The following is a 57,671-nucleotide window of genomic DNA, read 5'->3' as shown; positions in this document are numbered from 1 at the left end:
CGCGCTTTCGGTGCGGATCCGATCGAACCGGAGTCCGCGCAGGAGTTGGCGGAGGAATTCGACATCGACCCCTGGGTGGCCGTGCTTTCGGTCGAGGGCGGGGTGCTTGCCGTCGAGTTCAATGGTTTCCAGGGTTCGCACCGGCCGGTACTGGAGCCGTTGTCACGGGCAGGCCGGACGGCGAGCCTGTTCTGGAACATCAACGCGGTGACCCGGCTGTCCTTCGCCGACAACGGAAAGGTCCTGGCTTCGGCAGAACTCGGATACGTGGAGGAGGTCGACGACCCGGAGGTGAACCAAGCGTTGGCCGGCCTCGATTTCGGCAGCTATCGCGACAGGCTGGGAAAAGGCCTTCTCGCCGTCGAGCGGTACACCGGCTACCGGCTGCGGAAGGAAGACCTCGAGCGGATGGTCGAGGAGGGCGTCGCCTATCGCATCCTGCCGCACCTTCCCGAGCTGTATCCCGAGGCGCGTAACGCGGACGGTTCGCGCGCGTTCCCCGGTAGCGGTCCTTTAGGCGCCGAAACCGATCGGCTGGCCTTCGTACCCGAGGAAACGTTGCTGGACCTGGCCTGGCGGGCGGCGTCGGCGGTGGTCGAGCACGCCGGTGTCGCCGGAGACCCCGTCATCGCCGCCGTACTCACGGAGCGCCGGTTGAATCCGGAGGCTGAACTCTTGGTCAGGCGAGCGCAGTTACGGGCATACCGGGAACACGCCTGGGTGTGGCAGGCGCTCCACCAGGCGACCAATCCGGACCCGCTGGCCGCCGCGATCGGCTCACTGTCGGCGGCGCGATCCGCGGCCGGACCGCGCGGGGAGGGCCTGCTGGAGTACGCGCGGCGAGTGGCACGGGAATCGTAGAGCGGGCGCCCGCGAATCAGTCGTCGATGAGGAGGTGGTGCAGATATCGGTCCGGGTGGGCAAGAAAGCCGCGGGTCAGGGTGACCGCCTCGGCCTCGTCGTAACGGACTCGCTCGATGCCGCCGTCGCCGTCGATCTGCAGGATCCGCGCGCCGGGCACCGCGAGCAGGATCGGAGAGTGGGTGGCCACCACGAATTGACTGCCCTGGGCGGCCAGTTCGACGATCCGCGCTATCAACGCCATACAGCCCCGTGGGGACAGCGCCGCTTCCGGTTCGTCCAGCAAATACAGCCCACCCGGCCCGAATCGGTGGGTGACGAGGTCCAAAAAGGACTGCCCGTGGGAGCGCTCGTGCGGGGAGATGCCGCCGTAAGCGGGCAACAGCGGTGAAGATCCAGTGTCCTGGTCGAGGCGTTCGATCTCGGATGCGACGTTGTAGTAGGACTCGGCGCGCAGGAAGAACCCGGTACGCGGCTTGCGGACGCCCCAGCGCAGCACCAGCTGGTCACCGAGGCTGGACTCGGTGGCGCGGGTGGCGAACCGGAACGACTGGGACCCTCCTTCGGCGTTGAAGCCCGCCGCCACCGCGATCGCCTCGACGAGCGTGGATTTGCCGGTGCCGTTGTCGCCGACCAGGAACGTCACCCCGGGATCGAGGGCCAGCCCACCGGTCCGGGCCAGTTGCCGCACGACGGGCAGGGTGAAGGGATAACGGCCGGTGTCGGAGTCCGGTGCCAGCCGGATCGACTGGACGAACCCGCCGCCGCTGCTCACGCGAGGCTCCCGCCGGCGGGTTCGAGTGTGGCGACGCGCTCGGGGTGGCGCAGGTCGTCAGTGGTCACCGGTGGGTGTGCGGAAGCGGCCATGATCCGATTGTCCGATAGCCGCCCGGCAAAGTCCTGTAACCGCTGGCCGGCGCGACTGCTGCGGAGAGACCGCAGCGCCCGATTCGGGTGCTTTGCGCGGTTTGTGAAGGGGGTCGCAAGTGGCAATGAGGGTTCTAACCCTCATTGCCACTCACGACCCCACACGGAACCGTATGTATGGACGATTCAATCGCCAGAAAGTGAAGTCGGCGACGCCCCACGGTCTAGCAGGGTTGCAGCAGCCAGCAGAGCCGGTAGTCGGCCCGGTAGGTCGTGGACGTGGCGGGCGCGATGATGTTCTGCGTCCTCGGGCCGCCGTGCGCCCAGCCGGTGAAGGCGTACTTCAGGTTGAGCGGCGGCAGGTTCTGCGGGCTGTCCGCGCTGATCGAGTTGGTGGAACCGGCGATCACCGTCCGGGTAAACGGTGTGCGCTGCCGCGTGCCGCCGACCGTGAGCATCGCCTGGCTGGGGCTCGAAGTGAAGTTCAGTGACACCGTCTTCGGCTGGAGGTCGACGGTCCTGCTGCCGGTGCGGCCACTCGAATCGGTCGCGGTGAGGGTCAGCTGCAGGTACGACGGATAGTCGTGATCCGGTGCGACGAACGAGCCGGACGCGACGCCGGGGAAGTCCTGGACGTTGTGCGTGTGGCAGGTGCCGTTCGCCGCGCAGTGCCGGATCGCGAGCCGCCAGGACAGTGCCGACGGCGGGAGCTGACCGTCCTGGGCGTCGACAGCGCGGCCCGCGAAGGGCACCGTCTGGCCGACCGACCAGGTCAGTGTGCTCGCCGGGCCGTCGATGACCGGCACCGGATCGAGACCTACGGGGTTCCCGACGGTCACCCGCACCGTGGTGGTCGCGCTCGCGCCGTGCGAGTCCGTCACCCGCAGCCCGGCGTCGACGGTGGCGGCGGTCGTGTAGGTCCAGGTGGGGCTGGAAGCCGATGAGTCGTCGTAGGCGCCGTCGGCGTCGAGATCCCAGGCGTAGGACAGAGTGTCCCCGGCGTCCGGATCGGTGGAGCCGGTGGCGTCGAACTGGACCGTCAGCGGCGCCGGGCCGCTCGCCGGACTCGCCGTGGCCGCCGCGACCGGCGGCCGGTTGGTGCCGCCGGGGTGGCTCACGCGATGGACTTCGCCGCTGCCCAGCGCGACGTAGAACAGGTCGCCGCCAGGGCCGGTGAGCACCTGCACCGGTGCGTTGACGCCGGTCACGAACGGCACCAGACGGCTCGCACTCGGCTGACCGCCGACCGCCTGCATGGCCCAGATGCAACCCCTGGAGGAGTCGGAGAAGAACAGCGCGCCGGAATACTCGGCGGGGTAGTTGCTCCCGGCCTCGAAGGCGATGCCGCTGATCGAAGAACCGCCGGTGGGGCACGCATCACTCGCCACCACCTTGGCCGAGTGGTTGTAGGCGTAATACGGCGCCGACTGCCCGCCGGAGCTGTACAGGGACTCGCATCGGTCGAGGTTCGCGCCGTCGTAACCGGCCTGCCTGGCGTTGCCCTCGAAACAAGGCCAACCGAAGTTCTCCGCCACGCTGTCGCCGACGTCGGCGACGCGGTTGATCTCCTCCCAGGTGTCCCAGCCGACGTCGCCCGCCCACAGCTCACTGGTGCCCGGCCGGAAGCCGAACCGGAACTGATTCCGCGCGCCGTAGGCGATCACGCGCCGGGCGTTGGCGTCGGCGCTGTTCGCGAAGGGATTGTCGGGCAGGCCATCCCCGGTGTCGGGGTCGAGGCGCAGCAACGTGCCGTTGAGCAGAACCGGCTGGCCGGCGGGGCGGCGCGGCGATTGCGACCGCAGTGCGCCACCTTCAGCCGTCGGCGGCGTGAGGTTCGTCCCGGCGGGCGAGGGCGGGTCGGCACAAGGGTTCTCGACCTGGCCGTAGTCGGTGAAGCCGAAGCTGGCGCCGTCACCGCCGCCCGCGTACAGGGCACCGTCCGGTCCGAAGGCGAGAGCGCCGACCGAGTGGCTGGGGAACTGCTGGCACCAGCCCGTGACCAGCGGCTTCTCACTGACGGCCGTGCCGGCCGAACCCATGGTCAGCTGCGAGACGCGGCCCGTGACGACACAGCCCTTGGTGGTGGCACCCGGCGGGGTCGGGCAAGTGTCGCCCCACCGCGGCGGCGTGCCGCCGGGCTCCGCGTCGAGGGTGTAGGAGACGTAGACATACGGCCTAACGGGGAAGGCGGGGTCGACGGCCAGTCCGAGAAGGCCGCGGTCCCAGAAATCCTGGGTCTGCGGACGGAGGTCGGCGAAGACCGTGGCCGTCGTGTCGGCGAGCGAGTCGAAGACCTTGACCAGGCCGCTCTTCTCCGCGACGAACACCCGGCCGTCCGGCGCGAACGCGGTGGCGGTCGGTGAACTGAGCCCGCCGATCACCACCGTGTCGGTGAAACCGGCAGGCACCGCGGCTTCGGCGGGCGCCGCGGTGACGAGCGCGACCGCGAGCGCGCCGACCAGCGGACCGACGATGCCGACCGCGAGCGTGCGTCTTGATCTTCGTGGGAACAAGGGACGACGAGAATTCATCACGCGAACTCCTCCTGCGCAGGGACCGGAAAGAAGCCGACAGCTGTCCGGTATGGCGCGGGAAGACCGAAAGTTGTTACGCGTATGACAGAAATGCGTACAACTCGCTAAAACCGCCACGCTTTTGCCCGTCAGTCCTTCGCGGACGACGCGAGACTGCGCGACCGAGTCTCCGTCCGCGGCGCCGGTGAGCGCCTTACCTCAGGCCGTGATCGCGGGAGCGGGGGTGTGGGACGGGACCAGGCGGAAAAGGACCGTCGCGCTGATCATGCTGACACCGCAGATCGCGGCGAGATACCAGGTGATGCCGGTGGTCGAGCCGGTCGCGGTGAGCACCGCGGTGGCGATCATCGGCGCGAGTCCGCCGCCGAGGATCGCGCCACCCTGGAGCAGCAGCGACATCCCGGAGAACCGGACGTTGGCCGGGAAGGTGTCCGCGATGATCGCGCCCTGCACGCAGTGGGTGATCGGGATGATCAGGCCCATGCCCGCCAGCGCGAGCATGGCGAACCCGGCGCTGCCGGTGTTGAGCAACGGGAAGAACGCGAGGCACCACAGCAGCAGTGCGGCCGACCCGGCGACGAACATGGCGCGCCTGCCGTGGCGGTCGGCGATCCTGGTCCAGACAGGAATGGTGGCGAACCACAGCGCGGCCGACCCGGTCACCGAGAGGATCAGGAACTGCCGGTCGTAATGCAGGTTCTGGGTTCCATAGGACAGCGTGAAGACCATGAACACGTAGGCGACCGCCGAGTTCGCCACGCCGACCAGCAGGGTCAGCGCGAGCCTGCCGAAGCCGACCTTGAGCGCCGCACCGAGCGGGAACCGGACGACCTCGTTGCCCTCGGCCACCCGGGTGAAGGACGGTGATTCGGTGATCCGCAGCCGGATCAGCAGGCCGATCGCGACCAGGACGAAGCTCAGGAGGAACGGGATCCGCCAGCCCCACGCGGCGAACGCGCTCGCGGGTAGCACCGCGCTGGTGCCGAGGAACAGCAGATTCGCCAGTACCAGCCCGGCCGGGGTGCCCATCTGCGGGAACCCGGCGTACCGGTTCCGCTGATCGGACGGTGCGTGCTCCATCGACATCAGTGTCGCGCCAGCCCCTTCGCCGCCGAGTCCGATGCCCTGCACGATCCGCATCGCGACCAGCAGGATCGGCGCCCAGACGCCGATCGCCTGGTAGTTCGGGATCACCCCGATCAACGTGGAGCCGACGCCCATCAGCATCAGCGAGACCACCAGTGAGGACTTACGGCCGAGCCGGTCGCCGAAATGGCCGAACACCAGACCGCCGAGTGGGCGAGCGATGAAGCCGACGGCAAAGGTGCTGAACGCGGCCAGGGTGCCGACCGTGGGGCTGAGCGCGGGGAAGAACTGCTTGTTGAAGATCAGCGCGGACGCGGTGCCGTAGAGGAAGAAGTCGTACCACTCCAGGGTGGTCCCGGCGAGTGTGGCGGCGGCGATTCTGCGGGGCGCGGGTGCGTTCATCTGCGGAAACCCAATCGACTCTGGCGGCAGCCGATCACGGCTGGCGACGATGGGGCAGAAGCCTGACACCGTGAGGCATAGGCCACAAATGCCGAATCGTCGTCCTGCTATGTCCGAATGGGTATATCGCGGGGGAGTCGTGTGTGCCGCGTTCGAGACTCGCGGTGAGCGTGGGACAAGCTGGTCGTGAGTGGCGATTCGGGTTAGAACACGAATCGCCACTCACGACCGGCCCAGCTTCGGACTACCTCTGCCGCTATGCGCATTTGGGCATATCGCAGGCGCGGATACGCATTTGTTCCGCATGGCGCGGACGACCACAGTGAAGGGCATGACGCAGTCAGTGCGGTGGATCCGCAACTTCGTGGACGGCGGCTTCGCCGAGCCGGACGGGCCTGGGTTCCCGGCGATCGATCCGGCGACCGGCGTGGAGTTCGCCCGGGTGCACGAGGCGGATCGGGCGGTGGTGCACCGCGCGGTCACCGGTGCCCGCGCGGCGTTGCACGACGGCTGGGCGGACACTCCGGTGCCGGAGCGGACCGCGTTGTTGCGCCGGGCCGCCGACCGGATCGAAGCGCGGTTCGAGGAGTTCGTCGCTGCCGAGGTCGCGGACACCGGAAAGCCGGTCACCCAGGCCCGTGAACTGGACGTGGCCCGCGCGGTGGCGAACTTCCGCACGTTCGCCGACGTGATCGCGGCCGCGGGGCAGGAATCGTTTGTCACCGACCTGCCCGGAGGGGCACAGGCACTGAACTACGCGGTCCGCAAACCACTCGGCGTCGTCGCCGTGATCGTGCCCTGGAATCTGCCGCTGCTGTTGCTGACCTGGAAGGTCGCGCCCGCGCTCGGCTGCGGTAACGCGGTCGTCGTCAAACCGAGTGACCAAACCCCTTCCACCGCGACGTTGCTCGCCGAGGTGCTGGCCGAAGTCGGCTTGCCCGCGGGTGTGTACAACGTGGTGCACGGGTTCGGTGGCGATTCCGCCGGGCAGTATCTGACCGAGCATCCCGGCATCGACGGGGTGACGTTCACCGGCTCGTCGGCCACCGGAACCCAGGTGATGCGCACGGTCGCGCCCAGGGTACGTCCGGTCTCGTTCGAGCTGGGCGGGAAGAACGCGGCGATCGTGTTCGAAGACGCCGACCTCGACGAGACGCTCGATGGGCTGACCCGCTCGGTGTTCGCGAACACCGGGCAGGTGTGCCTGTGCACCGAGCGGGTGTACGTGCAGCGCTCGGTCTTCGAGGACGTGACGGCCGGCCTGGTGGAGCGGGCGCGCGGGCTGCGGCTCGGCGACCCGTCGGCGGAACGGACCACCACCGGCCCGCTGATCTCGCCGGAGCACCGGCGGAAAGTGCTGGACTACCTCGAGCTGGCCGAACAGGCCGGGGCCGAAACCCTGACCGGCGGTGGGATTCCCGAGCTCGGGCCGGAACTCGACGGCGGCTCTTGGCTGGAGCCGACCCTGTGGACCGGTTTGTCCAATGCGGACAGGCCGGTGCGTGAGGAGATCTTCGGCCCGGTGGCCGCGCTGATCCCGTTCGACACCGAAGACGAGGCGATCACTCTCGCCAACGACACCGATTACGGGCTGGCATCGTCGGTGTGGACCACCGACCTGCGCCGGGGACACCGGGTCGCGCAAGCCATGCACGTCGGCATGTCCTGGGTGAATACCTGGTTCCTGCGCGACCTGCGCTCGCCGTTCGGCGGCATGGGGCTTTCCGGTATCGGCCGGGAGGGCGGCGCGTCCTCGCTGCACTTCTACACCGAGCCGACGAATGTGTGCGTGCGGCTGTGACCGGACAGGAGGACATGATCGTGGACATCGCGAAGATCTCCGCGCTCGCCGATCGGCTGGACACCGCGCAGACCAGGTGCGCGGACACCCCGAGCCTCGCCGACGACCACGAGGTCGACATCGCCGACGCGTACGCGATCCAAGCCGCGTTGGTGACCCGCCGGGAGGCTCGTGGCGAGCGGGTGCTCGGGGTCAAGCTGGGACTGACCAGCGAGGCGAAAATGGCGCAGATGGGGGTATCCGAGGTGATCGTCGGCAGACTCACCGACGCGATGAGGATCGCCGACGGCGGCGGGGTTTCGCTGGCCGGCTTCATTCATCCGAAAGTGGAGCCAGAAGTCGCCTACCGGCTGGCCCGCGACGTCGACCTCGCCGACCCCGCGCCCGACATCGAGTCCCTTGTGGGCGCCATGGCACCCGCGATCGAGATCATCGACTCCCGATACCGGGATTTCCGGTTCACCTACACCGATGTGGTCGCGGACAACACCTCGGCCGCCGGGTACGTGCTCGGCCCTTGGCGTGCGGTCGGTGCGGTGGCGGACCGGGCCGTGCGGCTGCGGTCGGGGGACCGCGAAGTGACCGGTTCGACCGCGGCGATACTCGGCGATCCGGTGCGCGCGCTGCCCGCGCTGGTCGAGTTGTGCCGGAAACGGGACATCCCGTTGCGGGCGGGCCAGGTGGTGCTGGCCGGGGCGGCGACCGAGGCGATACCGTTCGCGCCCGGCGTCGCCGAGGCGGACATCGCCGGGCTCGGCCGCGTTTCGGTGCGGGGGCTGGCATGAGTGGACGGGTGATTTCCGGGCTGGCCACGCCGAGAGGCCGGTTCCCGCATGTGAAGGTCACGGGAGATCTGGTCTTCGTTTCCGGCACCAGTTCCCGGCGGCCGGACAACACCTTCGCCGGAGTCGAGGTGGACGAACTCGGCACCACGAACCTGGACATCCGGGCGCAGACCCGCGCGGTGATCGAGAACATCCGCGGCATCCTTCGCGAGGTCGGTGCCGACCTCACCGACCTCACCCAGATCACCACCTTCCTCGTTTCGATGAACGATTTCGGCGGCTACAACGAGGTCTACGGCGAGTACTTCGACGAAACCGGCCCGGCCCGCACCACGGTCGCGGTACACCAATTGCCACATCCGCATCTGCTGATCGAAATTCAGGCGATCGCTCGGCTGCCGAAGAACACGGAGGTTTCGCGATGACCCACATTCCCGAGGTGGTCAATTTCCAGGCCTGGATCGCCGAGCACGAGCATCTGCTCAAACCGCCGGTGAACAACCGGACCATGGCGCTCGGCAACGATTTCATCGTGCAGGTCGTCGGCGGCCCGAACCAGCGCACCGACTTCCACGTCGATCCCTACGAGGAATGGTTCTACCAGCTCAAGGGCGACATGCACGTGAACATCATGACCGGCGAAGGCCAGAAGACCGTCCGTATCTCCGAAGGCGACACCTGGCTGCTGCCGGGGGATGTCCCGCACTCGCCGCAGCGTCCGGAGGCCGACTCGATCGGCCTGGTCATCGAACGCGTCCGGGAGGAGGGCACGCTGGAGAAGTTCCAGTGGTACTGCCTCGACTGCGACGCGCTGGTGCACGAGGTGCAACTCCAGGTGCGCGACATCGTCGAGGATCTACCGCCGGTGTTCACCGCGTTCTACGGCGACGAGCAGGCCCGCACGTGCGGCGATTGCGGTGCCCTTCATCCCGGGAAGGGCTGAGATGACCGGCCTGATCGACATCCACACGCATTACGTGCCGAACGGCTGGCCGGACCTGCGTGCCGACGCCGGGCCGGACGCGCCGTGGCTACGCGCGGAAACCGAGTCCGAAGCGATGATCATGATGGGGGACAAGGAGTTCCGCCGGATCGGCGCGGATTGCTGGAACGCGGAGACCAGACTGCTGGACATGGACGCCGACGGCGTGCACACCCAGGTGGTCTCCCCGACACCCGCGTTCTTCAACTACGGCCGGACCGGCGAACAGGCGGCCCGGATCGCCCGGATCTTCAACGATCTGGTGCTGGAGATCGTCGCGCCCGCGCCGGACCGCCTGCTCCCGTTCTGCCAGGTTCCGTTGCAGGACACCGACGCCGCGTGCCGTGAACTGGAACGTTGCCTCGCCGCCGGGCATCGCGGAGTGGAGATCGGTAACCACGTCGGCGACCAGGACCTGGACAGTGCCGGGGTGGAAACCTTTCTGCAGCACTGCGCGTCGCTCGGGGTCCCGGTGTTCGTGCACCCGTGGGACATGGCCGATTCACCGAGGTTGGACCGGTGGATGGCGCGGTGGCTGACCGCCATGCCCGCCGAAACGCACCTGTCGATTTTGGCGCTGGTGCTCGGTGGGGTGTTCGACCGGATCGACACGAGCCTCAAGATCTGTTTCGCGCACGGCGGCGGGTCGTTCGCGTTCTGGCTCGGCCGGATGGAGAACGCCTGGCACCGGCGGAACGACGTGATCGGCACCTCGGAGTTCCCGCCGTCGCACTACCTCGACCGGTTCCACGTCGACTCGGTGGTTTTCGACGAGCGGGCGCTGCGGTTGCTGGTGGACACGGTCGGCGCGGAGCGGGTGATGGTCGGCAGCGACTACCCGTACCCACTCGGTGAACGTCCTGTCGGTGAGGTGGTGCGCAAAAGCGGATTCCTCAGGGAGACCGAGCGACGGCTGATCACCAGAGGAAACGCCGAGCGCTTCCTGGCCTTGTCGTGATCGGACAGTCCTAATGCGACATATCGGCGGCGACGTCGGTCAGGCTGCGGATCAGCGCGTCCACCGACGGGCTGAGCGTGCGCTGGGCGGGCAAAGTGAGGCCGACGCTGTGCCCGACGGGTTCCAATGCCAACGCGACCCTGGTGATCCGCGGGTCGTCCTCGGTGATCAGGCTGGGCAGCGCCGCGATCACGTCGGTCTCCAGCAGCAGTTGCCGCACGGTGAGGAACGAGGTGGTCTCCACCCGGTTGGCGGGCAGAGGGAAGCCGTTGCGGGTGAAGAACTGTTCCAGCTCGCGGCGCAGCGCGGTCTCCGCGCCGGGCAGGATCCACGGATACCCCGCGAGATCGGCCAGCGCGACGCCGGTCGCTCCGGCCAGCGGATGCGCGTTGCGCACCACGAGATCCACCGACTCGTCGTACAGCCTGCGCCGCTCGATCCGCTCGTCCGACGGCGCGGTCAGCCTGCCGATGATCAGGTCGACGCGGCCGGCCTCCAGCTCCACCAGCAACGCCTCCGGCGAACCCTCCCGGACCACGATGGTCAGGTACGGCCGCACGGTCTTGATCGCCGCGATCGCCCGTGGCAGCAACATGTTCGACCCGGCGAGATGGGTGCCGACCACCACCGTGCCGCGTTCCGCGTCGGCCAGCTCGGCGACGTGCCGCCCGGCCTGTTCGAGCTGGGCGAGCACCGCGCGGGCGTGCCCGGTGAACGCCTCGCCGAACACGGTCGGGGTGATGCCGCGCGGACCGCGTTCGAACAACCGCACGTCGAGGATCTCCTCGAGTTCGTGCAGACTCCTGGTCGCCACCGGCTGCGTCACGTGCAATTCGGCGGCCGCCCCGACCACGGTGCCCTGCCTGGCCAGCGCGTCGAGCAGGACGAGATGGCGGAACTTCAGTCGGCCGTCCAGCAGGCGAGGCAAGATCACCTGCCGATCCTACCCGCGAGGTGTGTATGAGCACGATTGTCCGAACCGGACCGATTCGCTACGCCACCGCGGCGAGATTCGCGCCACCGGTCGCCATCACCGCTTCGGAGCAGCGGCCGTCCAGCGGGGAGATCTGTCCGCAACCGCCTTCCCGGCTGGACCGGGTGATGGGGCCACCGCGCGATCACCACCCGCAGGGCGAGGACTGCCTCAACCTAACGATCAGCACGCCGAGCCGGGACACCGAGCGCAGGCCGGTGCTGGTCTGGCTGCACGGCGGCGGATTCTCCAGCGGTGGCGGGTTGCTGGACTGGTACGACGGCGGCGCGCTGGCCGCCGAGGGCGATCTGGTGGTGGTCGGCGTCAACTACCGGCTGGGCGCGCTCGGCTACCTGTACCTGGACGGGGTCAGCCCCGGCAACCTCGGCTTGGCCGACCAGCTCGAGGCGCTGCGCTGGGTGCGGGCCAACATCGCGGCCTACGGCGGCGACCCGGACAACGTGACCGTTGCCGGGCAGTCGGCAGGCGGAATCTCGATCCGGCTACTGATGGATCTGCCTGAGGCACGCGGCCTGTTCCGGCGGGCCATCCTGCAGAGCGCGCCGCTCGGCCTCGCCGTCCGCCGTCCCGAGGAAGCGGCGAGGATCGGCCAGGTGTTCGCCGACGCGCTCGGCACCGACCCGCGCACCGCCGGACTCACGGAGATCCTTGCCGCGCACAAGGAAACCGCGTTGACCAACCTGCGGCTCACCGGGAACCCCATGGAACCCGCGTTCGTCCCGGTGGACACGACGGCCCCGGCGTCCTTCGCGGAGAACGTCCGCGATCTCGACGTGCTGTACGGCTGGAACGCCGACGACATGACGGCGTTCCCCGGCGCCGCCGGGACCGACGAGGTCTACGTCGAACCGCTGGCCGCCTTCGGTGACAGGCTGCGCGAAGCCGGAGCGGGCGTCTGCTCGTACCGGCTCGACTGGCGGCCTGAGGCGTCCGAGTTCGGCGCTACCCACTGCGTGGAACTCCCGCTTCTGCTCGGCACGCGGCGCGCCTGGCAGGACAGTCCGATGCTGGGGAAGGTTCCCTGGCCCGAGGTCGACGCCTTCGGCACCGGGCTCCGCGCCGTGTGGGCGACGTTCGCCCGCACCGGTGTCCTCGATCCCACTCCGGTGACGGGCCACCCGATCAGGTTCGCGAAACCCTGAGTGCTGTCGAGTGTTCCGGCTGCTGTCTCGTCTGACGGCTGAGGAGAAGCCCGCGAGCATGGAGCGGACCGGCCTCAGTCCTGCGCATCTCGAATGATCTTGGAAGTCAGTGGCTAGGATGACCAGGTGAGGGACGCCGAGAGCGAGCCAAAGGCCGACGCCTCTGCACGGGACGCGCTGGTCGTGGCAGAGTTCGTAGGACTGCGTACGGAAATCACCAAACTCATCGAGCTTCAATCTCAGCTCGTTTCACTCACGGTGGTGACCGTCGGTGCAGTCCTTGGGGTCGCTGTCCAGGCGCGAAGTCCCAGCTTGGCTTTCGTCTATCCGGTTCTGGCACTTATTCTCGGCATTACCTGGCTCAACCACGCACATGCCATCAGTCGGTGTGCCTTGTATCTTTCAGAGGAATTCGAGCCGCGTCATGGCGGCGGGAAGCTGAGGTGGGAAGCCTTCGTCCGCGAAAACCCGCTGCGATTCGGCATGCTCGGATACTGGGGTGTCCGGTCCGTGTTCATGGGCAGCTCGGTGGTGGCTCTGATCATCGGCTGGTCTCTCATCCGAGCACAAGCCCTCTTGATCACCGCGGGCGTGCTCGCGTCGGTCATCTGTTCGGGCACCATCGCGCTGTTCTTGTTATGGCGCGAACCGTCCCCGCAGGGGCTGCTGGCTGAGTTCAAGCGGGCGGGGGCGTGCGAATGATCGGCTACTACGCGCACCATCTTGGTGCCGGCCATGTCCATCGGGCCGCGGTGATCGCTGCTGAAGCGAAGAGCCCGGTCATCGGGTTCTCCACCGCACCGAAGCCGGAGGCGTGGACAGGGCGATGGATCCGGCTTCCTGACGATGCCGACGTCGTCGATCCCTCCCGTGTCGAGGTGGCCGCCGGCGGGACGCTTCACTGGGTTCCCCGCCGACATGCCGGATTACGTCGAAGGATGGACCTGATCGGGAAGGAACTCGGCAAAGGCGAGATCCGCGTGATGGTGGTCGATGTCTCCGTCGAGGTGTCGGTCTTCGCACGGCTGTATGGGATCCCTGTGGTGGTCGTAGCCCAGCCCGGCGACCGCGGTGACCGGCCACATCGGCTCGCTTACGATCTCGCCGAGCTCCTGCTGGCGCCATGGCCTCGTCTTACGGCCTCGATGTGGCCGCAACGATGGCTGGACAAGACCGTCTATCTCGGTGCGCTGTCCCGATTCGATGGCCGCGCCGCGCCCGCTCTGGGACCAAGCCGGCGAGTGCTGGTCCTGTGGGGCGCGGGAGGGTCGGACGTCAGTGCCGAGATGATCGCCGGCGCCGCGGCCGCATCCCCTGGCTGGGATTGGCATGTGCTCGGAATGTCGATCCCCGAAGCTCCGACGCAAGCCAACCTGACCTGGCACGGCTGGGTGGACGATGTCTGGTGCTGGCTGACTGCCGCGGATGTCGTGGTCACCCATGCCGGCCAGAACGCTCTTGCCGAGGTGGCAGCGGCCCGCCGTCCGGCTGTGGTGATCCCGCAGAATCGTCCGCACGATGAGCAGCACGGCACGGCTGAAATGCTCCGCCAGGTCGACGTCGCGATCGTCGCGACGACTTGGCCCGAGGCGGACCAATGGCCACCACTGCTGGAACGGGCGAAAACGCATGACGGAACCGAGTGGACACGATGGTCGCCAGGTGACGGTGCGGAGCGCGCGGCGTCGGTCTTGGATGATCTGGCGAACACGGATACTTGACCGCTCGCGCAGGCAAGCCGAAATTGTCACCGCAGCCAGGGCTCCCGCTTTCAACGCTGTGGTCATTCGCTTTCTCATCATCGTGGGTCGACATGATGGCCATGCCATAGGTAATTCTGGACGAACTCGAAACTTCGATAAAATGCAAAGTGTCTTTTGATTGTTGCAGGAAAAATTTCTCCGGATCGTCGCTCGAAGTGTGTGTGATCTGACGCAGGCGGGCTCGCTACGGCGGCCCGTGCTGGCGGCCGACGGAGCCGCTGAGGGTGCAAGGAGCGCCAACTCGTCGACCAAGTGATGTGCATGATGGTTTTTTCCCAACCGGCTGACGGTACGTCAAACAGGTGTCGAAGCGATTGTGGAAATTCGATCGGTTATCGGATAAACAGGCGTTTCATCGAAATTTCATGTGCTGCCGATAGCGTCGCGAGAGATCAATAACTCGTCTTTCAGTGGAGGCGCGAGCCTGCCCGGTGGGAATGTTCGTCCGGATGCACTAATCCGACACGGCCATTTGATCGCTCGCTTTTCTTTGCCCGCATCACCGCTCGATCCCGTGCGCGACAACGCTTGTCGTTCTTTGCCGGGGCCTGCTAGCCACATTCATTGATCCAGAGGGGGTCGGGGGCATGTCTGCCTTCGCGTGGGCTCGTCCGGTTCGTCATCACCACAAGGCAGTGATGGTGGCGTTGATCTTGGCGTTGGTGGCGATGGTGGTCCCGGGGGCGGCTCCGCCCGCCTCGGTGCGCGGGGCAGGGCAGGCGTCAGGGGCGGATGGGGCGGTGGCCCCTCCGGAGCATCCGGAGGGGACCTCGTTCAATCCGAATCAGATCAAGGACATCAAAGCGGCCGATCCGGGCGCCGGGGTGAACCTGATCGCGCCACCGTCGGCGAACAACTCCGGCGATGCGCGGATGTCCTATCCGCTCGAGGTACCCAAGGGGCGGGCGGGTCTGGAGCCGAAACTGGCGGTGGCGTACAACTCCGGAGGCGCGAACGGCTGGCTGGGTGCCGGGTGGGACGTCACCATGCCGACGGTCACGGTCGACACCCGCTGGGGAGTACCGCGGTATGACGCGGCTCTGGAGACCGAGACCTACCTCCTGAACGGTGAGCAGCTCACCCCCGTCGCCCATCGGGGCGAGTTGCAGAAGCGGACGGCGGAGAAGGTGTTCCACGCCCGCGTGGAAAGCCGGTTCGACCGGATCGTGCGCCACGGGGACAACCCGGCCGGTTATTGGTGGGAGGTCACCGACAAGGCGGGCACTCGCATGCTGTTCGGCGGGGTGGCCGATACGACGTTGACCGACAAGGCGGGCCGCGTCGCGACGTGGGCGGTGCGCGAGGTCCGTGACCTCAACGAAAATGTCATGCGTTACCACTACGCCCGGGTGGAAGACGGCGGGACAGAGAAGTCGACGGTGCCGGGGAGCAACCTGTATCCGCGCCGGATCACCTACACCGGCCACGGTGACGTCGAAGGCAGATACTCGGTGACGTTCCTTCGTGACCGGGACCGGGGTGAGCCTCGCCGCGGCGATGTGCAGATCGACGCCCGGGGCGGATTCAAGAAGGTGACCGCCGATCTGCTGCGGCGGATCGAGGTCAAGCTGGACGACCAGCTGATCCGGGCCTACGAACTGAACTATCGGACCGGCGCGTTCGCGAAAACGCTGCTGGCGTCGGTGTCTCAGTTCGGTGAGGACGACAAGCTGTTCAACACCCACTCGTTCGACTATTTCGACGACGTGCGCGACCAGGCTGGCAACTACACCGGGTTCGCTGACGCCGCCGGTTGGTCGGTCCCGGATGACGACCTGGGCGTGAACATCCGAGAAGGCGAGGCGAGTGCGATCTCGGCGAACACCTCCGTCGGGTTTGGTGCGCACTTGTTCGCCGGTTACAACGTGCAGGGGTGGCCGGTCAAGCAAGGGGGCGTCGGGTTGAAGGTCGGGTTCAACGCCGGCCAGTCCGATGGCCTGTCGGCGCTGGTGGACGTGAACGGTGACAACCTGCCGGACAAGGTTTTCCGCAAGAACAGCGACGTGTACTACCGCCCCAATTTGAGCACCCCGGGAGGTGAACCGAAGTTCGGTGACACGCCGCTCAGGTTGCGTGACCTCCCGGGGATCTCGACCGAGCGGACGTTGTCGGGCACGATCGGTGTCGAGGCGTTCGTCCTCGCTATCGCCGCGCAGCTGGACTTCGTGGGGACGACGACCACGTCGGATCGGTTTTTCAGCGACGTCAACGGTGACGGCATCACCGACCTGGTCAACAACGGCGGCGTGTTGTTCGGCTACCTGGACGCCAACGGGCAGCCCGCCTACAGCCCGGATTCCACCCGCACCCCGGTGCCGGTCGGAGGTGGCGCGGTGACCGGCGAGATCGTCGGTGACCAGACCGCGCAGTTCAACCAGCAGGTCGACAACTCGCCGCTGCTGGACTCGGTGCGCCGCTGGGTCGCGCCGTTCGACGGCACCGTCCGCGTCGACGGCCGGGTGCAACTGACCGCGGACCCCTCGCCCGCGCGCGCCGCGTACACCAAAGCCGATGGTGTGCGGGTCACCATCCAGGCCAAGGACGCCGAACTCTGGGCGCAACGAATCGGCCCGGACGACCACACCGAGTTCACCCCGGCCAATGTGTCGGCGGTCGCGGTGAAGAAGGGCGACGCGCTCTACTTCCGCACACAGTCCATTCTGGACGGAAAGTACGACACGGTGGCGTGGGATCCGACGATCACCTACACCGACCTGGCGGCAGGCACGGACGTGAACGGGCTGGCGAACACCGTGTTCCGTGCGTCGGCGGACTTCACGCTCGGCGGCCGGTCGTCGCAGGTGATGGTGCCGGTGACCGGCAAGCTCCGGCTGACCGGCGACGTGGTCAAGAGCAAGGTGACCTCGGATGACGTGGCCGTGGTGATCACGAAGGGCGATGGGGTGCAAGCTCCGGCGGAGGTGTTCCGCAAGGTTCTGCCTGCCGCGTCGACCGGGACCACCACGATCGACATGAGTCTCCCGGTCAGCCAGTTCGAGAAGATGTCATGGCACATCAAGACCGACTCCTCGATCGACGTTTCCGCGGTGTCCTGGGTACCGAAGGCGCACTACACGGAGGCGCCGGGGGTGGAGTCGCTGGTCGACGACAAGGGTCAGCCGAGCCTCGTGATCAGCCCGCCGTTCGACGTGGACATGTTTCCCGCCGATACCCTCACGGCGCCGCAGCAGACCTACAAGGTGACCAAGACCGGCAAGCTGAGGGTCCGGCCGGGCGTGAAGCTCAACTTCGGCTTTCCCGGAGCGACCAAGATCGCGTTCACCGTCAAGAAGCGGGGCGGGCAGCTGCTGGGAAAGCGGGTCGTCGACATCGTCAACGGACAGTACGGCTGGCCAGGCCAGGACCTGGACGTGGTCGTCCCGGTCACCGAGGGCGACGAGCTGTATTTCGACCACTCCACAACGGATCCCTACCTGTTCGGCTTGATCGCCGAACAGTCCGCGAAGGTCACTTACGACCTCTCTTCTCCATGGCCGACGTTCAGCCCGGCGCCGAGCGCGGCACACGGCTCCGCTCAACAGGGTGCGTTCCCGCAGCCTTACCGCGGCTGGGGTGTGATCGGCTACCAGGCCAACCGCGACCGGGCCACCCAGCCCATCAAGCAGGCCGAACTCGCGATCGACCAGAGCTTCAAGGACGCACTTCCCCGGGAACCCAAGGAAGCCGACATCCCGGCGTTCGCCGCGAACCCCCGGATCAGCATGCCCCGGCTGGCAATCTTCGCTGCGAATCCGGCCAAGGGCGGCTGGGCCGCGCAGGACGAGTCATCCTGGTTCACCCCCACCATGGCGACCAGTTCCCGGCTCGGCGCGGACACCATCGACGTGGTCACCGATGCCGATGTCGCCGGTGACCGCACGGTGATGCGTCGCGGTGTGACCGGTCAGGTGTCCGGCACGCTGTCCGCCGGTCCGTTCGGGGGCACCGTCGTCGGTGGGATCACCGCCGGGTCGGTGGACTACGTCGACCTCAACGGTGACCGGTTCCCGGACGTCGTTGGCGCCAAGGAGATCCAGTTCACCGATGGCAATGGCGGGCTCGGTGCTCGTCGCGGCACCCTCGGCGGCAACGTCCGCGAAACCGACAACCTGTCCGGCAACGTGTCCTACTCCGCGGGCAGCGAGGCCGCGACACTGGCCAGCGCGCTGGGCCTGGCCGCGCCGGAAGCCGGCAGCAGCAACAACACCGCCACCTCCGGCCCGGTCCAACCGGCACTCGGGATCGGTGGCAGCCTTGGCGGCGGCGAGTCCGACACCCGCGTCGACCTGGTCGACATCAACGGCGACGGTCTACCGGACAAGGTCTTCGCCAACGGCGACGCCCAGCTCAACCTCGGCTACAGCTTCGCCGCCAGGGAACCCTGGTCAGCGGGGCCGATCAACGACGCCTCCACTCGCAACCTCGGCGTCAACCTCGGTTTCAACGTCGACAACTACGGCTTCGCCGGGGGACTGTCCGCCGAACTGAGCACCTCTTTGACCAACGCGAGCATGCTCGACGTCAACGGCGACGGACTCACCGACCGCGTCTTCACCGATGGCGCCAACCCGATCAAGGTGGCCATCAACACCGGCACCGGCTTCACCGCGCCCACTCCGTTCCGCGGCAGCTTTTCCGACATCGCCGTGGACAAGAACGCCACCCTCGGTGCGGGCGTCTACTTCACCTTCCCTGTCCCCACCCCGATCGGCACGTTCGTGTTCAACCCCGGCGTCAACGCCTCCACGAGCATCGGCCGTGCCGAGATCGGCCTGCGTGACGTCAACGGCGATGGGCTGGCCGACCATGTCAAGTCCACCCGGGACAACGAACTGCTGGTGGCGGTCAACAAAACCGGCCGTACGAACCTGCTTCGTTCGATGACGCGGCCGATGGGTGGGCGTGTCGACCTGGACTACGCCCGCACCGGCAACACCCAGGCGATGCCCGAATCCCGCTGGGTCCTGTCCCGTACCACGGTGTCCGACGGCCATGCCGGTGACGGCGCCGACACCCAGCTCACCACCTATCGTTACGAACAGGGCAAATACGACCGGCTCGAACGCGAGTTCTACGGCTTCGGCAAGGTCGTCACCGAACAACGTGACCCTGGTGCGGCCGACGCGCTGTACCGCTCGACCACCGACGAGTACCGCACCGACGGCCCGTATACCCGCGGGTTGCTCGCCCGCACGCTCTCCTCCGACGGCGCGGGTCGGCCCTTCACCGAAACCGTCAACACCTATCAGACACGCGACACCGCGCCGGGCAGCGTGTTCGCTGGACTGTCCCGAGTGGACAAACGATTCTACGAAGGCGCCGAGAAACCCGGCAAGTCCACCTACACCGAAATGTCGTATGACGACTTCGGCAACCAGATCCGCTCGTTCGACGCCGCCGACGAGGGCGTCACCGACGACGTGGAGACCACCTACGGTTACAGCGCGTCCGACCCGGCCTGCCGGGACCGTAACCTGGTCGGGACCGCGAACCTGCTCAAGCAGCGCGGCACCGCCGGCGGCGCCGTGTCGAGACACAGCGAATCCACAGTGGACTGTGTGACCGGTGCGGTGCGGCAGGTCCGCCAGTACCTCACCGACACCGTTTCGGCTGACACCGACCTGGAATACTTTTCTGACGGGAACCTGAAGTCGGTCACCAAACCGGCCAACCGGACCGGTGAGCGGTATCGGCTGGAGTACGGCTACGACACCGTTGTCGGCGTCCACATCGAGTCTATTGTGGATAGCTTCGGGCTGCGGTCGGGCGCTACGCACAACCTGAAGTACGGGCAACCGGACCGCACCACCGACCAGAACGGCCAGCAGGTGCTGCGCGGCTACGACAGCGTGGGGCGGTTGGACACGGTCACCGGACCGTACGAGATCGGTTCGGGCAGGGCCACGATCGACTTCGACTACCACCCCGAAGCCACCGTCCCTTACGCCACCACCCGGCACCTCGACCGCGACGCCGCCGGCGTGCGCGAAGACACCATCGACACCGTCACCTTCACCGACGGCCTCAGACGCGTGCTGCAAACGAAGAAGGACGCGTCGGTCGCGGACAAGCCCGGTGACGAACCGGACCAGGTCATGACCGTGTCCGGCCGTGCGAAGTTCGACTTCCTCGGCCGTGCGGTGGAGCAGTACCATCCGGTGACCGAGCCCAAGGGCGACGGCAACACCACGTTCAACGCCGCTTTCGACCCGGTGACCCCGACTCGCGTGTCGTTCGACGCGCTGGACCGTCCGGTCAAGACGGTCCAGCCGGACGAGGTCACGACCACCGTGGCCTACGGTTTCGGTCCCGACCGTGCCGGCGTCACCCGGTTCGAAACCACCGCGACCGACGGCAACGGCAAACAGAAACGCAGCTACACCGATCTGCGGGAGAAGACCACCGCGGTCAAGGAGTTCAACCCGGCCGGCGGGCAGCCGGTGATCTGGACCAGCTACGCCTACAACCCGCTGGGGCAGCTCACCGCCGTGGTGGACGACAAGAACAACACCACCCGCTCCGAATACGACGCTCTCGGTCGCCGCACCGTGCTCGACAGTCCCGACGCGGGCCGCACCGAGACGCGCTACGACCTGGCCGGGAACCCGACGGCGAAGATCACCGCGAACCTACGGCAGGACGAAAAACAGGTCGAGTACCACTACGACCACAACCGTCTCACCGCGGTCCGCTATCCGACGTTCCCAGCCAACAACGTCACCTATGTCCACGGCGCGCCCGGTGCTCCGGACAACGCCGCCGGGCGGATCACCGAGATCCGCGACGCGGCCGGGACTCTCACGCGCGGTTACGGCCAGTTGGGTGAGACCACCAAGGAAACCCGCACAATCAAGATCGCCGGACAGGCGGACCGCAGCTACACCACAGGGTGGCGCTTCGACGCGTTCAACCGCGTCCTGCAAATGACCTACCCGGACGGCGAGGTCCTCCGCTACGACTACGACACCGGCGGCCAGGTCACCCGCGCCACCGGGGCCAAGAACGGCAGCGACTACATCTACCTCGGCCGCGTCGACTACGACAAGTTCGGCCAGAAAGTCTTGCAGCAGACCGGGAACGGGGTGCGCACCACCTACACCTACGACCAAGCCGACCGCAGGCTCGCCACCCTGAAGTCGAAAACACCGTCCGACACCGAGTTCCAGAACCTCGGCTACGGCTACGACAAGGTCGGCAACGTCACCGCCCTGACCAACAACACGCCACAGAATCCGACGATCGGTGGGCCGAGTAGTCAAACTTTCGGCTACGACGACCTCTACCAGCTCACGTCCGCCAGCGGCCAGTACACGACCAAGACCAACATGCAGGACAAATACACCCTGGCGCTGAGCTATGACTCCATCCACAACACGACCGCCAAAACCCAGCAGCACGAGATCACCGGCACAACAACTCAAGCGGCGTCGCTGAACCGCGGGCAGAGTCCTGTATCACCGGTCGGCGGTGGCGGAGGGAGCCCGGCGTCGCTAGGTCCGCTGACGGTCGGACCAATCGAGCCGGTCGAGAACCCGACCAACCCGGCCGGGGTCCAGGACAAGACCAGTTATGACTACCGGTACGACTACGGCAGCGGAAAGCCGCACGCGCCGAGCAAGGTCGGCCCGATCACCCAGACCTACGACGCCAACGGCAACCTCACCGACACGGTGAACACCGCGGCGGGCGAGGCGAACCGGCGCCAGTACGTCTGGGACGAGGAAAATCGACTCGTCTGCAACCAAGACACCGCGACGACCACTGTCACGCAAACCCCGGCAGGCTGCCAGGACGCCACCGTCGCCTACACCTACGACGCGGCCGGTGAACGCGTCATCAAGAACGGCGACAGCCGATCCCTGTATCCCAACCGCGGTTACAGCGAACGCGACGGCACCGGCTACAAACACATCTTCATCGGCGACAGTCGCCTCACCACCAAAACCGTCGCCGCCGGCGGCCCCGAAAACGCCCAGTCCTACTTCCATGCCGATCATCTCGGCTCTTCCGGCTACGTCACCGACAACCAGGGCAACGTCACCGAACATCTCGAGTACATGCCGTTCGGCGAGACGTGGGTGGAGGAGAAGGCAGGGCAGAGCGGTACGCCGTACAAGTTTACCGGCAAGGAATTGGACGAGGAAACCGGTCTGTACTACCACGGTGCGCGCTATTACAACCCCAGAACCCAGCTCTGGGCGAGCGCGGATCCGGCCCTCGCCGAATTTGTCAGCGGCAGCAACGCCGCAGGCGGCATCACCAATCCGCGCAACCTCGCCACCCATACCTATGCACACAACAACCCGGTCAAACTTGCTGACCCCACCGGCAATTATCCGGTCAGTAAAGAGGAAGAACGTCGACTCAGGGAGAAATACCCCACGCAGACGATCGATAAAGACGGTAAAAGCGCGGGTCCAAAGGTGGACTATTGGGAGTTCAATATTCCCAGAAGACTTGCGGATTTGGCTGGTGGAATCCTGAATCCGAGTGCGGAGATAGATCTTTTCCAAGCGGAACGGGAAGCTAATGATCGCACGGACAAGATATTCGGATGCGGTGCCGGGTGCGGAGATCCGTACAAGGACTCCAATGCGTTCCAGCATGCCTATCTGAGCGCTGTGCTAGCGGTGTTTTTCGGGATTGACAAGTCGAAAGAATTTACTGACGCCTACGAGGCGTATGAGGGAAACAACCTCGATGACGAGTTGATGGATCTTCATAACAATGAAATGGGCAGGGTAGCTTTTCTGAGACTCAAAGAAAAGCTCGGTCGTGATCCTAACAGTTACGATCTTGACGCACTCCCTGACATCATCTTGTCCATGATGAATGATGGAATGATGATCAGGAGGGGGCACGAAAGCACATACGAGTACACGGGAACGCCAAAATGTGTTGCCCCGCCGGGTGAGCACACCACGTGCTGATCAACTGCGGGTAAGGCAATGTGATGTGCGGTAGCTGGCGTCAGCCTGCCCGGAAGGGTGCTACTCGAGGTAAGGCGCCGTGATCCGTGTGGCGTGATGAGGTCGTGAGTGATGAAGAGCATGCTAGACCTCTTTATCACTCACGACCCTCGTCGCCAACCGTGCATGGAGAGCGTTGGGACTGTTCATGACACGCCGGTCATGTTGGGTTGCCAGGAGGTCGCTATCGGGTCAGAGCGTCCTCGCAGGCCGGCTTTACACGCCTTCCGGCTTCGGGATCGGGACACACGGGAAACGACTGGTGTCGACCGAGGTCTCCTTGGTCGGCCCGCAGAGCTGGAGGCCGTCGGTGTTCGTGCCGTCCGGCAGGCTGAAGCCGACCACGCCGATCGCGGTCTCGCCCCGATCGAGGTCTTTGCCCATCAGAGAGTTCGACGACCAGCTGGCCTCGCGCCACGTCTTGTCCGCGATTTTTAGCCTGAGGTCGCTGGCGGGCCAGGCCTCGGTGTAGCAGTACTGGGGGACCTCCTTCGGGTGGTAGGGGTCGCACGTTTCCCCGGCCGTGTTGTTGCGACGAAGCTGCAGGTATTTGATCCTGGCCCGCTGCACGCCCCGATCGGCGAGTGCTCCGGTCACGGCCACATATACCGCGACGTAGTGCTTTCCCGCCTTTGCCGACTCGCCGGCCAGCTCGGGCGTCCAGACGACGTCGACGGCTTTGACCTGGATCGCCTGGTCCAAACCCGGTTCCGTGGTGACGAGAGCCTGGCCGGGGAAGTCGGTGAACTGCGAGTATTTCGGGCCGGACTGGGCTGTGGCCGAGTCATCGGACGGCGCATCGCCGGTGGTCGCCGCAGTGTCGGTGCCGCCGCCGGAGCACGCGGTGATCAGCAGGGCGAGTCCCGCGGCGAGCACGGGCAAGAACCGAGTTGACATGTGATAAGCCTCCGTCAGAGTGATGTGACAACCTAGCACTGAGTGTCACTCCGACGCGGCCGGTAGCGGCATGGTTCCCCCGGATGTGTCCACCGCGGAAATGCGGACAGTTCCTGACCGCTTCTCCTGCGACAGTGCGCTCATGCGAACCGATCACGCCGGGCCACGATGACCGTTCTCGATTCCCGGGCCCTCAACCGCGCGACCCTGGCCCGGCAGCTGTTGCTCGATCGCGCCGATCTCCCGGCGCTCGACGCCGTCGCACACTTATGCGGTCTGCAAGCGCAGGAACCGCAGGAGCCGTTCATCGGGCTTTGGTCGCGACTGCGCGCGTTCCGCCCCGCGGCACTCTCGGACCTGCTGACCGGACGACGCGTGGTGCGGACCCACCTCATGCGGCGCACCGTCCACCTTGTCACCGCCGAGGACATCTTGGCCTGGCGTTCGCGTCACGACGCCATGCTGCGCCAGCGGGTGCTCGGTACCTACCGTCGCGAACTGGACGGGATAGACCTGGACGAGCTCGCCGCGGCGGGCCGGGCGGTGCTGGCCGACGACGAACCCCGCACGATGACCGAACTCGCCAGGGCGCTCGCCGGACGCTGGCCGGAGGCGGGGCCACGTCCGCTCGGCGAACTGCTCATCGCCGGCCTTCTCCCGGTCACGCAACTTCCGCCGCGCGGCCTGTGGCGCACCAAGGCCGGAGCCCGCTATCGGCTGCTTTCCTCGTGGCTGGGCCGCGAAATCGACCCGCCCGCCCCGGACGGCACCGATCCGGTCGGCCGAGCGCTCGTCCGGCGCTATCTCGCCGCCTTCGGCCCTGCGGCCACGGCCGATCTCCGCGCGTGGAGCGGGCTCACCGGGCTGCCGTCCGCGGTGGCCGCACTGCGCGGGGAATTGCTCGCCTTCCGCGACGAACGCGGCCGGGAACTGCTGGACCTGCCCGGCGCGCCACGGCCCGACCCCGATACCCCCGCGCCGGTGCGGTTCCTGCCGGCGTTCGACAACGCGATCCTCGGCTACCACGACCGCACCCGGATCATCGACGACGAGCACCGTGGCCTGTCGGTCGCCGGTGCCCGCGTCGTCCTGGTCGACGGACGCGTCGCCGCGACCTGGACCGTCGACAGCGGGGCCGTGATCATCACGCCGCTGCGCCGGTTCTCCCTGGCGGAGGAAACCGCCGTCACTGAAGAGGGGCATGCCCTTTCGTCGTTCCTCACCGACGGAGAAAGCCATCGGGCGCTGATCGTGGCGGCATCCTGAGCACCGAACTGTTCACTATCGCCGGAACCAGCGCCGCTTCGGGGAGTTTTCTGCCGGCTGTAGTCCCAATCTTCCGGTTAGGAAGAGGGTTCCGGTCACGATGTTGCCGCGCACGGGTGGACGATCGAGCTCGGTGTTCGCGATCGCGACGTCGAGTTCGATCGCGGCGATGGTGCGGACCCGGACCCGATGGAACGCCGTACCGGTAACGGTGTTCACGGGAGTCGCGACGTCGATGACTTCGCCGGCGAACAGCGCGTGGGCGGAGGGCGTCCAGTCGGACGAGGGTTCCGCGAGCGCGAAAGTGCCGGAAGGAATGAAGTAGTCGGCGGCGAACTGCGGTCCGTCGTCGTCCTGTGCGGCAAAGTAGGCCCCGGCGTCGGCGTGCACGGCGACGTCTTCGGCCAAGGCCGCCAGCACCAGGGATCCGGTCTCGAGCCGCCCGCCGGACTGGGTGAGGACCGCTCGATCTTCGAGTTCCACCGCGATGGGACAGACCAATTCGCCTTCGACGCCGTCGAGGAGTTCGAGCATGGCTGTCTCGTCATCGACGAGGCGAATGTCGCGCACCGGTACCGCGGGTGTCGTGCCGGCCAGGCAGGGCAGGAGGAACTCGATCTCGCCGTTGCGGACCTGCGCGACCAGTCGGGCGCCTGAGGGATCGGTCCACACATGCTCGCTGATCTTCTTGGCGACCTGCCGGGCCGAGCCCGTGCTGATCAGGGAGACCACCCTTTCCTGGAACTCCTCCTGGTCGGCGACATCGATCCCGATCGCCTCGAAGTGGCTGGGCACGAATCACTCCTCTGTTGCTCGCGTGTCTGGATCCCGCACTCGGGTGTTACGGCTCCAAGCACTTGAGACCTGTCTGTGAGCACGCATAACACGACTCCGTCGCGGAAAATTCGGGAATGTCTACAATGGACAGATTCAGCGTCCGGCGGAATAGCTCGATGTGCCGCGTTCCGCGTCAGAGCATGGCGAGCCGGTCCACCAGTAACTCCGTCCTGCGCTCGGTGTCCTCCGGCGGGAGTCGTCCCGCTCGGGTCAGGATGGCCAGTCCGTGCAGGCACGCCCAGAACGTCTCGGTGAACAGTTCGGGGCGTACGCCGTCCCCAGCGACCTCGCTGAGGCACTCCAGCAGAGCGGCGAAGGCGTCCTTCAACGGCTCGGGCGTGTCCTCCTGCGCATACGCCAGGCCGCCGTCGAGCTGGAACAGGGCGTCGTAGACGGCCGGATGGCGTTCGGCGAAGGCGAGGTAGGCGCGGGCGAGGGCGGCGACCCGGGCGTGCGGGCCGTCGGCGGCGGCGGTCGCGGCCCGCATCGCCACGGCCATCTCGGAAGCGCCCTGCAGGGCGACGGCGCCGATGATCTCGCGCTTGCCGCGGAAGTGGCTGTAGAGGACGGGCTGGCTGTATTCGATGCGTTCGGCGAGCCGGCGAGTGGTGACCGCGTCCCAACCCTGCTGCTCGGCGAGTTCGCGGGCCGTCGCCACGATGAGGCGTTCGCGGTCCGCCCGTTCGCGCTCCTTGCGCTCCTGTACCGACATAAGTCGATCCTAGCATCGCTAGACAACCGAGCGACAGTAGTACTAGCATCGCCGCATTCGCTAGCAATGCTAGATTTCGGAGGGTCACCATGCTCAGCGCACTCGAGATCGTCACAACCGTGGTCGTCGGCGTGATGGTGGGGGTGGAGTTCTCCGTCCCCTTCTTCATCAAGCCGATCCTCGACGCGCTCCCCGGCGACAACGGCCTGCGCGGCCGCGTCCACGGGGCCCGGGTGGGCGGCGCCGTGATGCCGTTCTGGTACATCGGCTCGCTCGTCCTCGTCGGGACCTGGGCCGCCGCCGGATGGGGCGACGATGGCGCGGGCCTCGTCGTGACCGCCGCCGCGCTGCTGATCGTCAGCGTGCTCATGTCGATTCTGGTGCTCGTCCCGATCAACAACCGGGTCAAGAAGTGGACCGACGGCAGCCGGCCTGCCGACTGGAAGGAGCAGGTGAAGCGCTGGGACCGCTGGCACTACGTCCGCGTCGCCGTCATCATCGCCGCCTTCGCCTGCCTGGCGGCCGCCCTCGCCTGAGCCGCGGCCGCCGGGTCACTGGAACGGGGTCTGCGGACCGGCTGCCGAGATGGTCGTACGGCCCGAGATCCGGAGTTCCGCGCGGCGCAAGTCCTGCCAGTGTGCGGTTTGTGCCGGGTATTCCCGCAACCAGACGTTTTAGGCGGCGCGGAAGGCCGGGTTCGTGGAGTCCATGCCGAGTACGGTCTCCGGGTCGTCCAGCCCGCGCAGGGTTTCGGCCGGTTTCTCGCCCCGATCGACGACGCGGCTCGGGGCGATCGACGGCACCGAGCCGGCCGGGAACGCATCCGGTACGCCTGGGGAGGCCCAGCGGATCGGCAAGGAATACCTCGTCGACGGCCTGCTCCCGAACGGCGACCTCGATATCGCGCCCCACCCCCTGCCGGTGCCGACGGCGGGAACCGCGGCGGCCGCGCGTCCGGCCGTCGTTTCGCAGCACTCATGACACCCGCTGGCCCGCCCCGGTTCCGGCCGGGGCGGGTCAGCCTCGCGAAGGTACCGACGCCGCATGGGTGCCGTGGCACACACTCGCGTGCTTGAAGCCGGATCTCGTGTGCTTGGAGGAGTAACACCCGAGTGCGGGATCCGGGCACGCGAGTCCCGTCTCGGAGCACGCGAGTTACGCCTTCGCTCTGCCCTCCACCCGGCGAACAGGCCCATCCAAAACCACGAATCGGTTGCCCTTCTCCTCCAGGACGCCGAGCTCGATTCGCGGCTCGAATTGTCAGGTCTTGGCGAGAGAATCGCCAGGAGGATCGATGTACTCCACGTACAACGGTGTGGCTGCCAACACGGTGGCAGCTCGATCATTTTCGTCCTGTTGGCCGGGGAAGAGGGCGGTGACACGTGCGTAGCCTGCCATCCACGCTGCGGTGTAGTCGGTGCCCAGAGAGGCGGAGAGCGACGTCACCGCTCGTAGCTCGTCGCGGTTCGAACGATGCTTTCCGCTGGGACTTCCGGTGTCGAACGCGGCGCTGTCGTCAAGCTGATTCCCCCTCTCCTGCTGTTCGCGCACGAGTTCGAACAGGGGCTCGACCCTCCAGCGGGAGTTGGACTCGACCACATTCGAAGACATGTCCGAGGTGCCGAGCAGGTAGGTCGCCGTGCCGTGCAACAACAGCCGCAAACTGCCGCCGGTGGGGTAGCAGGCGCTCGGCTCGTTCGGGTCTGCGAAGAACACCGACACCCCGTCTCTTGTCACGCCGTAGCTCAGGGGAGCCTCGAAGTGCACCCACTGTCCTGGGCGCACCGCGGGATCCGCGAACCACTTCGGCGCCCGTGACGAGGACTCCAAGGTGGCAATAGCCGCTGCGAGGCTGGGCTTGGATGGCTTGGCTGTCTTGCCGATCCTCACTCCACCCAGGGGCGTTTTCACCTCGGCGTCCATATCCCGAAGAAGCCGACCTGCCCATCCGGACAGGTAAGGCAACAACTGCTGGAGTTTGGCCTCGGAAACATAGAGCAGCTCACGCACAAGTCCATGATGCCCCAAGTCGAAGAACCGGCCTTCGACGAACATCGACTGCGCCGAGCGGTCGGCGCATCCTCCGGACCTTGGCGCCGGTGACGCGGAGGCCCAGCGCGGCACCATCGTTGGCCCGGCGATCCCGAGCGGTACATCGAGACCCTGCGGCTCCACAGTGCCGTCGCGACGGAATGATCAATTGATGCGCTATCGTGATCGAAGTTGACGTATTTTTTCCACGAATACGTGTCGGCGCAGGTCCCGGCCCCTCGAACGGTATTCCCGAAGGACTCCGATTGTTGCGCCTGGCAAAAAGTCTCTTTGTGCAGTGTTGTGGTTGTCGGCTCCGTGACGTCGAGGTTAGACTCGGTTCGGCCGATCGAGGGGCTTTCGGCCTATCACCTGCGAAGACCTGTCGACATCGGTAGGTCGCCGTATCCGCGCGATGACGCGCGAAATGCCTGCCGTTACTGTATCTGGGGGACTTGCATGCCTGTGGCGAATGGTGAACTTCACGAATCCGTTTCAGAACGCATGACGCACCTGCTCGGGGAGGTGCTGAAAACCCAAAGCATGATCATCATACTGCTTTCCAGAATGCATCCGAAGGAGCAACCGGAGCCGGAGGAGTTCGTCAAGACGGTGATCGGCTATCCGTTGGACACCGAAGGCGCCGAGGCGGTCGGGAGGACCGTTTCCGGTCCGCGGCAGGGGCTGGGTCGCCAGCTCACGCCGCGCGAGCTGGAGGTGGTCCGGCAACTGGCGGAAGGCAAGTCGAACCGGTTGATCGCCCGGACGCTGGGTATCTCCGAGCGGACGGTCAAGGTGCACCTGAAGACGGTCTTCTCCAAGCTTCGCGTGGCGTCGCGCACGGAGGCGGTCCTGAGTGCCCTGCGGCTGGGCCTGGTGGAAACCGGCAGGTAAAAGCCCTCTTCCGAAGTTCTGGTCTCGAATCCCACCCCTGCCTTAAAGCGTTGACGCAACGGTGCGTCTATGCTTATATCGAGACTCAACGGTGCGTCTAGACAAGCGTCTGATCGCCGCTTCGAGAACTTTCCGCCCCGCTCAACACCTCGTCCTCTGAACCCACAAGGAGCGCTCCGCGTGTCGAACATCCAGACGTCGCCCGGCTTACCGCCTTCCGCCGAGCGCTCGCGCGGCCCGTTGGCGGCGGTCACCGCCTTCGCCTTCTGGGCCGTGATGGTGGGCACCACGGTGCCCACCGCGCTGTACCCGCTCTACAAGTCGCAGTTCGCCTTCGGCTCGCTGGCCGTGACGATCCTGTTCGCCGTCTACGCCGTTGGTGTCGTCGCCGGTTTGCTCGTCTTCGGGCGAGTGTCGGACCAGGTCGGGCGCAAGCCGGTGGTGTTCGCCGCGGTGCTGCTGGCCGCCGTCGCCGCGGTCGTGTTCCTGACCGCGCAAGGCCTGCCCGCCCTGCTCGTCGGTCGCGTGCTGTCCGGTTTCTCCGCCGCTCTCGTCACCGGTGCGGCGACGGCCGGCATCATGGAACTGTTTCCGTTGGCGCGCAAGGGAAGGGCGCCTATCGTCACCCTGCTGTCCAACATGGGCGGGCTGGCCTGCGGCAACCTGATCGCCGGACTGCTCGCCGAAACCGGGATCGCGCCGCTGCGCCTGCCGTGGATCGTGCACGGCGGCCTGCTGCTGATCGCCCTGGTCGCTCAGGTGTTCGTGCCCGAGACGGTGGCCGTCACCGGCAAGCTGAAGCTGGCCCCGCAAAAACTGCACGTGCCGCGCGAGATCCGCGGTGTCTTCCTGCGTTCGGCCATGACCGGTGGCGCGGGCTTCGCGGTGCTCGGCGTCCTCACCGCGGTCACCGGCATCCTGCTGGCCTCCGAACTGCACCTGACCAGTCCGGCGCTGACCGGCTTCGTCGTGTTTCTCGCGTTCGCCTGCACCGCGCTCGGTCAGCTCGTGCTCCGGCGGATGCGGCCCGCCATCGCCCTGCCCGTCGCGTGTTCGGCCCTGATCCTCGCGTCGGCGCTCGTCGCCCTCGCCGTGCTCACCGCTTCGCTGACAGCGCTGCTGCTCGCCGCGGTGGCCACCGGTTTCGGCACCGGGATCGCGATCGGCAGCGGCATGCTGGCGATCACCACGGGCGCCGCGCCCCAGCTGCGCGGCGCCGCCGTCTCCACCTTCTTCGCGATCCTGTATGGGATGCTGAGCTTGCCCGCGGTGGGCGTCGGCGTGCTCATCCAGCTGTCCGGCCTGCGGGTCGCGGGTACCACGTTCGCGATCGTGGTCGCGCTGATCGCGGCAGGGGTGCTGCTCAGCCTGACCAGCCAGAAGAAAGCAGCCGAATGACCAGCACACGTCCGTCCACCGGCAAGAGCCCCCACGGCCACGCGGGACCCCGCCGCAACGTGAGCGCCCGGCAGGCCGTGCTCGACGCCGCCGACGACCTGCTGGTGGAACGAGGTTTCGCCGGGGTGACCATCGAGGCCATCGCGAACCGCGCCGGAGTCGCCAAACAGACGATCTACCGCTGGTGGAAGTCGAAGGTCGAGATCCTCCTCGACAACCTGGAGGAAGATGGCGAAGCCGCGCTGGCGTGGGAGAACGGCGATGGGGAGCCGCTGGCGGAGCTGGTCGGCCAGCTCTCGCGGCTGCAGGCGTTCCTGCGCGACGAAGCCGCCGGTGCGGTCATGCACAGCCTCATCGGCCAGGCCCTGCACGACCTCGACACCGCCCAGCGGTTCCGGGAAGGTTTCCTGCTCGCGCAGCGGCGGCGGGATCTGGCCGGGCTGCGGAACGTGCTGGAGCGCTTGGACTGCGCGCCAACGGGCGACGCCGAGCTCGCCGACCTGCTCGACCGGCTGCTCGGTCCGATCTACTACCGGTCAGTGGTGCTCGGGATCTCGTCGAGTCCCGAGTTCCTGGAGGAGCTGGCCCATTCGGTGGTCGGGCAAGCCCGCGAGCGGCGGCGGGGATGACCCGGTCGCGGCCGGTCCGCCACCGCGTCCCGGCATCGGTGGTCGACGTCGTCCGGTTGCCGGAGCCGTTCGTGCGGATCACGCTCATGCTCGGCGGCGCCGACGGCGTGCGGTTCGACGGGCCGACCCGGTGGGTGAAGTTGTTCGTCGTCGACCCCGACACCGGAGCGCAGGTCGGGCGGGCCTACACGGTGCGACGGCAACGCTCCGCCGAGATCGAACTCGACATCGTGTTGCACGGCAACGGCCCGGTGGCTCGGTGGGCGGAATCGCCGCTGCTCGGCGAGGTCGTGACGGTGGCCGGGCCGCGCGGCGGGTTCACCCATCCGAAGCCCGGAACGCCCTACCTGCTCGCCGGCGACGAAAGCGCCGCACCGGCGATCGCCTCGATTCTCGGCTCCCTGCCCGCGGGACACGGCAAGGTGACCGTGGTGCTCGAGGGCGGTGAGCACTTGCTGCCGCCCACCGATCCGGCGAAGACGTCGGTGTGCTCGCTGCGCCGGAGCGAGGGGATGAAGAAGGGCTCGTTGATCACCCCGGCGCTGCGTGCGCTCCCGAAACCTTCCGTCGGCTCGGTGATCTGGGTCGCGGGCGAGGGCGGCGCGGTGAAGCAGGCGCGAATGTTATTTCTCGACGAATGGGGCCTCGATCGTGATGAGTTCTCGACCAAAGGCTATTGGAAATACGGTGAGCCCGATCATCGCGAGTAGCTGAGCTTTCAAGTATCTGCCTTTTCGGGCGGCCCGAAGAGGCCCTGTTCTGGCGAAAAGTTCATTTCGCGGCACGGTTCGCTGGATAAACTGGCGAGATGAAGGCTCTGAACCTCAATACGCTCGTCGTTCTCGACGCGCTGCTGGAGGAATGCAGTGTGACCGGCGCGGCGAAGAAGCTGGGCCTCAGCGCGCCTTCGGTCAGCCGGTCGCTGTCGCGGATACGGCTCGAGCTCGGTGACCCGATTCTCGTGCGGGCGGGTCGCCGGCTCGTGCCCACTCCGCACGCGCTGGCCCTGCGCGATCGGGTTCGCGGCCTGGTCGAGGAGGCGTCGGAGGTCCTACGCCCGAAGGACCCGCTCGAGATGTTCTCGATGACCCGCACGTTCGTGGTCCGCGCCAGTGACGGCCTGGCGTCGGCGGTGGTCGGCCCGCTGGTGAAACGGTTCGGCGAGAGCGCGCCGAACGCGGTGCTGCGGTTCACGGCCGAGGGCGGGGAGGACGTCGACCCGTTGCGCGACGGGGAAATCGACCTCGACATCGGGATGATCGGGCATCTCGGCCCTGAGGTCCGGGTCGAGTGGCTGTTCGACGACAGGTTCGTGATGGCCGTGCGGAAGGATCATCCGCTGGTGACCGGTGAGGCCACCCTCGAACAGGTCGCGGCCTACCCGCACGTGAACGTCTCGCGCCGTGGGCGGACCCACGGCCCGCTGGACGGCCTTCTGCAGCGCGAAGGCCTGAACCGCCAGGTGAGCCTGGTGGTGGCGTCGTTTTACGTGGCCCTCGAAGTGGCCTCGGCGTCGGACTTCGTCGCGGTCGTGCCGTCGAGGGTGCTCGGCTCGGCCATCGGCCGGTTCGGCCTCGCCGAGGTCGACCACCCGATCAGCGCGCCGGTCGCGATTTCCCAGGCCTGGCACCCTCGGATGGACGCTGACCCGGCCCACCGCTGGCTGCGCCACCAGTTCCGCGACGTCTGTCACCGGGAAATGGCGGGCTGAACACCCGGTTCGCCTCCGTTTATTCGAATCGCCCCCGTGGGTAAGAATGCCGTGGTGCGCGCGAAGTAGCGGTCGCGGGAATGCGCCCACCTTTCGGCCGGGTATTCACGGTCCCCGTTCGCCATAGTCCTTAACGGCTAGTACCAAAAGGCGGGTACTGGACCGGACCGGGGCCGGAGATGCTGTAGCGGACGGACGAATGAGACGAAAACTAGGTGGACGATGACGACCTCGCGACCCGAATCCGTGGAACTTCCTTACACCGGTGCCGAGTACCTGGACAGCCTGAAGGACGGGCGTGAGGTCTGGATCGGCGGTGAGCGCGTCGAGGACGTCACCGCGCACCCGGCGTTCCGGAACAACGCCGGTTCCATCGCGCGGCTCTACGACTCGCTGCACGATCCGGCCACCAGCAAGAAGCTGATCGTACCGACCGACACCGGCAACGGCGGCTTCACCCATCCCTACTTCAAGGCACCGCGAACGGTCGAGGACCTGCAGGCGGGCGTCGAGGCGATGACCGAGTGGTCGCGGATGACCTACGGCTGGATGGGCCGCACGCCGGACTTCAAGGCGGCGTTCCTGTCCACCCTGGGTTCCAACGGCGACCACTACGCGCCGTTCGAGGACAACGCCGCCAACTGGTATCGCAAGGCCCAGGAGAAGGTGATGTTCATCGGCCACGGGATCGTCAATCCGCCGATCGACCGCCACCGGGGGATGACCGAGCACAAGGACGTCTACCTCACCGTCGACCGCGAGACCGACGCCGGCCTCGTCGTGTCCGGAGCGAAGGTGGTGGGCACCGGCGCGGCCGTGACCCAGCACATCTTCGTCGGCAGTTACGCGCGGATCCCGGAGAACGGCAAGGAGTTCTCTGCGTTCTTCATCGTGCCGATGAACGCCTCCGGGCTGAAGATCATCTCGCGACGGTCCTACGAGCAGGTCGCCTCGGCCACCAGCACCCCGTTCGACCAGCCGTTGAGCAGCCGGTTCGACGAGAACGACGGGATCCTCGTGTTCGACCAGGTCTTCGTGCCCTGGGAGGACGTGTTCTGTTACGACGTCGAGAAGGCCAACAACTTCTTCGTCGGCTCCGGCTTCTTCTATCGCGCGATGCTGCACGCCTGCGTCCGGTTCGCGGTGAAGCTCGACTTCCTCACCGGCCTGCTGGCCAAGGGCCTCGACACCACCGGCACCCTCGACTACCGCGGTGTGCAGGGGCGGCTCGGCGAGGTCCTGTCCTACCGCAGCGTGTTCTGGGGCCTCATCGATTCGATGGTGCACAACCCGACGCCATGGCCCGACGGCACGCTCGCCCCGAACGGCGAGACCGCGATGGCCTTCCGGGTGCTGGCCACCAGCGTGTACCCGAAGATCAAGGAGATCTTCTTCAAGGACCTCGGCAGCGCGTTGATCTACAACAACTCCGACGCCGCGGACTGGGGAGTGCCCGAGCTGCGCCCGTACCTCGACAAGTACATCCGCGGCCGGGGGGTTCCCGCGCAGGAGCGGGTCAAGCTGATGAAGCTCATCTGGGACGCGGTCGGGACCGAGTTCGGCGGCAGGCACGAGCTGTACGAGATGAACTACGCCGGTAACCACGAGCAGATCCGGTTCGAGACACTGCAGGCCCAGCAGGCCACCGGCAAGTTCGACGAGTACACCGGCCTGGTCGACACCTGCCTGTCGGAGTACGACGTCGACGGCTGGAAGCTGCCGCACCTGCACGGGCCCCAGAGCCCGGCGCTGCGCGGGAGGTGAACCGTCGTGCCCGCATCGGCCGACGGCCGGGACCGCCTGCGCACGGTGATGAGCGAGCTGGTGACCGGAATCTGCGTCGTGTCCACCCTGGTGCACGGCAGACCGGGGGAGGCCGAGGACGCGGTCGTGGTGAACAGCTTCACCTCCGTCTCGCTCGACCCGCCGCTGGTCTCGCTCTACCTGCGGCAGGACTCGACCTTCCTCAACCGCCTGCGCCGGTCCGGGGTCTGGGCCGCCTCGATCCTGGGGTCCGGCACAGCCGAGGTGGCCAAGGCACTGAGCCGCCCGTACGGAAGCCGACCGCCGCTGGCCGAAGTCGGCGACTGGCACTCCGGCCCTGAGACCGGCTGCCCGGTACTGGACGGCAGTCCCGCGACGATCGAATGCGAGCTCTACCGCTGTGTCGAGCTCGGAGACCACGTCCTGGTGATCGGCTCGGTCGTCGGGCTCGACACCACCCCGGCGCCGCCGCTGGTGTTCCACCGCGGCGCCTATCACGCCCCGTTTTCCGATCTGCCGCGCTGACGGCAGCCACCTGGAGGTATCCGCGATGTCCGAAACCGCGTCGCCCCGTGTCATCTGTGTCGTAGGGGACCGCTTCCGCGATTTCGCCGAGTCGGTCGGCGCCTGGTCGCTGAGCGAACTCGTCGCCGCGATCACGGGAGGCGAGTTCGACGAAGGGCCGTGGCCGCTGCGAATCCTGATGGGGCAGGGGATCGACGACTACTCCGGCACCTACCTGCTGACCGCGCTGACGCGGCGAGGCGTCCAGGAGTCCCAGGTGAGCCTGCTGCGGTCGGAAGAGGTCATCGCCGACCGGCACGAGCTGCACAAGGGCCAGGCCCACAACGTCCTGGTGGCCAACCTCACCGAGGAGACCCCCGAGGTCTTCACCGCCGATCTCCGGCTGCACAACGACAACGAGCTGGTGGTCGACGCGCAGACCCGGCCACACGTGCAGGGGATGGTGGCGGTCGAGGCCGCGCGCCAGATGTTCGTGGCGGTGACCGAGCGGTTCTACCTCAGCCGTACTCCCGGCCGCCGGTACTACCTCGTCATCAACGCGATGAACACGACGTTCAAGAACTTCCTGTTCCCGGTCGGCGCCACCCTCCGCCTCACCGTGCTGCAGGCCGACCTGGACAAGCCTGAGCAGCTGGTGTTTTCCCACGAGGTCGTCATCGAGCAGGCGGGCCGTCCCGCCGCGGTGACCAGGATCGACTTCGCCGCGATCGACCTCGGCGTCATCGACGACAAGGAACAGCGCCGCGCCAAGCAGACCTTGGCCACGGTGCTGGAAAACTCCGCGGCCGCCCGGTGATCGCGGCGCAGGCGTCCCCGCGGGTCGCCGTGGTGGGGGCCGGCATCGGCGGGCTCGCCGCCGCGGTCGCCCTGCGCCGCCGGGGCATCGAGCCGACGCTTTACGACCAGGCCGAGGAGTTCGCCGAGGTCGGCGCGGGGGTGGCGATCGGCGCCAACGCCAGCAGGCTGCTGGAGCGTCTCGGCTTGGGTGACGCCTTGCGCGCCGACGCCGTGCTGCCGTCACACGCGCAGTTCCACCGGTGGGCCGGTGGCGAAGTGTTCTGCTCCCACGAACTCGGTGATCACTACACCGGCAGATTCGGCTCGCCGTACTACACGGTGCACCGCGGCCACCTGCACCGGTTGCTGCTGGACGGATTCGCCGACGGGGCCCTGCACCTGGGACACAAATGCGTTTCGGTCACCGAGGACGCCGACGGCGTGGAGCTGGTCTTCGACAACGGTGTCACCACCCGGGCGGACATCGTCATCGGGGCCGACGGCGTGCATTCCGCGTTGCGGGAGGCCTTGTGGGGGCCGCAGGAGGCGACGTTCTCCGGCACCAGCGGCCTGCGCGGGCTCACCCCGATCGACCACCTTCCACTGGGGCCGGGATTCGATCCGCGGAAGCCCGCGCTCTGGTTGTTCCCGGGGCCAGGGCGGCACTTCATCTGCTACCCGGTCAGCGGCGGGCGGCTGATCAACTTCCTCGGCGTGGTCCCGGACCGGCACTGGACCCAGGAATCCTGGGTCACGCGCGGCGACGTCGGCGAGGCGGTGGCGGCGTTCGACGGCTGGAACACCGTGGTCACGTCGATCCTCGCCGGCGCACGGAGCATCGGCAAATGGGCGCTGTACGACCGTGAACCACTTTCCCGCTGGAGCACTTCGCGGGTCACGCTGCTCGGCGACGCCGCCCACGCGATGCTGCCGCACCACGGGCAGGGCGCGAATCAGGCGATCGAGGACGCGGTCGTGCTGGCGGGCCGGCTCGCCGGTGTCCGTGAACCGGCCGGGATCGCCGACGCCCTGCGCCGGTACGAAGCGCTGCGCAAGCCCAGGTCCCGGCAGCTGCAGATCGGCTCGCGGACCAACGGCGAATGCTTCCAGGTCCCCGACGGGCCGGAGGCGCTGGAGCGCGACGAGCGGCTCACCCGCCTCGCGGACAACGTCGCCTGGATCCACGGTTTCGACGCCGAAACCGAACTCGGTCTCGGCGTCTGACCCCGGAACGAAAGGAACGCGGCAGATGGCTCGCGTCTACGAGATCGACGGAGTGGTCCCGGTCATCGACCCGGAGGCGTTCGTGCACCCGGACGCCGTCCTCATCGGCGACGTCCTGATCGGCCCCGGCTGCTACATCGGCCCGCTGGCCAGCCTGCGCGGTGACTTCGGCCGGATCGAGGTGCGGACCGGGGCGAACATCCAAGACGGCTGTGTCGTGCACTGCTTCCCCGGTTCGGTCACGGTGATCGGCGAGAACGGGCACGTCGGCCACGGCACCGTGCTGCACGGGTGCCAGGTCGGCCGGGACGTGCTGGTGGGCATGAACAGCGTCCTGATGGACGGAGTCATCGTCGAGGACCAGTCGTTCGTCGGGGCGATGAGTTTCGTCAAGGCGGAAACCCGGGTCCCCGCGCGTTCCCTGATCGCGGGCAGCCCGGCGAAGGTGCTGCGCGAGCTGACGGACGCCGAGATCGACTGGAAGGCCAACGGGACCCGCACCTATCAGGACCTCGCCCGGCGGAGCCTGGCGAGCCTGCGCGAAACCGAGCCCGCCGCCTGGGAAGAGCCCGGCCGCCGCGGTTTCGCCGGATCGGACGGCGCCGAACCGGTCCACGTCACCCTCCACAGCTACCGCGGCAGATAGGAGTACGCAATGCCCGAGCAGCAAGGAACTCTGGACTTCCGGACCGACCGGGCCCGGATCGACCAGCTCGACCAGTCCATCATCGCGCTGCTGCGGCAGCGGTTGGAGATTTCCCGCAGCATTCAGCAGCGGCGGACGAAGACCGGTGGCGCGCGGATCGCCGAAGGGCGTGAAGAGGCCGTCATCGGGCGCTATCGCGACGCGCTGGGCGGCACCGGTGGCGCCCTGGCCGAAACCCTCCTGCGGCTCTGCCGCGGCACCGAGCCCGGAAGGACACGAACATGACCGTGCTGCCGACGTGGCGCGCCGAGCGCGCGCCACACCAGCCGGACTGGCCCACCGGCCCCGACATCGTGGCGGTCGAGACCGAACTGGCCGGTTATCCGCCGCTTGTCGCGCCTCGCGAGTGCGACCGGCTGCGTGACCGGCTCGCCGACGTGTCGCTCGGCCGCGCGATGCTGCTGCAGGGCGGTGACTGCGCCGAGACGTTCGCCAAGGCGACACCCGCCTCGGTGCGGGGCAAGCTGCGCTGCCTGCGGGAGATGGCCGTCATCCTGGCCTGTGCCTCCGGACTCGGAGTCGTGCAGGTGGGCCGGATCGCCGGCCAGTACGCGAAACCGCGGTCCCGGCCGGTCGAGACCCGCGACGGCGTGACGTTGCCGTCCTACCTGGGCGACGCGGTGAACGACGTCGAATTCACCGAGGACGCGCGCCGGATCGATCCGTACCGGCTGCTGCGTACGTACCGTTCCTCGGCCGACACCCTCGACGAGATCAGCGCGCTGATCGGACACGACGGCATCGACCTGACGGCGCTGCACGAGCAGATCCGGGAGATGGCCGCCCGCGGTCCGCGCAACGAGCGGCACCAGGAGTTGCTCGAGAAGATCTCGGTGGCGCTGCGGTTCCTCGCCGGATACGCCGGGGCGGACAGCGATCTGCGCGCGCCGGACTTCTACAGCAGCCACGAGGCGCTGCTGCTGAACTACGAGACGGCCCTGGTGCGCACCGACCCCCGCACCGGTGACGACTACGGCAGCTCTGGCCATCTCCTGTGGATCGGCGAACGCACCCGTCAGCCCGATGGGGCCCATGTGGCGTTCGCGGCCCGGGTCCGCAACCCCGTCGCGGTCAAGCTGGGGCCGACGGTGCGACCGGAAGAGGTACTGGCGCTCGCCGAACGGCTCGACCCAGATCGGGAGCCGGGCCGGCTCACCTTCATCGCCCGCTTGGGCGCGGACCGGGTTCGTGAGCTGTTGCCACCGCTGGTGGAGCGGGTCCGCGACAGCGGTTCCCCGGCGATCTGGATCTGCGATCCGATGCACGGCAACACGATCACCGCCCCCGATGGCCACAAGACCCGCCACTTCGACGACATCCTGCGCGAGGTGCGGGGTTTCTTCGCGGTCCACCACGAGCTGGGCACCCACGCGGGTGGCCTGCACCTGGAGCTCACCGGCGAAGACGTGACCGAATGCGTCGGCAGCTCGGGCGTCGGGTTCGACGACCTGGCCACCCGCTACGAGTCCGCGTGCGATCCGCGGCTCAACCACGATCAGTCCCTGCATCTGGCCCTCGAACTCGCGATGGTGTTCGAGGACCGGGCCGCGGAGAACAGGAGGACGGCATGCGCTGTTTCGAGGACTTCGTGACCGGTGACGAGCACCAGCTCGGCCAGATCGCGATGACCGAAGAGGAGATCATCGGCTACGCCAGGCAATGGGACCCGATGCCCTTCCACACCGACGAAGCGGCGGCGAGTGCCGGCCCGTTCGGCAAGCTGGTGGCGAGCGGGAACCACACCACCGCGCACGCGACCAGGCTGTACGTCTCGCAGCTGCTCGCCGACTCGACCTGCCGGGGCTCCTACGGTCTGGACGAGGTGCGGTACCTGCGGCCGGTGTTCGCCGGTGACGTGCTCGCGGTCCGCGCCGAGGTCGAGCAGGCGGTCGGCCATCCGCGCCGCCCGGACACCGGTGTGGTGCACCTGCTGGTCGCCGCCGCGGGCGCGGACGGCGAAGACGTCCTGACCTTGCGGACCCGCGTCCTCGTCGGCCGCCGGGAAGCGGTGGCGGGATGACGCTCACCGAAGCCACCGCCCTCGTCCGGCCCGACGCCACGGCGCTGCTGCCCGGCGACGAGCCGGTGCGCGTGCTGGACACCCCCGCCGCGGCGGATCTCGATCCCGAGGTCCTGCTGCGCCTTTACCGCGAACTCGTACTCGGACGCCGGTACAACGAGCAAGCGACCGCGCTGGTGAAGCAGGGCAGGCTGGCGGTGTACCCCTCGTCCACCGGGCAGGAGGCCTGCCAGGTGGCCGCCGCACTGGCACTGTCCACTCAGGACTGGCTGTTCCCGACCTACCGGGACACGCTCTCGGTCGTCCTGCGCGGGGTCGACCCGGTGCAGACCTTGACGCTGCTGCGGGGCGACTGGCACACCGGTTACGACCCGCACGCCACCCGGGTCGCGCCGCTGTGCACCCCGCTGGCCACCCACCTGCCGCACGCGGTCGGCCTGGCGCACGCCGCGCGGGCCGCCGGGGACGACGTCGTCGCGATGGCGCTGGTCGGGGACGGCGGCACCAGCGAGGGTGACTTCCACGAGGCGCTGAACTTCGCCGGGGTCTGGCGCGCGCCGGTCGTGTTCCTGGTGCAGAACAACGGATACGCCATTTCCGTGCCGCTCGCCAAGCAGACCGCGGCGCCGACGCTCGCGCACAAGGCCGTCGGCTACGGCGTCCGGGGTGTGCTCGTCGACGGCAACGACGCGCCGGCGATGCTGGGTGTGCTCACCGAAGCCGTCGACCGCGCCCGCGACGGTGGCGGCCCGACGCTGGTCGAGGCGCTGACCTATCGCGTCGACGCACACACCAACGCCGACGACGCGACGCGGTACCGCTCCACCGCCGAAGTGGAGGCATGGCGCGAACGCGACCCGCTGGACAGACTCGAACGTCATCTGCTGGAGATCGGCAGGCTCGACACCGGGACGATCGAAGAGGCCCGCGCAGCGGCCGAGCGGATGGCGGCCGACCTACGGACACGGATGCACGTCGAGCCCGCGGTCACCCCGCTCGGCCTGTTCGACCACGTCTACGCCGAACCGACCCCCCAGCTGCTCGAACAGCGCGAATTCCTGCGCGCCGAGCTCTCCGAAGACGTGGAAGGGAATTGCTCGCCGTGACCAGTGTCCAGACGAGTCCCCGGGTACGGCCCGCTCCCGAGGACGTCGAAGAAAGCATGGCCCGCGCGCTCAACGCCGCCCTGCGCGACAGCATGGCGGCGGATCGGTCCGTGCACGTACTGGGTGAGGACGTCGGTGCGCTCGGCGGTGTGTTCCGGGTGACCGACGGCCTGACCGCCGAGTTCGGCGAAGACCGGTGCACCGACACGCCGCTCGCGGAGGCAGGAATCCTCGGCAGCGCCATCGGGATGTGCCTCTACGGCGCCCGTCCGGTCGTCGAGATGCAGTTCGACGCGTTCGCCCATCCGGCCTTCGAGCAGCTCGTCGGACACGCCGCCAAGATGCGCAACCGGACCAGGGGAGCGGTTTCGCTGCCGCTCACCGTCCGGGTGCCCTACGGCGGCGGCATCGGCGGCGTCGAGCACCACAGCGATTCCTCCGAGGCGTACTACACGCACACCCCGGGACTGCACGTCGTCACCCCGGCCACCGTCGATGACGCCTACGGCCTGCTGCGGCAAGCGATCGCGAGTGACGACCCGGTCGTGTTCCTCGAGCCGAAACGGTTGTACTGGGGCAAGCAGCCCTTCCGCCGCACCCTCGACGTGCCGCCCATCGGCCGCGCGGTCGTGCGCCGGCCCGGCCGGGACGCCGTGCTCATCACGTATGGGCCGAGTCTCGAGGTGTGCCTCGAAACCGCGGAGGCGGCCAAACCGCTGGGGCTGGACGTCGCCGTGCTCGATCTGCGGAGCCTCGTCCCGCTGGACGACGAGACGATCTGCGAAGTGGTGCGCCGGACCGGCCGCGCGGTAGTCGTGCACGAGGCGACCGGTTTCGGCGGAGTGGGCGCGGAGATCGCCGCCCGGATCACCGAGCGCTGTTTCCACCAGCTGGAAGCGCCGGTGCTGCGGGTGACCGGGTTCGACATCCCGTACCCGCCGCCTAAGCTCGAGAGCCACCATCTGCCGAGCGTGGATCGCGTGCTGGACACCCTCGCGCGCCTGCAGTGGGACGGCCGTCCGGGAGGTGTTTCCCTTGCCGGCCCGTGAATTCCTGCTGCCCGACCTCGGCGAAGGCCTGATCGAGGCCACCGTCGTCCAATGGCTCGTCGCGGTCGGCGACCTGATCGCCGTGGACCAGCCGGTCGCCGAGGTCGAGACCGCGAAGGCGACCGTCGAGGTGCCGAGCCCGCACGGCGGCATCGTCACGGCGCTCTGCGCGGCAGAAGGCGAGACACTCGCCATCGGGAGACCGTTGCTGGTGGTGGCGGGTGAAGACGGGGAAGCCCCGGTCGCGTCCGATCCCGGCTCGGGCCCGGTCCTCGTCGGGTACGGCACCACCCGGCGCTCGACGCGGAACCGGCGTGACCTGTTCGGCGGCCGGGAGCCCGCCACTCGCGACGCCGCCGCGGCGGCCCCGGCGCGCGGTGCCGTCGCGGTGGCCTCACCGGTGGTGCGGCGGCTGGCCAAGGACCACGGCGTCGACCTCACGAAGCTACGCGGCAGTGGGCCCGGAGGGCTGATCGTGCGCGCCGACGTCGTCGCCGCCACCCGGCCCGCGGCCGGCGACGAGGCCCAGCGCGTCCCGATCCGCGGCCGCCGCAAGACCGCCGCCGACCGGTTCACCCGTAGCCACGGCGAGATCCCGGCCGCGACCTGCTGGGTGGACGCCGACGCGACGGAGCTGCGCACGGCGAGGCGGCGGATCAGTACCGACGCCCGGCCGATCGGCTTGTCGGCCCTGCTCGGCCGCGTCTGCGTCGCCGCACTGGCGAGGTATCCCGAGCTCAATTCCACAGTGGACGTCGAACGCGGCGAGCTGGTCCTGCACCGGCCCGTACACCTCGGATTCGCCGCACAGGGCCGGGACGGACTGGTGGTCCCGGTGGTGCGCGACGCGCAAAAACTGAGCACCGCCGAGCTCGCGGCCGAGATGGCCCGGCTGGTCGAGCGCGCCCGCACGGGTGAGCTGTCGCCCGCCGAGATGTCGGGCGGGACGTTCACCCTCAACAACTACGGGGTGTTCGGAGTGGACGGTGCCTCGCCGCTGCTCAACCACCCGGAGGCGGCGATGCTCGGCGTGGGCCGCATCGTGGCCCGGCCGTGGGGCCACGACGGCGGGATCGAACTGCGCGACCTGGTCCAGCTCGGCCTCACCTTCGATCACCGGGTGTGCGACGGCGCCGTAGCGGGCGGATTCCTTCGCTACGTGGCCGACTGCGTGGAGGAGCCGTTGCGGCTCCTCGCGGACAACTGACCCCTGACGGCGGAAAGGACAGCGAATGCGCAACGGCGGGACGGCTCTCGACGAGACCAAGGTGCGACGCGTGCTCGACCGGATCGGTGACCGGAACGGATGGAACGCGGGGGAGGAGCCGGCGCTGGACCGGCTGCTGCGTGGCACGGACGCGCAACCGGAACCGGGCGACGTCCTCGAGGTCTACCGGGACGGCGCCTTCGCGTCACCGCCGGAGATCGGACTACTGCTGTACTCGGCGGTCCGATCGATCAAACCGGACGTCGTGGTCGAACTCGGCACCTCGTATGGGTTTTCCACCCTGCACATCGCCGCGGCCCTGCGGGACAACGGGCACGGGACCGTCTTCACCTCCGAGATCGATCCGCGCAAGGCCAGGGACGCGTCCTGGAACTTCACCGCCGCCGGCCTTCACTCCCACGTACGAGTCCTGCTGGGAGACGCCGCGACGAGCCTGAAGGGCTTCGGCGAGCAGGTCGACTTGGTGTACCTGGACAGCTGGGTGGGTTCGTACCTGGACGCGCTCACCCTCCTGCGGCCCGCGTTGCGACCCGGTGCGCAGATCTACGCGAACTCCACGCGCCGGTTCGGCGTACAGGCGCGGCCATACCTGGATCACGTGCGTGACAGCGCGAACGGGTTCTTCTCCGTGGAGGTCCCCCTGGGCAACGGCCTGGAGGCATCGACCTACGTCAGCCGCGAGCCGAGGGGGGAGTCCGTCGGAGCGATCGAGCCCGGGAAGGCCGGATGAACCGGTTCGTCACCGTCCAGTGTCCGGGCGAGGAGGTCGAGTTGCCGTCGCATCCGCCCGGCGTCGGCGTCGCGGCCTTGTTCCCGGTACAGCTCCAGAGCCCGCCGCCAGGCAGCGCGGGCAAGGGCGTGGTTGCCGAGGGCGGAGTAGGGGTGGCCGAGGTTGTCAAGGGTGTCGGCGGCTTCGGTGGTGTTGCCTACGCCGCGGTACAGGGTGAGGGCCTGCCGGTAATAGCCGATGGCCCGCCGATGGTTCCCGGTGTGATGGTCGATGAAGCCCAGGCTGTTTAAGGCGTCCGCCTCGCCGTCGAGGTCCTCGTAGCGCCGATGCAGGGCGAGGGCGGCCTGGCAGTGTTCGCGGGCGGTGTCGTACTCGCCGAGGCGGGCGGCGGTCCAGCCCACCGCGTTGAGCGCGACGGCTTCCCAGACCGGTGAGTCGACGACGCGGAAGAGGTCCAGGGCGTGGTGGGCATGCTCCAGTGCCTTCCGGTCGTCCCCCCGCTGCTCCCACGCCCACCCGAGGGCGTGGTGGGTGTGGGCCTGCTGGGCGGGCTCGTGGTGCTGTTCGGCCAGTCCGAGGGCTTCGTGCAGGTGGAGGATGGCTTGCTCATGGTGATCCAACTCGGCATGTGCGTGGCCGAGGAGCCGGTGGGCGAGGATGCGAGCGGTCGGGTCGGGCAGTCGGTCGGCCGCTTCGGTGGCGACCTCCCACACGGCCAGGTCGTCATGGTGGCGGCCCCGCCGGCGGTGGAAGGTGCTCAGGGTCCAGGCGATCCGCCACACGGTGTGGTGGCGGCGGTGAGCGGCCGCGGTGTGCTGGGCGGCGAGCAGGTGCGGGTGGTGGGTGTCCAACCACGCCCACGCGGCCGGTGGGTCGGGCAGCGGCTGACGGAGGGCGTCGGAAACGGGTGGGTCGAGCTGGATCGGCGGGCGATAGGGGTCCAGGAGCCTTTCGGCGGTGTAGGCGGTGTGCAGGTGGAAGTCGACCACGCGGTCCAGCGCGGCCCGCCGTACCGGCTCGGACAAGTCGTGGGCGAGGCTGGTGGCGTAGGCACGGATCAGGTCGTGCATGGCGTATCGGCCGCCCGCGTGCCGGTCGAGCAGAGAGTGATCCTCCAGGACATGCAAGGTCTTGCGGGTCTCGGATGGCGGGAGACCGGTCAGACACGCGGCGGCGGGCAGGTCGATGTCCGGGCCGGGAGCCGGCCCGAGCAACGCGAACGCCGTCCGCTGCCGGTCGGTGAGCCAGCGCAGGGACCAGGACAGCACCGCGGGCAGGCTCGCGGCGGGGTCGATGTCGTGGTCGAACACCTCCAGGCCAAGGTCGCGAAGTTCGGCGACGAACTCGACCAGTGGGATCTGCGGGCGGGTGGCGGTGTGACGGGCGGTGATCGCCAATGCCAGCGGGTGGCGTCCGCACAGCTCGGTCAGTTCGTCGGTCACCTCCGGCGTGGCGTCGGCCCGTCGCTCGCACAGACGCGCGGCCAGCAGCGCGCGGGCTTCGCCGCGGGTGAAGATGTCCAGGGGCAGGTGACGGGCGCCGTACCGGTCGATCAACGAGGGGAGCCTGGTGCGACCGGTGACGAGCACCGTGCACGAGGTGTCGCTGGGCAGCAGCGGAACGACCTGGTCGGCGGTGGCGGCGTTGTCCAGTACGACCAGTAACCGCTTGCCCGCGACCAGGCCCCGGTACAGCGCGGCGAGTGCGTCCAGGCCGGACGGGAGTCCACCGGGGTGGACGCCGAGGGCGGTGAGGAATCCGCGCACCGCATCGGCCGGGTCGGTCGGGCGTCCGGTGGGGCTGAACCCCCGTAGGTCGACGAACAACTGTCCGTCAGGGAAGCGGTGCAGGTTGCGGTGCGCCCACGCGAGGGCCAGCCAGGTCTTGCCGACGCCGCCCACCCCGCCGATGGTCGCGATCACCATCGACTTCGCCGCCGTCTGATCCGGCTGTTGGCGCGACACCGCGCCGTTTCGTGTGGTGATCAGGACGCGGTCCAGTTCGGCCAGTTCGGCGACGCGGCCGGTGAACAGCGCGGGTGCGGCAGGCAGTTGCCGGGGGACCGTCGGTGACCGGTCGGCGGGGTCGGGCTCGGCGAGACCGGGGTCGGCGGCCAGCATCCGCCGGTGAAGTTCGTCCAGGGCCGCTCCGGGGTCGGCGCCCAACTCCTCGGCCAGCCGGTTGCGCAGCCGCTGGTAGTGGTCCAGGGCGTCGGCTTGGCGCCCGCTGCGGTACAGGGCGAGTACAAGCTGAGCGGCCACGTGTTCGTCCAGCGGGTGTGACTGGGCGCGCGTGGTCAACTCGGGCAGGATCGTCGCGTGCCGACCGTGGCGCAACGCCAAGTCGATGCGATCGGTGTCGGCGGCGAACCGCTCTCGCTCCAATCCGTGCCGCACCATGGCGATCCACGGTGTGTCCAAACCGGACAGTGCCTCGCCCCGCCACACCTCCGTGGCCCGCTCCAGCAGTTCCAACGCGCGGCCCTGGTCGGTGTTGGCACGGGCATCGGTGACCAGGCGCCGGAACCGGTGCACGTCCACGCAGTCGGGTGCGACCACCAGGACGTAACCACCGCCGCGCCGCTCGATCACCACCTCGCCCGCGACGCCACTGGTGGACAGCAGGCGGCGTAGCCGGGATAGGTAGTTGCTCACCAACTGCCGAGCCCGTCGGGGCGGGTGCCCACCCCAGATCCGGTCCACCAACTGGTCGGTCGAGACCACCTGGTTGACCTCGAGCACCAGCACCGCCAGCACGCACTGCTGCCGGGCGTGCCCGAAGTCCACCCGCGTCCCATCGACGAGGACCTCCACCTGGCCCAGCACCCGCAGCTCCACCCTCACCGCACAGCCCTCCCCGGCCGGTCTCCGCACGACGCTGTAGCGAACTCCTGCCTAGTCCCCCCGGCACCCTGCTCGACACCACTGAACAGCCGATTCGCAAAACATTGTGTTTCCGGACGAAAACAGGCGCCCACCCTGGCTCGCGTCCCGGTCCCCATGACGAACGTAAGGAGAAGCACATGCTCAGTGGGCTCAGACGAATCGTCTGCTTCCTGTCCGTCGTGATGTTGAGTGTCGGCGCGGTCGGCACCACGTCAGCGGCAACCGCGGCGCCTGCCGCCGCGCGTGCCGCGTTCAGCGCTACCAGTGTCGAGCTGTCCACCTCCGGCGGGGACGTGGCCGCGGCTGCGATCGCCTGCGGAGTCAGCGTCGGCAACGACGTCACCATCTACGGCGGCTACCTCAACGTGACCTGGGCCATTGCGTGCCGGGACACCGCCACCGGCACTTTGACGCCCCTGGCCAGGGACATCACGATGACCATCGGCATCCGCAGAGGGGGCACCAGCATCATCCTCCCGATCAGTGCTCCCTGCGTGACGCCCGGCCCGTCCGCGACGTGCTCCCACCGCGTGCCCTACGACGGGTTCACCGGGCTGGTCGATAGCGCGATGGTGGCCAGAGTGACGTGGACGGACAACTATTCGCCGATCTCGGGAGGATTCGTCTCTCCCGGCAAGATCATCACCTGAGGCGGGGCCGCACGGTAGTGGCCGTTTCACCGCCTACCCGGCGGTGAAACGGCCACTACCAAGGCGTCGAGAACACCAGACTCGCCCGCGAACTCGTTGCCCGCAGCGGTGTTACGGACCTCACCGCGCACCGGGCACGACATACCGCTGGGCCGTGATCACACTTTCGTCGGAATCACGACAGGAGGTGTCGTGATTCGTCGAGAGCATGACTCGACGACCACCGGACAGCCCGAGCGGTCACGCGACGAGAGGGTTTCGAGTGGGATCTCAAGTCAATCCGTGCATCACGTTCAACGGCAACGCGCGGCAGGCAATGGGATTTTACCGGCAAGTCTTCGGCGGCGAGCTGGAGCTGGGAACCATCGCGGACTTCGGCTCACCGGACGCGCCCAATGCCGACAAGGTCATGCACTCTCGCCTCGACACTCCTGCCGGCTACACGTTGATGGCATGGGACTTTCCTGACGACAGGCCAGGCCACCCGCCATATCGGCCGGGCAACAACGTCGCGCTCTTCCTGGGCGGCGGCGACAGCGACCTGCGCGACTACTTCCAGAAGCTGTCTGAAGGTGGCATCGTCACCCTGCCGCTGGAAAGGCAGGTCTGGGGTGACGAGGCGGGTTCGGTCGTCGACCGGTTCGGGATCACCTGGATGTTCAACATCAGCGCCAAGCACCAGTGATCAGCAACCCGGTCCAGACGCCGATGACGCAGGTGTCCACTCCCGTGGTCCTGGCTGTCAGCACGATGATCGTGCTGCTCCGGGGCAGAACCGGCACAGCCTGACGGCTGCTGCTGCTGCCTCACCACGTCATGGGCTACAAGCTCGGCTTATGTCGTGGGGTATGTCCGCTCGGCCGCCCGTGCCGTCATGGGCCGCCTGGGCGCGGAGAGCGCGACAGCGCCTCGCCTACAGCCAGTCGTGTTCGCGGGCGTAGCGGGCGGCTTCGTGGCGGGTGCGGGTCTGGGTCTTCTGCATCGCGTTCGAGAGGTAGTTGCGCACGGTGCCCTCCGCGAGGTGCAGCTGCTTGGCGATGTCGGCCACCGAGTACCCGTCGCCGGTCACGCGCAGCACGTCGAGTTCGCGTTCGGTCAGCGGGCAGTCGTCGACGACGGCGAGGGCCGAGACGTCCGGGTCGATCCAGCGCTTGCCCTCGTGCAGGGTCCGGATGACGGAGGTGATGTGCGCGGGTTCCGCCGACTTGCTGACGAAACCCTGCACTCCCAGCTTCAGCGCCTTGCGCAGCACGCCGGGTTTGGCGTGGCGCGTCAGCATGAGGATCACCTGGTCCGGTCGGGTGCGGCGGATCTGCGCCACCGCACCGAGTCCGTCCACGCCGGGCATTTCCAGGTCGATGACGAGCACATCGGGCCGGTGCCGCAGGGTCGCTTCCACGGCCGCCTCACCGTCCTCCGCCTCGGCGAGCACGGTGATCTCCCCTTCGAGCGGCAGCAACGCCGCGAGTGCCTTGCGCAGCAGGGCTTCGTCGTCGGCGAGTACCACGGTCGTCATCGGGTCTCCTGCGGTCGAAGGTGGGGGAACGCCGCGGCGGTGAGGAAAGTGCCGTCCTGCTGCGCCACGGTCAGCTCCCCGCCGTCACCGGCCACCCGTTCGCGTAGCGTGGAGAGCCCGCTGAGCTCGGGCAGCGGGGCGTCCGGCGCGCCGTCGTTGAGGATGGTGATGCCGGACTTCGACAGCGTGATCCGCACCTGTCCGGCCTGTGCGTGCCGCAGGATGTTCGTGGTCGTCTCGCGCAGGACCTGGCCGAGCAGTTCGCTCGCCCGGGCGTCGACCTCGGCTTCGCGGTCGACGCGCACGTCGATGCCGGCGGCCTCGAAGAGGTTCTTCGCGTTCTCCAGCTCCGCGGACAGGTTGAGCCGCCGTTGCGCGTAGGCGAGTTCCTTGGTCTGGGCGATGGTGTCGGCGACCAGCGCGTGGATCTCGCGCAGCTCTTCTTCGGCCCGCCCGGCGTCCGTGCGCACCAGCTTCTGGGCCAGCGTGACCTTCAGCTTCACCACGTGCAGCGTGTGGCCCTGGATGTCGTGCAGGTCGCTGGCGAACCGCATGCGCTCCCGGACCACGGCCAGTTCGGCTTCGCGATCCCTGGCCTCCTCCAGATCCTTCACCACGCCGTAGAACCTCTTGTTGGGGAACATGACCCCGGTCACCATCGCGGTGATCCCGCTGGGCACGATGAGCCAGCTGATCAGCCCTTCGGGTAGGTCGTCGTGGAACAGCAGCAGCCTCGTCGCGCCCACCACGGCGACGAAGGCGACCAAGCCGGCCGCGGCCAGGCCACGGAGGCGGGCGAGCTGCGGCACGACGTGCGAGCCCACGATGGAGAGGCCGAAGAACGCCGTTCCGGCGCCGGCCACGAAAGCCCCGTAGACCCACACCCCCGCGCTCACGAGCAGGCAGGGGATCGCGACGCGGAAGACGTCGTTCGCCGTCCACCGTTCGAACGTCAGGAGCGCGGCCACCACGCCGAGGGCCAGGACGAAGGCGTCCAACCAGGACCGCGCGTCCACCACCATGATCAGCGCCCCGACGGTCACGAGCACCGGGGAGATCGTGACGAGGTTCAGCCGTCGCAGCCGTCGCTGGGTTTCCGGGGTGTGCGCCGTCACCGGTCCGCACGCTGTGGTCGGGGATGCATGTCGCCCAGTATTCTTCCGCGCCCGCCGCGGCACCAGTGACGCCGTGTCACATGATCACCCCAAGGAATGTCATGGCGAGGACATGACGTGAGCGCACTGCCCGGAACGTGCGGCGACGGGTGGAATCAGGGCATGTCCACACCAGTCATCGACGTTGACCGCCTCAACCTCAAGTACGGCGATTTCCACGCCGTGAAGGACCTTTCCTTCCAGGTACAGACCGGGGAGTTCTACGCGCTGCTCGGCACGAACGGGGCGGGCAAGACCTCCACCCTGGAGACCATCGAAGGCCACCGCACCGCAACCTCGGGCACCGTGCGCGTGTTCGGGCAAAGCCCCCGCGACCGCCGCGAGGTGCGGCCGCGCATGGGGATCATGCTGCAGGAGAGTGGTTTCTCGCCGGATCTGACGGTGCTGGAATCGGTGCGGCTGATCGGGAAGCTCGCCCAGCGCGTGGACCGGCCCGAGCGCGTGCTCGGCATCGTCGACCTCACCCGCAAGGCGGGCACGAAGGTGTCCCAGCTTTCGGGCGGGGAGAAGCGGCGGCTGGACTTCGCCACCGCCGTCTACGGTGCGCCGGAGCTGATCTTCCTGGACGAGCCGACCACCGGCCTGGACATCCAGTCCCGCGACGACCTCTGGACCGCGGTGGACCGGTTGCGCGAGGACGGTTCCACCATCGTGCTCACCACGCACTACCTGGAAGAGGCGCAGCAGCACGCCGATCGGATCGGGCTGATGCACCAGGGCACCTTCCACCAGGAGGGCACGGTCTCCGAGCTGACGCGGACCCTGCCGTCCGTGATCAGCTTCTCGCTGCCGACCCCCGCGCCGGCGCTGCCGCTGGCGGCCACCCGCGAGGGTGACGGCAAGTTCGTCATCGAGACTTTCGGCCTGCAGAAGGACCTGTACACCCTGCTCGGCTGGGCCCAGGACCACGCGGTGGAACTACGCGACCTGCAGGCCGGGCCGACGCGGCTCGACGACGTCTTCCGCGCCATCGGCAACGCCTGAAACCCCTACCGGACAAGGAAACCCGCCATGCTTTCGATCGCCATGAGCGAGCTGATCCAGATCCTGCGCAACCGGCTGGTGCTGGTCACCAGTTTCATCATGCCCGCCGCGGTCAGCGCGTTCTTCATCTACCGGCACGAGCTCTTCGCCTCGGTGGCCAGCCTCGGCTACGTCGCGGCGGTGGTGATGTTCACCGTGGGCGCCTTCGGCCTCTACACCACCGCGGTGACCACGCTGGCTTCACGACGGCAGAACCTGTTCCTCAAGCGGTTGCGGTCCACGGCGGCGGGTGACGCGACCATCCTTTCCGGACTGTTACTGCCACTGACCGTCATCGCGCTGGTCCAGGTGGCGGTGATCATGACCGTGCTGGCCGTGGTCACCGGTGCGCCGGACAACATCCTCCTGCTGGTGGCGGCGGTGCTCGCGACGGTGGCGATGATGACCGGGCTCGGCCTGGCCACCGCGGGCCTGACGAACTCGCCCGAACACGCCCAGGTGACCACACTGCCGGTCAGCCTCGGGGTGATCGCGGTGGCCAGCTGGGTCGGGATCGCGGGCACCGAAGACCTCACCCTGCTCAAGCGGCTGCTCCCCGGCGGCTCGGCGACCGAACTGGCCGTCAACGCCTGGAACGGCGGCGTGGCCGTGACGGATTCGCTGATCCTGCTGGCGCCCACGCTGAGCTGGGTCGTGGTCGCTGTCGCGCTGGCCTCCCGCATGTTCCGCTGGGAACCGCGCCGGTGACGAACCCCCGACGAGGAGGAATGGCATGCGCAAGTTCATCCCGGTCGTTTTCGCCGCCGTGCTGACGCTGACGGCGTCTTCGCTCCCCGCGGTGGCGGCAGTGGACACAGTGGACTGGGGCCCGTGCCCCGAAGGCATCACCGGAGCCGGTCTCGAGTGCTCGACGCTCGAAGTGCCGCTGGACTACCGCGATCCGGACGGGCCGCAGATCGAAATCGCGATCTCCCGGCTGGCCAGCGCGAACCCGGAGAAGCGCCGCGGTGTGCTGCTGACCAACACCGGCGGGCCGGGCGGGGAGGGCCTGGCCTACCCGGCCGTCCTGCGCGACACCCTGGAGCTGCCGCGGGAAGTGCTCGACAGCTACGACGTGATCGGCATCGACCCGCGCGGGGTCGCCTACAGCACGCCGGTGACCTGCGACCTGAAGCCGGAGCAGTGGTTCACCAACATCCCCCTGCACGCGCGGAACCCGGCCGACGTCACCGCGCAGGCCGAGCAGGCGAAGCTCGTCGCCGAGCAGTGCGGGAAGTCGGCGACGGCACCGCTGCTGCCGCACCTCACCACGGCGAACACCGCCCGCGACCTGGACCGCGTCCGCGAGGCGCTGGGGGAGTCCACAGTGTCCTATTTCGGCCGGTCCTACGGCACCTACCTCGGTTCGGTCTACACCACGCTGTTCCCGCACCGCAGTGACCGGTTCCTGCTCGACAGCGCGACCGGCCCCGGCGGCTGGGACGCTTCGTTCAGCCGGAAGTTCGGCGAAGGCTTCGAGGACCGGTTCCCGGACTTCGCGAAGTTCGCCGCCGCGCGGCCCGAGTACGGCCTCGGCGACACGCCGGCGAAGGTGACCGCGAAGTACTTCGACCTCGCCGCGCGCCTCGATGCGAAGCCGAGCCCGCAAGGCGTCAACGGCCAGGTGTTCCGCCAGGTCACCTTCGCCAAGTTCTACTTCGACGCGGAATTCCCGGCGCTGGCCGAGGCCTGGCACGCGCTGGACACCGGCAAGCCGGTGCCGCTGCCCACCGGGACCGCGGCGCCTGCCACTCAGGTGCCCTCGGACAACTACCTCGCCAGCCAGCTGCACGTGATCTGCAACGACTCGGACTGGCCGGAGTCGGTCGGGACCTACCAGCGCAACGTCGCTATCGACCGAATCCGGCACCCGATGTTCGGCGCCGCCGCGGCCAACATCACGCCGTGCGCGTTCTGGCCGTCGGAGCCGGTCGAGCCGCCGGTGAAGATCAGCGACCGCGGCCCGTCCACCGTGCTCATCGTGCACAACCTCCGCGACCCGGCGACCCCGCTGTCCGGGGCCAGGCAGCTGCGGCAGGCCTTCGGCGACCGCGCCCGGCTGGTCACCGCCGACCAGGGCGGGCACCTGGCCTACCTGTACCTGGACAACCCGTGCGTCCACCACCTCTCGACGAAGTTCCTCGTCACCGGGGAACGCCCGAAGAAGGGGACGGCGTGCTGATCGTCCGAAGATTTGCTGCTGGGCCGGGCCGCCCTCGACGAGGCCGCCTGCCGTAGTAGACGAGGTGCCGCGCTTCTCTCTGGACTCTGCTCGGCCGGCTCCGACTATCCGGTGGCGACGGCTCGCACACCGCGGAGGACGACGTCGAGGACCGTGTCCGCCTCGGCGCGAGCGGCCTGCGGATCGGTGGCTCTGGCGATGTACAGCGCTGAGCCGTAGAGACCGCCCAGCGCGACGTGTGCCAACGGGTCGAGCGCGACATCTGGCAGGGTGCCGGTGTCCACCAGCACGCTCAGCACGGTACGCAACATCGGAAGTTCGACGCCCTCCATGCCGCCTTCCCACGAATTGGCGGCCAGCACTGCCACGCTGTCGATGATCACGACCCGCCGGAACGCTGGCTGCAAGCAGGCATCGAGGAACGCGGACAAACCTGCTCGCACCGCGGCCCACGGATCGCGTTCGGCCATCGCCGCGGCCAACACGGCCTCGGCGGTCTCGTCCAGCACGACGTCATAGACCGCCTTGAACAACGCGTCCTTGCCTTTGAAGTGGTGGTAGAGCGCACCCTTCGCGATACCGGCCCGCTGCACGATGTCGTCGATCGCGGTCGCCGCGAAGCCCTGCTCGACGAACCGCTCCCGTGCGATGGCGATCAGCAGCTCACGCGTCGCCGCTGCTTGCCGGTCTCGAAGCCGCTTGACACTCATCGGGCAAGCATAGAGACTGACCACCGGTCGGTGAACGACCGTCGGTCGGTGAAGGAGCCGCGAAGATGAAGACACTTCCGCCAGGGCAACGCCGCGTCGAGGGATTTCCGCGTTTTGGCACACACCTGCACCGGCCGCCGCCTCCCATCCCCGAGGACCCGGTGATCGTCATCAGCGGCGCGATCCGAACCTCCGCCGAGGTGCGGCTGGCGGACCTGTCCCAGCTGCCCCGGCGCGAGATCGTGGCCGACTTCCACTGCGTTGCCGGCTGGACCGCGACCGACCTGCGTTGGGAGGGCGTGCGGTTCGCCGATTTCTATCGCCTATTCGTCGAACCCGCGCTGGAGCCCGGGATCACCGTCACCCACCTGGCGTTCGAGGGCATGGACGGCGTCGCGTCCGTGGTCGAGTGGCGGGACGCGCTCGCCGACGACGTACTGCTGGCCGACCGGCTGAACGGACGCCCTCTAGACGGCGACCACGGTGCTCCGATACGGCTGGTAAGCCCGGCGCAGTACGGCCACATGAGCATCAAGCATCTCCGCGTCGTCGAAGTGTGTTCGGCGCTGCCGACGCACCGTCTCGGTGCCGGCATCCTCGACCGGGTGATCGAGGCGCATCCGCGGGCACGCGTCTGGCACGAGGAACGCCACAGCCGCATCGCCGGACGGCTGATCCGGCCGTTCTTCCGCGCCCTCATCCGCCCGATCCGCTATCTCTGCGCGAAAGGAGCGAAGGGAGAATGAAAGCGCCCGACGACGTGGTGAAGACCCAGCGATGGATCATCGACGACATCTCGACCAGGCACCGCGATGCCTGCTCATCCCCTGCCTGAAGGGTTCAGTGTTGGGCGACGCCCGCACAGATTGCGCACACGTCAGTCCCAACCAGGAACCTCGCCGTTGTGCCGGTAACTGCTCGGCGGCAGGCCGAACTCGCGGCGGAACGCGCGGCTGAAGTGGAATTGGTCGACGTAGCCGACGGTGCCGGCGATCGCGGCGACGGACATTCCCGTGCCGGTCAGCAGCCGAGCCGCGCGGTGCAGGCGGCGGGTGCGCACCTCCCGCATGGGGCTGTGGCCGGTGACCCTCGCGTAGAGATGACTGAAGCGTGACGGTGACAGCCCGGCGATGGCGGCGAGCGAGTTCAGGGTGTGCGGGGCCTCCGGTGTCTCGGCGATGAGCTGCTGCACGCGGGCGATGCGCGGGTCAGGGCCCGGCGGTGCGGCGGGAGCACCGGCGAGGTCGGCCAGGCGCACGATTTCTTCGAGCGCGCACATGGCGAGGGCCTGCTGTTCGGGGCGGCTGGCGAAGGCCGGGAGGTGGACCGGCGACGGCGGGATGTGATCACCGGTGAGCCGGGCGTAACGGCGGAGCCGGTCGAAGGCGGCGTCGATGGCCTCCGCGGCGCCACTCGCCGCCGGTGTCAGATGGCGACTCGTCCCGAGCCACTTTCCTTGTGGTGCCCGGAAATGTGCCCACAGCAGCGACCATTCCCCGGCGTCGGGCGCGACTCCGTAGGTGTGCCGCACGCCGGGTTCGATCAGCAGAAGCTGCCCCGCGCCGGTTGTCAGGGCCGTGTCCCCGTGGTGCACGACGCCGCGCCCCCGCGTTGTCCACATGAGCAGCCAGCTCGGTGAGCCGGTCGGCCGGATCGCCTCGACGCGCTTGGTGAAGGTGCTCTCGCCGACGACGAGCAACCCGGCCGGAGGCGAGGGCGTCACAGCAGGATTTGTCATCTCCCCGGCAGGTTCAGCCATGTCCCCGATGCCCCGTCCTTCCTACAGTCGAATCCGTCGAGACCCCCACGGCGGAGGCAGAACATGAAGCAGTTGATCGATTCCAGCGACATCGCCGACGACGTCACGGCGCTACGGGAGCGCATGTCCGAGGACGGCTACCTCTACTTTCCCCGCCTGCTGCCCAGCGACTACGTCACCGGTGTTCGCGCAGACATCGCGGCCGTGCTGCACGACAGCAGGTGGCTGGCCTCCGGCACCGAGCCGCACGAGCTGCGGGCGTCCGACCGGGCGGTCGAGGAGGGCAAGTCCACCTTCTTCGGCATGTACTCCGCGGTGCAGGCGACGCAGTCCTTCCACGAACTCAGCGAACGGGAGGAGCTGCGCGGCCTGGCTCAGCGGCTGCTCGGCGAGGAGGTCTTCTGCCACCCGATGCACATCGCCCGCATCACGGCGCCGACGCCGCGGGCCACACCCACGCCCGCTCACCAGGACTACCGCCTCATCCAGGGCGCGGTCGACACCTTGACCATGTGGATCCCTCTCGCCGACTGTCCCTCCGACGCCGGCGGGCTCGAGGTCCTCACCGGGTCGCACAAGCTGGGGGTGCTCGGTGTGTCCCGGGCGGAGGGCCCCGGCGGGGTCACCGCGCAAGTGGCGGGCAGCGGCGTGGATGACTGGCGCAGCACCCACTTCGGCCAGGGGGACGTGCTCATGTTCACCAGCCTCACCGTGCACGGGGCCCGCCCCAACCTCAGCGACCGGCTGCGGTTGTCGGCGGACATCCGGTGGCAGGCGAGGTCGGAACCGGCCGCCTTCATCGACGGCTACGAGCCGTTCCGGCCGCACTTCCACCCCGACGTGCCCGACTGGCCCACCCTGACCCGGGGCTGGACCTCGACGACCAGCATCGAGATCCCGGAGGGACTGACCTATGTCCGCAAGTTCGACTCGATGAGCGAACACGTGCCGACCCCTCCGTCCCGGTTCAGGTGAGCCGACGCGGTGGCCGGCACCCCGCACGAGACTTGAGTGTCCCAAGTTGTATTGAGGGGTAAGGCAAAGGTGTCGTGTTGCGAGCGACGTCGGCTCGCGCCGCGGCCGGATGTCCCCAATGCCGCATGGGGGACGCTGACCGTCTCCA

Annotated in this window: 50 protein-coding genes (1 of these 50 running past the window's edge); 37 read left to right on the top strand and 13 right to left on the bottom strand. The window is 68.1% G+C overall.

From position 1 onward, the window contains the following. Window positions 1–861, top strand: partial view of a DUF6461 domain-containing protein gene (locus ACZ54P_RS32785; protein ID WP_465465474.1) — the 3' portion only. Its footprint begins 1,299 nt before the window's first position; the window shows 861 of its 2,160 coding nt (coding positions 1,300–2,160); its start codon lies off the left edge, out of view; it ends in the stop codon at window positions 859–861. A 16-nt stretch (window positions 862–877) separates the two neighbouring features. On the opposite strand, the gene ACZ54P_RS32780 is transcribed toward ACZ54P_RS32785, so the two are convergent. From ACZ54P_RS32780 to ACZ54P_RS32770, 3 genes are all read right to left on the bottom strand, one after another. Further along, complete coding sequence (locus ACZ54P_RS32780) at window positions 878–1,636, bottom strand: AAA family ATPase (protein ID WP_465465473.1); 759 nt, start codon at window positions 1,634–1,636, stop codon at window positions 878–880. A 316-nt stretch (window positions 1,637–1,952) separates the two neighbouring features. Beyond that, on the bottom strand, window positions 1,953–4,259 hold the full coding sequence (locus ACZ54P_RS32775; RefSeq protein ID WP_465465548.1) for a PQQ-dependent sugar dehydrogenase: 2,307 nt from the start codon (window positions 4,257–4,259) through the stop codon (window positions 1,953–1,955). A gap of 201 nt (window positions 4,260–4,460) precedes the next feature. Next, complete coding sequence (locus ACZ54P_RS32770) at window positions 4,461–5,750, bottom strand: MFS transporter (protein WP_465465472.1); 1,290 nt, start codon at window positions 5,748–5,750, stop codon at window positions 4,461–4,463. A gap of 331 nt (window positions 5,751–6,081) precedes the next feature. Between ACZ54P_RS32770 and ACZ54P_RS32765 the strand changes: the two genes are divergently transcribed. From ACZ54P_RS32765 to ACZ54P_RS32745, 5 genes are read left to right on the top strand one after another with little or no spacing between them, the layout of a single operon-like run. After that, window positions 6,082–7,551, top strand: a complete 1,470-nt coding sequence (locus tag ACZ54P_RS32765; protein WP_465465471.1) for a 2-hydroxymuconic semialdehyde dehydrogenase — start codon at window positions 6,082–6,084, stop codon at window positions 7,549–7,551. Continuing rightward, complete coding sequence (locus tag ACZ54P_RS32760) at window positions 7,548–8,336, top strand: 2-keto-4-pentenoate hydratase (protein WP_465465470.1); 789 nt, start codon at window positions 7,548–7,550, stop codon at window positions 8,334–8,336. The genes ACZ54P_RS32765 and ACZ54P_RS32760 overlap by 4 nt, the downstream gene beginning before the upstream one ends. Further along, the gene (locus tag ACZ54P_RS32755) at window positions 8,333–8,761 is read left to right on the top strand and encodes a RidA family protein (protein ID WP_465465469.1); all 429 of its coding nucleotides are present in this window, start codon (window positions 8,333–8,335) and stop codon (window positions 8,759–8,761) included. Before ACZ54P_RS32760 ends, ACZ54P_RS32755 begins: the two co-directional genes overlap by 4 nt. After that, entirely contained in the window at window positions 8,758–9,279 is a 522-nt protein-coding gene (locus tag ACZ54P_RS32750; RefSeq protein ID WP_465465468.1) for a 3-hydroxyanthranilate 3,4-dioxygenase, read from the top strand. Before ACZ54P_RS32755 ends, ACZ54P_RS32750 begins: the two co-directional genes overlap by 4 nt. A gap of 1 nt (window position 9,280) precedes the next feature. After that, entirely contained in the window at window positions 9,281–10,276 is a 996-nt protein-coding gene (locus tag ACZ54P_RS32745; RefSeq protein ID WP_465465467.1) for an amidohydrolase family protein, read from the top strand. Window positions 10,277–10,286: 10 nt separating this feature from the next. Here ACZ54P_RS32745 and ACZ54P_RS32740 read toward each other — a convergent pair whose 3' ends face one another. Then, window positions 10,287–11,210 (bottom strand): LysR substrate-binding domain-containing protein, encoded by a 924-nt coding sequence (locus ACZ54P_RS32740; protein ID WP_465465466.1) that lies wholly within the window; start codon window positions 11,208–11,210, stop codon window positions 10,287–10,289. Between the two features lie 26 nt (window positions 11,211–11,236). Here ACZ54P_RS32740 and ACZ54P_RS32735 point away from each other — a divergent pair, with 26 nt between their 5' ends. The 4 genes from ACZ54P_RS32735 to ACZ54P_RS32720 all read left to right on the top strand — a co-directional run bounded on the left by ACZ54P_RS32735 (window position 11,237) and on the right by ACZ54P_RS32720 (window position 23,105). Next, window positions 11,237–12,412 carry a carboxylesterase family protein gene (locus ACZ54P_RS32735; protein WP_465465465.1) on the top strand — a complete coding sequence of 392 codons (1,176 nt, stop codon included), beginning with the start codon at window positions 11,237–11,239 and terminating at the stop codon, window positions 12,410–12,412. Window positions 12,413–12,538: 126 nt separating this feature from the next. Continuing rightward, the gene (locus ACZ54P_RS32730; protein WP_465465464.1) at window positions 12,539–13,114 is read left to right on the top strand and encodes a hypothetical protein; all 576 of its coding nucleotides are present in this window, start codon (window positions 12,539–12,541) and stop codon (window positions 13,112–13,114) included. After that, window positions 13,111–14,133, top strand: coding sequence for a glycosyltransferase (locus ACZ54P_RS32725; RefSeq protein ID WP_465465463.1), 1,023 nt, complete (start codon window positions 13,111–13,113; stop codon window positions 14,131–14,133). The genes ACZ54P_RS32730 and ACZ54P_RS32725 overlap by 4 nt, the downstream gene beginning before the upstream one ends. A 680-nt stretch (window positions 14,134–14,813) precedes the next feature. After that, window positions 14,814–23,105, top strand: coding sequence for a SpvB/TcaC N-terminal domain-containing protein (locus tag ACZ54P_RS32720; protein WP_465465462.1), 8,292 nt, complete (start codon window positions 14,814–14,816; stop codon window positions 23,103–23,105). 255 nt (window positions 23,106–23,360) lie between these two features. On the opposite strand, the gene ACZ54P_RS32715 is transcribed toward ACZ54P_RS32720, so the two are convergent. After that, on the bottom strand, window positions 23,361–24,041 hold the full coding sequence (locus ACZ54P_RS32715) for a hypothetical protein (protein ID WP_465465461.1): 681 nt from the start codon (window positions 24,039–24,041) through the stop codon (window positions 23,361–23,363). Between the two features lie 168 nt (window positions 24,042–24,209). On the opposite strand from ACZ54P_RS32715, the gene ACZ54P_RS32710 reads away from it, so the two are divergent. Continuing rightward, a complete protein-coding gene (locus tag ACZ54P_RS32710; protein ID WP_465465460.1) occupies window positions 24,210–25,307 on the top strand; it encodes a winged helix DNA-binding domain-containing protein in 1,098 nt (365 codons plus the stop codon). Between the two features lie 15 nt (window positions 25,308–25,322). Here ACZ54P_RS32710 and ACZ54P_RS32705 read toward each other — a convergent pair whose 3' ends face one another. Beyond that, on the bottom strand, window positions 25,323–26,102 hold the full coding sequence (locus tag ACZ54P_RS32705) for a hypothetical protein (RefSeq protein ID WP_465465459.1): 780 nt from the start codon (window positions 26,100–26,102) through the stop codon (window positions 25,323–25,325). Window positions 26,103–26,277: 175 nt separating this feature from the next. After that, window positions 26,278–26,856, bottom strand: coding sequence for a TetR/AcrR family transcriptional regulator (locus tag ACZ54P_RS32700; RefSeq protein ID WP_465465458.1), 579 nt, complete (start codon window positions 26,854–26,856; stop codon window positions 26,278–26,280). A gap of 89 nt (window positions 26,857–26,945) precedes the next feature. Between ACZ54P_RS32700 and ACZ54P_RS32695 the strand changes: the two genes are divergently transcribed. Both ACZ54P_RS32695 and ACZ54P_RS32690 read left to right on the top strand, forming a co-directional pair. Next, a complete protein-coding gene (locus ACZ54P_RS32695; protein ID WP_465465457.1) occupies window positions 26,946–27,392 on the top strand; it encodes an anthrone oxygenase family protein in 447 nt (148 codons plus the stop codon). A 172-nt stretch (window positions 27,393–27,564) separates the two neighbouring features. After that, complete coding sequence (locus ACZ54P_RS32690) at window positions 27,565–27,837, top strand: hypothetical protein (protein ID WP_465465456.1); 273 nt, start codon at window positions 27,565–27,567, stop codon at window positions 27,835–27,837. A gap of 279 nt (window positions 27,838–28,116) precedes the next feature. On the opposite strand, the gene ACZ54P_RS32685 is transcribed toward ACZ54P_RS32690, so the two are convergent. Further along, window positions 28,117–28,866: an SAVMC3_10250 family protein gene (locus tag ACZ54P_RS32685; RefSeq protein ID WP_465465455.1), complete on the bottom strand. Its 750-nt coding sequence runs from the start codon at window positions 28,864–28,866 to the stop codon at window positions 28,117–28,119. A 525-nt stretch (window positions 28,867–29,391) separates the two neighbouring features. On the opposite strand from ACZ54P_RS32685, the gene ACZ54P_RS32680 reads away from it, so the two are divergent. From ACZ54P_RS32680 to ACZ54P_RS32600, 17 genes are all read left to right on the top strand, one after another. After that, window positions 29,392–29,781, top strand: a complete 390-nt coding sequence (locus ACZ54P_RS32680) for a response regulator transcription factor (protein WP_465465454.1) — start codon at window positions 29,392–29,394, stop codon at window positions 29,779–29,781. A 180-nt stretch (window positions 29,782–29,961) separates the two neighbouring features. Continuing rightward, entirely contained in the window at window positions 29,962–31,179 is a 1,218-nt protein-coding gene (locus ACZ54P_RS32675; protein WP_465465453.1) for an MFS transporter, read from the top strand. After that, window positions 31,176–31,808: a TetR/AcrR family transcriptional regulator gene (locus ACZ54P_RS32670; protein ID WP_465465452.1), complete on the top strand. Its 633-nt coding sequence runs from the start codon at window positions 31,176–31,178 to the stop codon at window positions 31,806–31,808. The genes ACZ54P_RS32675 and ACZ54P_RS32670 overlap by 4 nt, the downstream gene beginning before the upstream one ends. Beyond that, window positions 31,805–32,518 carry a siderophore-interacting protein gene (locus tag ACZ54P_RS32665; RefSeq protein WP_465465451.1) on the top strand — a complete coding sequence of 238 codons (714 nt, stop codon included), beginning with the start codon at window positions 31,805–31,807 and terminating at the stop codon, window positions 32,516–32,518. Before ACZ54P_RS32670 ends, ACZ54P_RS32665 begins: the two co-directional genes overlap by 4 nt. A 98-nt stretch (window positions 32,519–32,616) precedes the next feature. Then, a complete protein-coding gene (locus ACZ54P_RS32660; RefSeq protein ID WP_465465450.1) occupies window positions 32,617–33,519 on the top strand; it encodes a LysR family transcriptional regulator in 903 nt (300 codons plus the stop codon). 222 nt (window positions 33,520–33,741) lie between these two features. Further along, complete coding sequence (locus ACZ54P_RS32655) at window positions 33,742–35,283, top strand: 4-hydroxyphenylacetate 3-hydroxylase N-terminal domain-containing protein (protein WP_465465449.1); 1,542 nt, start codon at window positions 33,742–33,744, stop codon at window positions 35,281–35,283. A gap of 6 nt (window positions 35,284–35,289) precedes the next feature. Then, window positions 35,290–35,808, top strand: coding sequence for a flavin reductase family protein (locus tag ACZ54P_RS32650; protein ID WP_465465448.1), 519 nt, complete (start codon window positions 35,290–35,292; stop codon window positions 35,806–35,808). Window positions 35,809–35,833: 25 nt separating this feature from the next. Continuing rightward, window positions 35,834–36,604, top strand: a complete 771-nt coding sequence (locus tag ACZ54P_RS32645; protein ID WP_465465447.1) for an AfsA-related hotdog domain-containing protein — start codon at window positions 35,834–35,836, stop codon at window positions 36,602–36,604. After that, window positions 36,601–37,809 carry an FAD-dependent monooxygenase gene (locus ACZ54P_RS32640; protein ID WP_465465446.1) on the top strand — a complete coding sequence of 403 codons (1,209 nt, stop codon included), beginning with the start codon at window positions 36,601–36,603 and terminating at the stop codon, window positions 37,807–37,809. The genes ACZ54P_RS32645 and ACZ54P_RS32640 overlap by 4 nt, the downstream gene beginning before the upstream one ends. A 25-nt stretch (window positions 37,810–37,834) precedes the next feature. Then, entirely contained in the window at window positions 37,835–38,455 is a 621-nt protein-coding gene (locus tag ACZ54P_RS32635) for an acyltransferase (RefSeq protein WP_465465445.1), read from the top strand. Between the two features lie 9 nt (window positions 38,456–38,464). After that, window positions 38,465–38,740, top strand: coding sequence for a chorismate mutase (locus tag ACZ54P_RS32630; protein WP_465465444.1), 276 nt, complete (start codon window positions 38,465–38,467; stop codon window positions 38,738–38,740). Next, the gene (locus ACZ54P_RS32625) at window positions 38,737–40,107 is read left to right on the top strand and encodes a 3-deoxy-7-phosphoheptulonate synthase (RefSeq protein WP_465465443.1); all 1,371 of its coding nucleotides are present in this window, start codon (window positions 38,737–38,739) and stop codon (window positions 40,105–40,107) included. The genes ACZ54P_RS32630 and ACZ54P_RS32625 overlap by 4 nt, the downstream gene beginning before the upstream one ends. Next, window positions 40,083–40,535 (top strand): MaoC/PaaZ C-terminal domain-containing protein, encoded by a 453-nt coding sequence (locus ACZ54P_RS32620; RefSeq protein ID WP_465465442.1) that lies wholly within the window; start codon window positions 40,083–40,085, stop codon window positions 40,533–40,535. Before ACZ54P_RS32625 ends, ACZ54P_RS32620 begins: the two co-directional genes overlap by 25 nt. Further along, complete coding sequence (gene pdhA / locus ACZ54P_RS32615) at window positions 40,532–41,641, top strand: pyruvate dehydrogenase (acetyl-transferring) E1 component subunit alpha (protein WP_465465441.1); 1,110 nt, start codon at window positions 40,532–40,534, stop codon at window positions 41,639–41,641. The genes ACZ54P_RS32620 and pdhA overlap by 4 nt, the downstream gene beginning before the upstream one ends. A gap of 56 nt (window positions 41,642–41,697) precedes the next feature. Continuing rightward, complete coding sequence (locus ACZ54P_RS32610) at window positions 41,698–42,690, top strand: alpha-ketoacid dehydrogenase subunit beta (RefSeq protein WP_465465547.1); 993 nt, start codon at window positions 41,698–41,700, stop codon at window positions 42,688–42,690. Next, a complete protein-coding gene (locus tag ACZ54P_RS32605) occupies window positions 42,668–43,897 on the top strand; it encodes a dihydrolipoamide acetyltransferase family protein (RefSeq protein WP_465465440.1) in 1,230 nt (409 codons plus the stop codon). Before ACZ54P_RS32610 ends, ACZ54P_RS32605 begins: the two co-directional genes overlap by 23 nt. A gap of 25 nt (window positions 43,898–43,922) precedes the next feature. Further along, window positions 43,923–44,648: an O-methyltransferase gene (locus ACZ54P_RS32600; RefSeq protein WP_465465439.1), complete on the top strand. Its 726-nt coding sequence runs from the start codon at window positions 43,923–43,925 to the stop codon at window positions 44,646–44,648. Here the strand turns inward: ACZ54P_RS32600 and ACZ54P_RS32595 are convergent. Then, the gene (locus ACZ54P_RS32595; RefSeq protein ID WP_465465438.1) at window positions 44,585–47,491 is read right to left on the bottom strand and encodes an AfsR/SARP family transcriptional regulator; all 2,907 of its coding nucleotides are present in this window, start codon (window positions 47,489–47,491) and stop codon (window positions 44,585–44,587) included. The genes ACZ54P_RS32600 and ACZ54P_RS32595 overlap by 64 nt on opposite strands. Before the next feature lie 179 nt (window positions 47,492–47,670). On the opposite strand from ACZ54P_RS32595, the gene ACZ54P_RS32590 reads away from it, so the two are divergent. Then, complete coding sequence (locus ACZ54P_RS32590; RefSeq protein WP_465465437.1) at window positions 47,671–48,183, top strand: hypothetical protein; 513 nt, start codon at window positions 47,671–47,673, stop codon at window positions 48,181–48,183. Window positions 48,184–48,445: 262 nt separating this feature from the next. Continuing rightward, window positions 48,446–48,868 (top strand): VOC family protein, encoded by a 423-nt coding sequence (locus ACZ54P_RS32585; RefSeq protein WP_465465436.1) that lies wholly within the window; start codon window positions 48,446–48,448, stop codon window positions 48,866–48,868. 228 nt (window positions 48,869–49,096) lie between these two features. Here ACZ54P_RS32585 and ACZ54P_RS32580 read toward each other — a convergent pair whose 3' ends face one another. Together ACZ54P_RS32580 and ACZ54P_RS32575 are read right to left on the bottom strand one after the other, a co-directional pair. Then, window positions 49,097–49,699: a response regulator gene (locus ACZ54P_RS32580; protein WP_465465435.1), complete on the bottom strand. Its 603-nt coding sequence runs from the start codon at window positions 49,697–49,699 to the stop codon at window positions 49,097–49,099. Beyond that, on the bottom strand, window positions 49,696–50,814 hold the full coding sequence (locus ACZ54P_RS32575) for a histidine kinase (protein ID WP_465465434.1): 1,119 nt from the start codon (window positions 50,812–50,814) through the stop codon (window positions 49,696–49,698). Before ACZ54P_RS32575 ends, ACZ54P_RS32580 begins: the two co-directional genes overlap by 4 nt. A 162-nt stretch (window positions 50,815–50,976) precedes the next feature. Here ACZ54P_RS32575 and ACZ54P_RS32570 point away from each other — a divergent pair, with 162 nt between their 5' ends. Genes ACZ54P_RS32570 through ACZ54P_RS32560 form a run of 3 tightly spaced genes read left to right on the top strand, consistent with a single transcriptional unit; the run spans window position 50,977 to window position 54,079 of the window. Further along, entirely contained in the window at window positions 50,977–51,858 is an 882-nt protein-coding gene (locus tag ACZ54P_RS32570; RefSeq protein ID WP_465465433.1) for an ABC transporter ATP-binding protein, read from the top strand. A 27-nt stretch (window positions 51,859–51,885) separates the two neighbouring features. After that, entirely contained in the window at window positions 51,886–52,605 is a 720-nt protein-coding gene (locus tag ACZ54P_RS32565; protein ID WP_465465432.1) for an ABC transporter permease, read from the top strand. 25 nt (window positions 52,606–52,630) lie between these two features. Further along, window positions 52,631–54,079 (top strand): alpha/beta hydrolase, encoded by a 1,449-nt coding sequence (locus ACZ54P_RS32560; RefSeq protein ID WP_465465431.1) that lies wholly within the window; start codon window positions 52,631–52,633, stop codon window positions 54,077–54,079. Between the two features lie 104 nt (window positions 54,080–54,183). On the opposite strand, the gene ACZ54P_RS32555 is transcribed toward ACZ54P_RS32560, so the two are convergent. Next, window positions 54,184–54,789, bottom strand: coding sequence for a TetR/AcrR family transcriptional regulator (locus tag ACZ54P_RS32555; RefSeq protein ID WP_465465430.1), 606 nt, complete (start codon window positions 54,787–54,789; stop codon window positions 54,184–54,186). A 65-nt stretch (window positions 54,790–54,854) separates the two neighbouring features. On the opposite strand from ACZ54P_RS32555, the gene ACZ54P_RS32550 reads away from it, so the two are divergent. After that, window positions 54,855–55,535, top strand: coding sequence for a molybdopterin-dependent oxidoreductase (locus ACZ54P_RS32550; RefSeq protein WP_465465429.1), 681 nt, complete (start codon window positions 54,855–54,857; stop codon window positions 55,533–55,535). A gap of 131 nt (window positions 55,536–55,666) precedes the next feature. Here the strand turns inward: ACZ54P_RS32550 and ACZ54P_RS32545 are convergent, their stop codons facing one another. Further along, window positions 55,667–56,527 (bottom strand): helix-turn-helix domain-containing protein, encoded by an 861-nt coding sequence (locus ACZ54P_RS32545; RefSeq protein ID WP_465465428.1) that lies wholly within the window; start codon window positions 56,525–56,527, stop codon window positions 55,667–55,669. A gap of 84 nt (window positions 56,528–56,611) precedes the next feature. Here ACZ54P_RS32545 and ACZ54P_RS32540 point away from each other — a divergent pair, with 84 nt between their 5' ends. Then, the gene (locus tag ACZ54P_RS32540; protein ID WP_465465427.1) at window positions 56,612–57,523 is read left to right on the top strand and encodes a phytanoyl-CoA dioxygenase family protein; all 912 of its coding nucleotides are present in this window, start codon (window positions 56,612–56,614) and stop codon (window positions 57,521–57,523) included. The last annotated feature ends 148 nt before the right edge of the window (window positions 57,524–57,671 follow it).

It is taken from the genome of Amycolatopsis sp. NPDC034160 (genome assembly GCF_055575355.1).
The sequence above is the reverse complement of the archived record's forward strand: the minus strand, read 5'-3'. Positions and strand labels throughout refer to the sequence as shown.

Coding starts and splice junctions, on each gene's coding strand:
- ACZ54P_RS32715 (WP_465465461.1), bottom strand. CDS start 24,041: ATGTCAACTCGGTTCTTGCCCGTGCTCGCCGCGGGACTCGCCCTGCTG.
- ACZ54P_RS32725 (WP_465465463.1), top strand. CDS start 13,111: ATGATCGGCTACTACGCGCACCATCTTGGTGCCGGCCATGTCCATCGG.
- ACZ54P_RS32750 (WP_465465468.1), top strand. CDS start 8,758: ATGACCCACATTCCCGAGGTGGTCAATTTCCAGGCCTGGATCGCCGAG.
- ACZ54P_RS32680 (WP_465465454.1), top strand. CDS start 29,392: ATGACGCACCTGCTCGGGGAGGTGCTGAAAACCCAAAGCATGATCATC.
- ACZ54P_RS32620 (WP_465465442.1), top strand. CDS start 40,083: ATGCGCTGTTTCGAGGACTTCGTGACCGGTGACGAGCACCAGCTCGGC.
- ACZ54P_RS32610 (WP_465465547.1), top strand. CDS start 41,698: ATGGCCCGCGCGCTCAACGCCGCCCTGCGCGACAGCATGGCGGCGGAT.
- ACZ54P_RS32695 (WP_465465457.1), top strand. CDS start 26,946: ATGCTCAGCGCACTCGAGATCGTCACAACCGTGGTCGTCGGCGTGATG.
- ACZ54P_RS32655 (WP_465465449.1), top strand. CDS start 33,742: ATGACGACCTCGCGACCCGAATCCGTGGAACTTCCTTACACCGGTGCC.
- ACZ54P_RS32770 (WP_465465472.1), bottom strand. CDS start 5,750: ATGAACGCACCCGCGCCCCGCAGAATCGCCGCCGCCACACTCGCCGGG.
- ACZ54P_RS32550 (WP_465465429.1), top strand. CDS start 54,855: ATGAAGACACTTCCGCCAGGGCAACGCCGCGTCGAGGGATTTCCGCGT.
- ACZ54P_RS32700 (WP_465465458.1), bottom strand. CDS start 26,856: ATGTCGGTACAGGAGCGCAAGGAGCGCGAACGGGCGGACCGCGAACGC.
- ACZ54P_RS32665 (WP_465465451.1), top strand. CDS start 31,805: ATGACCCGGTCGCGGCCGGTCCGCCACCGCGTCCCGGCATCGGTGGTC.
- ACZ54P_RS32570 (WP_465465433.1), top strand. CDS start 50,977: ATGTCCACACCAGTCATCGACGTTGACCGCCTCAACCTCAAGTACGGC.
- ACZ54P_RS32590 (WP_465465437.1), top strand. CDS start 47,671: ATGCTCAGTGGGCTCAGACGAATCGTCTGCTTCCTGTCCGTCGTGATG.
- ACZ54P_RS32775 (WP_465465548.1), bottom strand. CDS start 4,259: ATGAATTCTCGTCGTCCCTTGTTCCCACGAAGATCAAGACGCACGCTC.
- ACZ54P_RS32720 (WP_465465462.1), top strand. CDS start 14,814: ATGGTGGCGTTGATCTTGGCGTTGGTGGCGATGGTGGTCCCGGGGGCG.
- ACZ54P_RS32565 (WP_465465432.1), top strand. CDS start 51,886: ATGCTTTCGATCGCCATGAGCGAGCTGATCCAGATCCTGCGCAACCGG.
- ACZ54P_RS32645 (WP_465465447.1), top strand. CDS start 35,834: ATGTCCGAAACCGCGTCGCCCCGTGTCATCTGTGTCGTAGGGGACCGC.
- ACZ54P_RS32600 (WP_465465439.1), top strand. CDS start 43,923: ATGCGCAACGGCGGGACGGCTCTCGACGAGACCAAGGTGCGACGCGTG.
- ACZ54P_RS32755 (WP_465465469.1), top strand. CDS start 8,333: ATGAGTGGACGGGTGATTTCCGGGCTGGCCACGCCGAGAGGCCGGTTC.
- ACZ54P_RS32765 (WP_465465471.1), top strand. CDS start 6,082: ATGACGCAGTCAGTGCGGTGGATCCGCAACTTCGTGGACGGCGGCTTC.
- ACZ54P_RS32630 (WP_465465444.1), top strand. CDS start 38,465: ATGCCCGAGCAGCAAGGAACTCTGGACTTCCGGACCGACCGGGCCCGG.
- ACZ54P_RS32545 (WP_465465428.1), bottom strand. CDS start 56,527: ATGACAAATCCTGCTGTGACGCCCTCGCCTCCGGCCGGGTTGCTCGTC.
- ACZ54P_RS32710 (WP_465465460.1), top strand. CDS start 24,210: ATGACCGTTCTCGATTCCCGGGCCCTCAACCGCGCGACCCTGGCCCGG.
- ACZ54P_RS32745 (WP_465465467.1), top strand. CDS start 9,281: ATGACCGGCCTGATCGACATCCACACGCATTACGTGCCGAACGGCTGG.
- ACZ54P_RS32580 (WP_465465435.1), bottom strand. CDS start 49,699: ATGACGACCGTGGTACTCGCCGACGACGAAGCCCTGCTGCGCAAGGCA.
- ACZ54P_RS32555 (WP_465465430.1), bottom strand. CDS start 54,789: ATGAGTGTCAAGCGGCTTCGAGACCGGCAAGCAGCGGCGACGCGTGAG.
- ACZ54P_RS32660 (WP_465465450.1), top strand. CDS start 32,617: ATGAAGGCTCTGAACCTCAATACGCTCGTCGTTCTCGACGCGCTGCTG.
- ACZ54P_RS32540 (WP_465465427.1), top strand. CDS start 56,612: ATGAAGCAGTTGATCGATTCCAGCGACATCGCCGACGACGTCACGGCG.
- ACZ54P_RS32635 (WP_465465445.1), top strand. CDS start 37,835: ATGGCTCGCGTCTACGAGATCGACGGAGTGGTCCCGGTCATCGACCCG.
- pdhA (WP_465465441.1), top strand. CDS start 40,532: ATGACGCTCACCGAAGCCACCGCCCTCGTCCGGCCCGACGCCACGGCG.
- ACZ54P_RS32690 (WP_465465456.1), top strand. CDS start 27,565: ATGCCGAGTACGGTCTCCGGGTCGTCCAGCCCGCGCAGGGTTTCGGCC.
- ACZ54P_RS32670 (WP_465465452.1), top strand. CDS start 31,176: ATGACCAGCACACGTCCGTCCACCGGCAAGAGCCCCCACGGCCACGCG.
- ACZ54P_RS32625 (WP_465465443.1), top strand. CDS start 38,737: ATGACCGTGCTGCCGACGTGGCGCGCCGAGCGCGCGCCACACCAGCCG.
- ACZ54P_RS32560 (WP_465465431.1), top strand. CDS start 52,631: ATGCGCAAGTTCATCCCGGTCGTTTTCGCCGCCGTGCTGACGCTGACG.
- ACZ54P_RS32735 (WP_465465465.1), top strand. CDS start 11,237: ATGAGCACGATTGTCCGAACCGGACCGATTCGCTACGCCACCGCGGCG.